Here is a 57,171-nt window from a genome sequence, read left to right as displayed (position 1 = left end):
CGAAACCGTCTATGTCGTTTTCCTCGATCTGGACACGTTCAAGACCGTCAATGATGCGCTCGGGCACAGCGTCGGCGATCAGCTGCTCGTCGAAGTTGCCGGGCGTCTGCGGGGCTGCGCGCGGCCGGGCGACATTCTCGGTCGTTACGGCGGCGACGAGTTCATGATCGTTGCGCCGCGCGGGCAGGACGACACACGCTTCGATCTTCCCGATGCCGTACTCGCGGCGATTGCGAAACCAATGCTCGTCGGCGGGAACGAGCTCGTGGTGAGCGCGAGCGTCGGCATCAGCGTGTTTCCAGCGGATGGAGACAATGTGGAAACGCTGATCTCGTGCGCGGACATGGCGATGTACGCGGCCAAGAGTCGTGGCCGCAATTGCTGGGATCGCTATCGGCCTGAGATGGGCGAGAACGCCGACGCAAAGCTCATCCTTTCGGCACGGCTGAGAAAGGCGATCGAAGCAGGGACGCTGCGCGTGCACTACCAACCGCAGGTCGACATGCGCAACGGCCACGTGCTTGGCGTCGAAGCATTGGCGCGTTGGCACGATGAGATTTACGGCGAGATCGCGCCGGCCGAATTCGTTTCGATAGCGGAAGCCTCCGGATTTGTCGAGATGCTCGGCGAGTGGGTGCTGCATGAGGCCTGCCGGCAGTCGGCGCTATGGAGGCACATGGGGATTGCGCCGGTGCGCATCGCGGTCAATCTGTCGCCGCTCCAGTTGCAACGCACGGATATGGTCGAGACGTTTCAGACCATCCTGCAGGAGACGGGCGTCGATCCGACGATGCTCGAGCTCGAGGTCACCGAAACCGCGTTGATGAAGCAACCGGAGATCGCCGCGCGCCGCCTTCACGCATTTCGCCGCGCGGGTATTCGTATTGCCATCGACGATTTCGGCATGGGCTACTCGAGCCTGAGTCAACTGCGCGCGCTGCCGGTCGATCGCATCAAGATCGACCGTGCGTTCGTGCAAGGCGTCGGGGAAACGGACACGGGTGCGATCGTGAAGGCGATGGTTACGCTTGCGCAGGCGCTCGGTTTATCCGTCATCGCCGAAGGGGTGGAGACGCTCGCCCAGCAGGAGTGCCTGCTCGCGCTCGGTTGTGTGGAAGCGCAGGGATTCCGCTTCAGCAGGCCGCTCGATGCCGAAAGCATCACGCGTATGCTCGCCGACGGCGGCCCGCTACCGCGGGCTTCGCTTGCCACGCTCGGCGAAAAGCCGCACGCCCCGCCCTGCGTTGCGCATTGAAGTGCTCGACACGCTCGAACCGCAGATCCGCGTGCGCGACAACGGTCCCGGCATTGCTCCCGAAATCAAGGCGCGACTCTTGCGGGACCCGATCACGACTCACGCCGAAGAAGGTGTCCACGGCATGGGCATGATCTTCTGCAACCGCATCATGCGATCTTTTGGCGGCGGCCTGGAAGTCGACTCCACCGTGGGTGTCGGGACGACCGTCACGATGCGCTTTGGCACCCGCAGGGAACGCGCGCAAGCCGCTAACACACAACGGCCGCTCGAGCCTCAGTCCTCGCTCGACACGCCCGGCTGATCGACCGGGCTTATCGCCGCCACAAAATATTGATGCAGCGCGTCGGCCGAGCGGTTTCCCAGTGCGGTGGTCTGGTCGAGCCAGTCGGTCTCGTCCGGCCATTGGCCATCGAGGACGCGCGGATAGATCTGCTTCACATACAGGTGCAGCGCTTTCGCGCCGATGTTCCCGCTGATGCCTGAAAGCACGTGTAGCGTCGCGTGGACTGCCCGGATGTCACCGGCCTCCACACTGGTTGCAAGCTGCGCCAGTAGCGAGCGGATTTGCGCAATGCCCTTGAGGAAGGTCTGATCCAGCATGTCGAGCGACGCCAGTTCGTCGAGGTGTGCCTCATCGAGCAGGTCGTTCTCCGCGATCGCCGGCCGATTCGCAGCCCGGTTTGCAACCCGCATGACCGGCGCTGTCGGCCGCTCGCGTTTCTCCGGGGCGCTCGCCACGCGCGAGTGCGCAAACTGCCGCGCGAGACAGGCATAGAGCACACCGACCTGCACCGGTTTCGTCATGACCTCGTTCATGCCCGCCGCGAGACAGGCCCTGACTGCCGCCATATCGGACTGGCCGGTCAGGGCCACGATAGGCAGCTCGCCATACTCGTCCACGCGGGCGCGAATCCACGCCGCCGTCTCCACGCCGCCCATGCCGGGCATGTTCATGTCCATCACGATGGCGTCGACATTGCCGCCGCCCTGCAGGCGCGCCAGCACGCCCTGTCCGTTTTCCGCCTCCACGACGCTGGCGCCACAACGCTCCAGATAGCTCTTCGCGACCATCCGGCTGTAGGTGTCGTCGTCCGCGACGAGAATCGTCTTGCCCGCGAATCCGTCGAAGCGCGGGTGGCGCAAATGGCGATCGCCGCTTTCCATGAGTTTCTGCAGCGTACTCACCAGTTCCACCATGCGTATGGACTTGCTGATCGTTGCGTCCATGCCGGCACCCTTCGCGAGCACGCGAGCCAGGTTGTGAGCTTCGGCCGTATAACCGACCACAAGAAGGCCCCCGCCAGCCAGGTCGGCGTCGGAACGGATCTTCTCCGTGGTCGTGTAGCCGTCGAGACCCGGCATGTTGATGTCCATCAGGACGAGATCGTAGGCGGCGCTCTCTCGAAGGAGCGTCAGCGCGCGTTCACCGCTCTCCGCTTCGACGACCCGGGCGCCCACCCCCGCAAACGCATGGCAGACTTTCTCGCGTATCACCGCGTCATCATCCACAAACAGGATCGCCTTCCCGCTGAAGAACTCCGTGGCGCGCGCGAGTAGCGTCTGCCGGTAGGCCGCGATTTCGCTCTCCGGTATGGCAGGAAACTCGAGCGTAAACTGGGTGAATCGGCCGGCTTCCGAGCGGCACTCGATCGTGCCGCCGAACGAGCGCATCGCACGCTGGCAGTAGGCAAGCCCCAAACCCGTGCCGGCAGCATTTCCCTGGGTGCGGAAAGGCTCGAACAGATGGGACATCATCTCGGCTGCGATGCCCGGTCCCGTGTCGTGAACGATCACCTTGTTCCGGTCGACAGTCAGCGTCAGTGTTGCCGTGGGATGCGCCGCCATGTGATGCAGCGCATTCTTGATCAGATTGAACAAGGTAAACAGATAGACGGTCTCGTCGACCTTGAAGGTAAAGTCTTCGAGGACCATCAGTTTCACGCGGCTGCGCTCTTTCCTGCCGCCAAAGCCGTACTCGTCGAGCGCCTTGCGTGTCGCCTCCGCCGCGCTCGCATAGTTGAGATTGTCCGACTGCATGGGCTTGGCGCTGACTTCATCGAGCGTCATCGCGATGATTCTGAGCCCGCGATCGATCGCCAGCTGTCCGTGCGCAACGTGCTGCGAAAGCGAAGCCACCGCGTCGACCGGCAACGCCGGCACAGGCTTCGACTCGGCCATCGCGGGCAGCGCCTCCTCGACGCGATCGAGCACGTACCTGAGCTGGCTGAGCGGATTCCGCATTTCATGGGCGATCGTGCCCGCGAGCGCCCGAAGTGCGCCGTTCTTGGCCTGCGCCGTGATCCCCCGCATGTTGCTGTAGCTGAACGTGAGGCCCGCGCTGATGCCGAACGCGAAAACCGGCAGGTAGGTATAGAGCAGCAAATGGCCGTCGACGTGCAGGGACTCCGGCGTGACGATCCACGCGCACAGAATAGCGAGGCCAACCCCGAGCGCGAGATTCACCGCCAGCGCGACGAACGACGGAAAAATCGCGATCAGGAAAAACATCATCCCGACTTCCGCCATCGACCAGATCATCGAATAGTGGCCGGTGATCAGGTAGTAGGTGAAAAAGAACGGTAGCGTATAGGCTACCGTCAGGAAGTAATACCACGGCAGGAAAGGCACTGCTGCTGCGGGCCAGAAGCGGCGCAGCAGCAACAGCAGACAGGCGAGCGCGCCGATCACGCGCATCAGCGTGCTTTCATTGGGCTGGGGGTCGATGTAGGTCCACCACAACCAGTACAGCGGATGGCCGATGGTCCCGATCACGCCCACCGCCAGCACGCTAAGGTCCGACAACCCATATGCGTCGCGAACCCGCTGCATCAGATAGCGAACGCCTCCTGCAATGCCTTTCATATCGTTCTCAATAGACTGATACCGAGCCTCAGAACAGGAAGCTGCTCACGTTGAACGACATGCCGGCGCTGCCGACCCAGCACAGCGCCCTGTCGCCCCGCTTCAGCTTCCCGGTCTCCTTGGCCATCGAAATCGCGGCCGGAATCGAGGCGGAAACGAGATTTCCGGTATCCGGATAGATGTGATACATCTTATCGTCGATGCCTGCCTTCACGCCGTAGCCGTGCCACGCGGCCTTGGAGGAGGCGTGCGTAAACACGATGTCGATGTCCTTTTTGGGAACGGCCAGTCTGGAGAAGACTTCGGTAAGCTCATCTGAATTTTTGTGCAGTTCGTGGCCGAACGAGGTAAACCGCATTTCGCCGTTCTTGCCGATACGGTCGGTGGGATGGCAATACCCCTCGTAGCCAGGAATCGGAATCGTGCACAGGTCCGAGACATCGGGCTTGCCGCGAAATGCAAAGCTGAAGTTATCCGGCTCCTTCGCCACCACCAGCGTGGCCGTCGCCGCTTCGCCTATCGTAAACGACGGCAGGGTGTATTCGACCTGTGCGTGATGCTTGAGCGCGAAATTCGAAGGATAGAGCGGCCCCCCTGCGAGCATATTGAATTCGGCATTCACGATCATCGCGTTCTTATACTGGCCGGTCTTGAAGAGACTGTCGACGATCGACATGGCCCGCGTCCAGCTCATGCAGGCATCGACCACATCGAAGCATTCGGCATTGCCAAAGCCGAGCGTGCTCGCCATCATGTGGCTGTTGCCCGGCTCGAGGAACCCTCGACCGATGCCGACGAAGATGAACAGTTCGATGTGCTCCGGCCTCAGATACGTTTCCGACAAGACCTTGCGCGTCGCCATCGCAACGTGATCGATGGGCGACTCATGGCTGTCGCACCAGCGACGATGGACCAGCCCGCTCCGGTCGAGCAGCGTCTTGATGGTTCGCGCGGTCCTGTCGATGTCGCCATCGAAAGCCGTAGAGTGGGAGCGGATCATATCGACGACTTCTTCGTTCGTGACGACCCTCGAGGGAAGACTGACTGCGACATTCTTGATAAGCATAGAGAATCCGTGAATCGCGAAAAGATGGATGGGTAAAGGTCTCGCGCGTGTGGCACGCGGATATCTGGACACCAGATATCCGGCCGGACGGCCCCCGTACGTTAGCGCCCCCACCGTTTATCACGAATTCCCCCCTTCCCTACGCGTTGACTTTCAGCGGCCGGGTCTCGAGCGCCCGGGGTTCGTCGCCATGCTTCCGGGAACCTGCCTCCCTCCCATTCTTTCAATTCAGCTTCTGGCTACCTGAGCCATTCGGCGACGGCTCAGGCTTCACGACTCATGTTCGGCGCATACTTTGCGGGAATGATCCCGAACGGAATATCGGCAACAGTGAGTGGAACTTGAGCGTCGGGAAATCGACCCACCGGGCTCGTCAACGAGAGCGTGCGCAAGTTCATTGACTGGCCAAACGAACCGGTCGCATCGAATGGCTACGGAATCCGCGAACTCGTCATTCCGGGCGGCCGATGTGCCGTCGCCGCGGTCCGGGTCGCTACCGGCTCAACACACGTCTCTTAGCCAAACCGTGCGGGCCAATACGGCGTGGGATCGATGAACGGCGTTTCGCCGACGATCTGCTCGGCAACGAGGCGCGCCGTGACCGGCCCGAGCGTGAGGCCATGATGATTGTGACCGAACGCGAACCACAGCCCCGCATGACGCGGCGCAGGCCCGAGCAGCGGGCGCATGTCGGGCGTGCACGGGCGCAAGCCCATCCACGGCGTTTCGTCCAGCCGCGCGCCGAGGCCGAACACAGGACGCGCCTCGCGCTCGGCGGCGTCGAGCTGCGCATAGTTGGGCGGACGCTCGCGCGTGGCAAGCTCGACGCCCGTGGTCAGGCGCAGGCCGCGACGCATCGGCGCGACCACGTAACCGCCTTCGATATCCACCACCGGACGCACGAGCGGCGCACGCGCTTCGCTCGCGTAGTGCATGTGATAGCCGCGCTTGACCATGAGCGGCACGCGGTAGCCGAGCGGCTGTGTCACGAGGTCCGACCATGGGCCGAGCGCCACGACCGCAAGCTCGGCGCTCACCGGCCCTGCGTCGGTCTGCACTCGCCAGCCCTTGCCGTCGGGCATCAGCGTACGCGCGTCGCCCTGTGCAAATGCACCGCCTTCACGCAGGAATAGTTGCGCATAGCCCTTCGTCAGCGCGCCAGGATCCGCCACGCTCGCGGGATCGATCCAGTGAATCGCGCCCGCATAGCCCGCGTTGAGTGAAGGCTCCAGTGCAATGAGGCCCGGCGCGTCGAACATCTGCACATGCAGGCCATGTGCGTCGGCCACGCCCTGCGCCGTGTGCATTTCTCGCTCGAAGCCAATGGGCGAGCGCCACGCTTCGAGCCAGCCGACGGGCCGCACGATGTCGCGCAAGCCCGCGCGCGCGATCAGCGCGTCGTGCTCGGCCACGCTGCGCTCGATGAGCGGCAGCATGTCGCGCGCGGCGTGTGCGAGGCGCGCCGGCGACGACTCGCGCCAGAACGACGCGAGCCAGCGCGCGTAGGCGGGCAACGAGCGCACGTCGTAGCGCAGCACGGTCGAGTCGTTGCGCACGAGGCGCAGCAGCGTGCGCCAGTCGCGCGGAAAGCCATAAGGCACCACCGACGACGACTCGATCAACCCCGCGTTGCCATGGCTCGTTTCCTCGCCGGGCCCGCGCCGGTCGACCAGCGTGACCTGCACGCCGCGCGCCTGCAGATGCAGCGCGACGCTCACGCCCACGATGCCCGCCCCGAGAACGATCGCGCTCTGGCTCATGAATCGGCTCTGGAGTCCAAAGTCATCGGCATCACTTCGCGACGATATCGCGGCCGAAGTACTTCATCGACAGTTTCGTGAGCGTCCCGTCCTGGCGCAGCGAATCGATCGCGGCCACCACCTTCGCCTTGAGCGCCGCGTCGTCCTTGCGCATGCCGAAGCCCGTGCCTTCGCCGAGCGTGGCCGGGTCCTTGAGCGGCGCGCCCGCAAATTCGAAGCCCTTGCCCTGCGGTTTCGAGAGGAAGCCGTCGGTGGCAGTCTGCACTTCCTGCACCGCGCCGTCCAGGCGCCCGGCCGCGAGGTCAGCAAAAATCTGGTCCTGGTTCTCGTAGGTGACGACGTTCACGCCCTGCGTGCCCCAGTGCTTGCGAACATAGTCTTCCTGCGTCGAGCCTTGCAGCACGCCGACCGACTTGCCCTTCAGGCTCGCGGGCGTGGGCTGCAGACCCGAGCCGCGCTTCGCGACCATCTGGATCGGCATCACGTAGATGGCGGGCGTGAAGGCGATCTGCTGACGCCGCTTGTCGGTGATGTTCATGGCCGAATTGATGACGTCGAACTTGCGCGCCTCGAGCGCGGCGATCAGACCGTCGAAGCTGTTCTCCACCCACACGCACTTCATCTGCAGTTTCTGGCACACCGCGTTGCCGATATCGATGTCGAAGCCTTGCAGATCGCCCGAGGGCGTCTTGCTCTCGAACGGCGGATAGGATGCCTCCACGCCGAAGCGCAGCGTTTTCGGGTCTTGCGCGTGCGCCGCGCCCGCCGTCATGCCCGCCAGGCACGCAAGGCTGGCCGCAGCCGCAAAGCGAATCATCTTCCTGTTCATCGTCGTCACCCAATTCGTAATAAGTGTCTGTTCACGTGTGTTGCGCTTTCGTGCGGCGCCCTTTCACGAGGGCCGCGGCCGCAGGAGGAATATAGACGAAAAATAAAAATAAAGTCTAGAATGGACAAAAATGTCTACATCGCGACTCCGGAGCCCCAACATGAACGAGATGTCCCAAGCCATCGCCGCGCCGCTCGTCGTCGACGCCGCCCAGGTGCGCGCCGCCCTGCCCAGCCTCGACGTACGGGGCGAACTGGGCCGCCTGTTCGCCTCGCTCGGCCGCGGCGACGCCGTGCAGCCGCCGCAAACCCTCACGCTGTTCCCGAAGCAGGCAGGCGACTTCATCACCTATCTCGGCGTGCTCGCCGAAGCGGGCGTGTTCGGCGCGAAACTCTCGCCGTATATCGTCGGCGCCGAAGGCCAGCCGCCCATCATCACCGCATGGACCGCGCTGATGTCGATGAAAACGGCGCAGCCGCTCATGTGGTGCGACTCGGCGCTGCTCACCACCGAGCGCACCGCGGGCACCACGGCGCTCGCCGTCGACCAGCTTGCGCCGCGCGAGGCGAAACGCCTGGCCGTGATCGGCTCGGGCGCGGTCGCGCTGGCGCATCTTCGTCACGTTGCGCCGCTTCGCGCGTGGGAGAGCATTCGCGTGTTTTCGCCGAAGCTCGCGGGCGACGCACAGCGTCAGTCTGAACTGCACGCCCTGGACGCACGGGCAAGCGTGGCGCAGACGGTCGAAGCCTGCGTGCAAGACGCCGACGTGGTGATGCTGTGCACCTCGTCGGGCAAGCCCGTGCTCGCGCTGGACACGCTCACGAAACCCGCGCTCATCACCTCGATCAGCACGAACGTCGCGAACGCGCATGAAATCGATCCGGCCGCGCTGCCCTCGCTCGATGTGTACTGCGACTATCGCCACACCACGCCGCAAAGCGCGGGCGAAATGGTGCTGGCCGCGCGCGAGCACGGCTGGTCGCCCGATGCGATCGCGGGCGATCTCGCGGAACTCGCCAACGACGCGTGCCCGCGCCCGGCTTACGCGCGCCATGCCTTCTTCCGCTCGATCGGTCTTGGCCTCGAAGACATGGCCGTCGCGAACGCGCTGTATAAGCATCTGCAAAGCGCACGTTGATGCCCGTTGATACGCGGCGCCGACTGGACGCAGTATCATCGATGTCCTTTCTGCCGCCACCCGGTCCCAGTCCGATGCCGAAACGAGAAGACGAGAAAACCCGCGTGAAGAAAACCGCCAGCCCGAAGTCCGCGCGCGACCTGCTGCTCGCGCGCTACGCGCACGTGGCGGACAGCATCACCACGCTGTTCTTTCCGTTCGCGGAGGTCGTGATTCACGACCTCTCGGACCAGACCGTGGCGTATCTCTCGAACAACCTCTCGAAGCGCGAGGTCGGCGACGACGCCGCGCTCGAAGACGTCGAGGAAACCACGCGCAACAAGCTGCTCGGCCCTTACGAGAAGGTGAACTGGGACGGCCGGCGCATGCGTTGCGTAAGCACGGCACTGTTCGACGACGAAGGGCACGCGGCGGGTGTGATGTGCATCAACTTCAACATCGCCGCGTTCGACGACATGCAGGCCACGCTCAACCTCTTCCTGCGCGGCGCAGGCGTGATCGCACAGCCCGAGGAGCTATTCCGGGACGACTGGCAGGAGCGCATCAACACCTTTTTGCACGGCTGGCTGCGCGAGCGGCAGATCGCGCTCAACTCGCTCACGCGCGAGCACCGGCGCGAACTGGTCGAGGCGCTGCACGCCGAAGGCGCGTTCAAGGGCAAGAGTTCCGCCAACTATGTGGCGAAGGTGCTGGGCATGGGGCGCGCGACGGTCTACAAGCATCTGCGCGAAATGAAGGCGGACGCCGAATAGCGCGCAAGCCGTGCCTGACTAGAAGCGCCAGTACAAGGGCGCAATGAACACGACCACGGCCATCGACCACGACACGATCAGCACGCCGATCTTCCAGTAGTCGCCGAACGCGTAGGCGCCCGGCCCGTACGTGACGATGTTCACCGGCGTGCTCATTGGCGTGAGGTGGGCTGCGCCCGCGCCCAGTGCGACCGCGATCAGGAACGGCGTCGCGGACACTCCGAGTTCCCGCGCCGTGGCAACCGCAATCGGCACGGTCACGAGCGCGGAAGAGTTGTTGGAGATGACCTGGGTCAGCACAGCCGCGACGACGAAGAGCCCCGCCATCACGGCGCGCGGGCCGCCGGAGCCGACGATCTGGATCACGTAATCGCCGAGCAGATATGCGAGCCCGGTCTTCGACATCGCCGTGGCGAGCGGGATCAGCGCACCGACCAGCACGCAGGTGTTCCAGTCGATCGAATACAGCTGGCTCAGCTTGATCACGCGTGTCAGCACCATCGCCGTTACGCAGATCAGCGTGGCCACGGCGGCCGGCACGACATTGGTCGCAAGCAGCACGACCAGCACGGCGAGGATGATGAGCGCTTCGCGAGCGCCGCGACTGAGCGCGACAGTCTGGCGCCGGACGGCTTGCGGCGCATCGACCATGAGGATCTGCGGGTCGGAGAAGTGCTTGTCCAGCGCCTCCCAGGTACCCCGGAACAGCAGATGGTCGCCGGCGAGCAGATGCGTGGAGGGTCCCGGTACGTCTTCGCCACCCCGCTGGACGGCGAGGACGATCAGGTCGCCTTCGTGCGTCGCCATGCCCGGAAACACGGCTTGACCAATCAACGCGGAGCGCTGCGGAATCACCACTTCGGCAAGGCCGGACGAGCGGTTGAACAGCGCGTTGGTCACGGCCTGCGATTCCGCGGACGGCTCGCGAATGGCGAGGTGCAGGTCGTTGGCCAGCCGCGAGACAACCTGCGCGTCGCCGCGCACCAGAAGGTGCTGTCCCTCGAGCGCGGCTTGCCCACCCAGCTCCGCATCCTCTTCGTCCATGAGCCCGAGGACGCTGAGGCCCGGGTATTGCGACAGATCGATGTCGGCCGCCGTCTTGCCGATGAACGGCGAGCCGGCACGCACGCGCAGCCGGCACACGTCGTCGGCCATGCGGTACTGTTCGACGAGCGTATGCGCATGCTGGCTGAAATCGGCTGGCAGCGATCCCGAACTGCGCTTGGGCAGCAAGAGCGGCCCCAGCACCAGAATGATGACGAGGCTGCCCGCAAAAAGCGGCAGGCCGACAATCGACCATTCGAAGAAGCGGATCGGCGCGCCGCCTGCCGCATCGGCCGCGCTGGCCGCGATGACATTCACAGGACTGCCTAGCAGTGTGAGCTTGGCGCCGGTCAGGCACGCAATCGACACCGGCATCATCAGTTGGGAAGGCTCGAGCCGCGTGCGTACGCAGACGATGACCGCGATCGGCAACATCGCGACGACGGCGCCGTTCATGCCGATCAGCGCCGTCGAGATGGCGGACAGGATCAGCAGCGAAGCGATGAGCCGTTTCTGGCTCTGGCCGGCATGACGAATCAGCCACTGGCCCGCCCACGTGCCCACGCCGGTCGTCTCGAGGCCGATCCCCACGCCGAGCAGCGCGGCGATGAAGACGATGAGCGGATCGCCGAATCCGCCCAACGCCTCGTGCATCGTCAGCACGCCGGTGAGGTAGAGCGCGAGCAGCGACATAACGGCGACCACCGCCGCCGGCAGCTTGTTCCAGATGAACAGCACCATCGTTACGGCGAGGATGAGCGAGGTAACGATCATCGGGTTCATAGGTTCGACCCTTTGCGCGCGTCCGCCAGTCCGCAGTCAGTTGCCGCGGAAGCTAGTAGCCCAGCGCGGCGCCATCTCCGCGCGGATCGGCGCCGCCTTCATAAAAGCCCTGTTCGTGATCGACCCGGATCGCGTGCGCATGTCCCATGTTGTCGTTCCAGTGCGTGACCATCTGCACGGGCTGACCCCGGCGTTTCAGTTCGCGCACGACTTCGTCGGAGATGCGTCCCTCGAGCGACATGTTGCGCGATTTGGTGCCCCAGGTGCGGCCCATCAGCCAGCGCGGCGCTTCGATGGCCTGCTGCACGTCGTAGCCGAAGTCCACGATCCGCGTGACGAGCGCCGCCTGCGTCTGCGGCTGCCCTTCCCCACCCATCGAACCGAACGCGAGGCAAGGCTTGCCGTCGCGCGACATCAGCGCCGGGATCAAGGTATGGAACGTTCGCTTGCCCGGCTGCAGGCTGTTCGGATGATGCTCGTCCAGCGAGAAGAACGCGCCGCGATTCTGCATGATGATGCCGGTGTCGCCACCCATCACCGCGCTGCCGAAGTCGTGATAAATCGACTGGATCAGCGACACGACCATGCCGTCCTTGTCGGAGGCGCAAAAGTAGCAGGTGTCGCCGTCCGGCGCGCGGCGCTCGTGCGGATGCTGATACGCAATGCCCGCGGGCACCGTTGCGATGTCCAGCGCACGCTCGGGGTCCAGCAGCTTGCGGCGCTCGTCGCAGTACGCCTTGGAGATGAGCTCGTCCACCGGTATCGCGACGAAGCTCGGGTCGGTCAGCCACTCTTCGCGGTCGGCAAACGCGATCTTCACCGCCTCGGCGAGGTGGTGATAGTAGTCCGCCGTCCCATCGCCCCACGCGGTGACGTCGTAGCCCTCGATCAGGTTCAGGATTTGCAGCGGCGTGAAGCCCTGCGTGTTCGGCGGCAGTTCATACACCGTGTTGCCCCGGTACGTCGTGCTGATCGGCGTCACCCATTGCGCGTGGTACGCGGCGAAGTCGTCCGCCTGCAGCGGCGAGCCCGCCTGACCGATCGCGCCGCAGATCCGTGCGGCGAGATCGCCTTCGTAAAATCCCGCCCGTGCGCCGTGATCGGCGAGGTGCTGCAACGAGCGTGCGAGCGCACCCTGCACGAGGCGCTCGCCGTCCGCCGGCACGCGGCCGCCCGGCAGGAAGATCGCCGCGGTTTCGGGATATTTGGTGAGGATCGGCACGTCCTGCACCGTCCAGTCCGCGAGCGAGCGGCTCACCGGCACACCGTCGCGCGCGTAGCCGATCGCCGGCGCAAACAGCTCCGCCCACGTCAGCCGCCCAAAGCGCTCGTGGGCGAGCCGCCAGCCATCGATCGCGCCCGGCACGGTGAGCACGGCCTGTGGCCCGCGCGCCGCGATTTCGTCGGCGCCGGCGCTGCCTCGATAGCGCGCCAGTGTGGCTTGCTGCGCAGCGGGTCCGCTCGCATTGATGGCGTAGACCTGCTCGCTCTTGCCGTCGGCGATCAGCCAGAATCCGTCGCCGCCCAGTCCCGCCATGTGCTGGTAGGCGACGCACAGCACGGCATTCGCGGCAATCGCGGCATCGACTGCCGTGCCGCCGCGTTGAAGCATGGTTAAGCCGGCCTGGCTGGCGAGATAGTGAGGGGTCGACACCATCCCTTGCGGTGCGCGGGTGGGCGGCCGACCGGTGCGAGGGCCGTTTGGATGACTCATGATGAATGCGCTCCCGTGATGTTGATCGGGCAAAGCGACACGCTTGAACGCGCGAAACCGACGAATCAATCAGGAGGCCCGATCGTCGAACTCGACGCCCGCGTCCCTGACCTTGTCTTTGGAGTGGTCCATGAAGCGCGTGATGATAGGCAACGCGCCGCCGGCAATCACGCATAGCAGGCCGAGGCTCAGCAGCAGCGTGTTACCGGTGGTCGCGCCCCTGCTGGTGAGTGGAAAGGCCAGGAACATCAGGATCAGCGCCACCGTTTCTGCCACGAGCTTGTCCATGCCGATGACCTCACGCGAGCATGACGAGAACAATCGTGCCTATCCCCGTGAGGATCGCCACGATGATCGTCCACGGGATGGCGAGTTTCATGACCGCGCCTTCCTGCCCCTTGATACCGGTGATGCTGGTGCCCAGCACGATATTCGCGGGGCCGATCGCATTCCCGTAGGCGCTGCCTGCGGCCTGCGCCGCCACGATCGCCTCCACAGGCAGCGAATGCAAATGCGCCACGTCGCTCTGCAAGCCGCCGAACAGGACGTTCGATGCGGTGCTGCTCGACGTCATGAACGCGCCTAGCGCGCCAATCACACTGGCAATGCCCGCGTAGACGAGCGGCGGCGACGCGTCGGCAATACCGTGCGCGAGCACCATGGTCTGGCCGCTGTGATCGAGAACCCGGCTCGTCACGAGGAACGCGATGACGGGCAGCGACGCGGGCACGCCATCCACAATGAGCGAGCGCCCGAGGTTCTCCTTGCCATGACGCGACTGCCACGCCCCGTAGTAGCCATTCGCGCGATACACGATCCACACGATGATGGCCGATATCAGCAGCATGGTGCCCGGATGGGTGAACGGCGCGAACGGCGCATAACGCACGACCGCCGCGTTCGTCACGCCGAAGCCCGTGGTCACTTCGGGGAACGGCAGACCGATACGGAATTGCCGCAAGGCGTTGTTCAGCGGATCGATGAGCAAAATTCCCAGCGTGACGACCGTGAGCACGACATACGGCAGAAAGGCCATGCCGATGCTCATCACCGGCTCGCTCGCATCCGCCTGGGTGCGGACCGCCGTTTCGTCCATTGCGGGCCGCAGCGGCACGTCGGCTTGTGGAACCGGCTCGCTGAAACGGCGCCAGCGCGAGAGCGGGTACAGCGCGATCATCGCAATGGCCGCTGCGAGAAACGTGGAGAGCTCCGGACTCAGGAACGCAAAAATCAGCTGGCCGAAGCCGAGTATGGTGCCAAGAATCAGGACGAGCGGCCAGGCATGACGCACCGCGGCCCAGCGTCCGTACAGCCACACGATCAGCAACCCGCCAAAGTAGGTGGGAATCAGCAGGAGCAGCGACGATTCGAACGCGGCCCGCGTCACGTCCTGCACATCCGCCACCTGCAAGGTCGCCAGCCAGCCGACACCAAGCGTGCCGAAGAACCGCGCCCATGCATGCGCAATGATCGAAATGGCGGCGGCGTAAACGGGTCTCACGCCGATTGCGAGCAGCAGCGGAGCCACAACGGCAATCGGCGCGCCGAACCCGGCGATGCCTTGAAGAAACGATGAAAATACCCAGCCGAGCCCGAGAATGACGAACAATTCATTTCGGCTAAAGCGGGAAATCCCTTGACGAAGGGCGTCGTATCCGCCGGCCTGTTTGGTGATCTGGTAGAGCAGCAATGCCGGCCACATGACATACAGGATGAATATGGCGTCCCATACGCCCTTCGCGCTTGCGACGGTCAATGTCCCAAGTGGGGTGCGGAATGCGAAAAAGGCGATCAAACCCGCCACGAACATTGCACCCGGACCCGCCTCGGGCGCGCGCCAGCGCAGCGGCACGAGAAAGACAAGCAGCGCGACGATGGAAAGTGTTGCCAGAATCCAGTGAATCAGGTCGACCGGAATTGATGTCTCAGCCATCTCCTTCCCTCATACCGACAAAGTCTCCGCTGACGTTGGGAGATTTGGCCTGGAAATCGATTTAACTGATGATAGTCGCTTTTGTTTAAGCCGCAAGATAAAAATCCAGTGACTTATTTCGTTGTGCAACATTTTTCCGATTTGAGTGGCTTATCCTTTCCTTGAAAATTATTTCGTTATTTAACGTCGTTCTCAACCGATTACCGACTTTCGAAAAAAGACAATGATTGCGCCCGCAATGAAACATCGGCATTTCCGCAGGCGGGACATCCCACACATTGGGATGCCGTTCGCGCGCCACTACCAGGTTTGCTAATGCGATCGACCGTTGCGTGGCGCATCAACCCCGCATGCGAATTGGGGATCAAGTGTAAACGCCCGGATTATTTCCCGCGCCGGCGAAATAGCTGACGCACGCCGCGCCGAAAAGCACCGCTTTCGGACACGCCTATGTTGGTGACTGCCGGCTCGCCCCGGGCGTATGCTGAATCGTGACGAGTTGCGGCATCGAGCTCGTCGGTTCCACGGATACCGCGGCGATGGACGATAAAGTCAATGCGTTGGAAGGCAGTGACTACCTGCTGAGGCTTGCGGTCCTTCGAATGCAGGTGGTCGATCTCTGGTCCGGCGAAAAGACACGCGTACGGTCCGATCTGTCGAAATTCATCAACTTCGTCGAGGCGCAACTGCCTGACGACCTACGCGTTCAAAGCGCCTGCAACATCGCCCGATCGCTGGTCGTGCTGGAGCGGCCATTTTGCGCGCTCCTTCGCATCGAGTTGCTGCTTGCCCAGTTTGGGCACTTCGCTGACTCCTGACTCATGTCCGGAGCCTGGCGGCACTGACGCAGGAATGGCCGTTTAGGCCGCCGGCCACCGTCCGCGCCCTCCGCATGAAAGGCTGCGCTGTTGCGCGACCTCGCGTCTGAGCAGATCGCGGTGCAGCGTCATGGTCTGCATGATGTCGTGCATGACACAAAGCAAATCTTCTCCTGCCACGCTGGCGGTGCCGTGATCCCGCTGACGCTGGACGCATGCCGTGAGCACCGCCAGCCTGTGGCGAGCTTCCGCGAGGTGAAGGTCTGCGGTATGAAGCTCGAGCTCCTCGGCTGATGGGTCGTTCATGATGCCCCTCTCCGGATTCGCCGCAATCGGCCGCAACGAATGGCAAGGCTGGCACCGCGACCACCCCAGTATATGCCTCGCACGAGAAACTATCGCTGTACAAATGAAGGCCGGGGCGTAGTATGAAAACTTCCGTCGACTGCGACCGATCCCGCCGCTCCTCCTGCCACTTCTCAGGGATCGCGCCGCTCCCCTCCATCGCAGACCACGAATGCCGCCGGCCGAAGACAGCTTGCGGACTCTTCACTGGGATTCAGGGAGCGAACTATGCGTTCAGATCCAGACCGGTTTCATATCGATCCCACGCCACGTCGGGCGGATGGGGAATACATGGCGCACGCGCGCATCAGCACCAGCCGTATCGATGGAAGCGAGTGCGAAGTCCACTCCAGCGGCGATCTCGCGGGATTCGACGCGCGCGAGGATGCCATTGCCTTTGCGGAGAACTGGGCAAGGCAATGGCTGGATGCCCGCTTTGGCTAGGCGGTCCCATCGGCTGCTCCGCGCATTTGCGGCTCCGCGGCCTGCTCGGGTTGGGGCCACGCCAGGCTAAAGGAAATCCCGGCCGTGTCGTTATACCGGGGGCGAATCCAAATGTTCCTGAATGGTGATGGTCGCTGGCATGCCGTACACGGGAAGAACCCGATTTCTCGAGAAACGACGCAGTTTTCGGGACGCCACAGAACTGCGTCTATTCCTCGAGAGTGCGGCGGAGAGTTCACGTCATCTCGCTGTGGCGGTCCAACTCTTCGGGCTGGTGTCATGACGGACTACAAGGGCGTGATCGGCGAGACGCGTTTCGATTCGAAGGGCGATCTGCAGAATGCAACGCTGACCCTCTACACGTTCAACGACGGCAAACGCGAAAGCCTCGGTGTCCAGCACTGAGCCACGACCGCATCGCGGCCCGGCGCGATGCTTTTAGCGGGACGCACGCGAGAAACGCAACTGATACTCGCGCGGCGAGAGACCCGTTTTACGCTTGAACAGCACGCGAAACGAACCCGGATCGGCGTAACCGACGCGGTCGCTGAGGTTTTCGAGCGCGATGGGCCGGGATTCCAGCAACTGTTTCGCCACTTCGATGCGAAGATTCTGCAGATATTCGAGTGGCGCGAGGCCCGTGGCCTGCTTGAAGCGGCGGTTCAGCGTCCGTTCGCTCACGGCGAGCCACGTGGCAAGCTCGCTCAACCGGAACCCCTCGGCAATCGTCGCTTCCATGCGCTGCTGCGCCCGGGCGATGAGGGGATCCGTGTGACCGTGTTCGTCGACCAGCGTCGCATAGGATGCCTGATCAATCCGATTGACGTCGATCAGCAAGGATCTCGCCGTCACGGCAGCAAGCTTTTCGTCGGCGAGTACTTCCACGAGCCGTATCGCGAGGTTGAGATACGACGTGACCGCGCCGCTGGAAATGATGCGGTCCTGCCCGGTCAGGACCTCGCGTGCCCGCAGCTCGACGGCCGGATAACGGCGCGCGAAGTCGGCCGCCTTCGCCCAGTGCGTGGTGGCGACCCGCCCGTCCAGCAGGCCCGCCTCGGCAAGCAAATAGTTGCCTGTGCAGTAGGCCGCCAGCACGGCGCCGGCCTTGTGCTGGCAGCGCAGCGCCTTCGAGAGCTTGTCGATCCGCTCGCGGTGGCCAATGAACTCGTCCATGTCGGCGAAGAACGGCGCCGTGAGCAGGATGGCGTGCGCGCCTTTGCGTCCGTCGATCTTGCCGTCCACCGCGATGGTCTGGCCCGACGCCGCCCTCACCGGCTGCCCGTCGAGGGATTCGACGCGCCATGCGAAACGCCACGCACCATGCCCTCCGCGTGCCCCCAGTTGATTGGCGGCGTTGAAAACGTCGATGGGGCCGGCCACGCCGGAGGCCAGAATGCCGTCGTAAACCCAGATTCGGATCGTGATCATTGGCGTGTCCGATATGCCTTCAATAATGGCGATCTTGCCACTTCCTCGCTAGCCGGTAAAGCCGCATGATCGTCCCATCCCAACACCTGATCGACGGAGTAGCGCCATGCCCATGATCGACGCACTGTGGCCCGAAGACGCCCTGACACCCGAAGCCGAAGCCGGGCTCGTCAAGGAACTCACCAACATTCTGATCCACGCGGAGGGCTACGATCCCGGCAACCGCATCGCGCAGGGCGTGACCGTGCTCTATCTGCACCGGCCGGCCGCCGTCTATGTCGCCGGGGAGCCCTCGCCGCTGCCGCGCTACCGCATCGTTCCTTCGGCGCCGGAAGGTCAGTACACCGATGCTTCCCGCAAAGCGCTCGTCAGGGCCGTGACCGAAGCCGTGGCCCGCGCCGAGAACCGTCCCCTCGAAGACGTGGCGCCGCGCGTGTGGGTTTTCCCGACCGAGATTCCGGACGGCACGTGGGGCAGCCGCGGTAGCATCTGGACGTTGCCCGATATTCACGCCCTGCTCGAAGGCGAGGCCGAACGCGACGTGGGCGCGGCGCGACTCGCGCGCCGACGCCGCGAAAAAGCGCGTACCACGCTCGCGGCAGCGCTCGACGCGGCATCCACGGGGCACACTGACGAGTAACGGCGAAAGGCCCTTCGCAAGCGAAGAGCCTCTCAATGGCGACGGCCCGCAGGGCCGCGCGCCCGACAAGCATCGTTAATGCGCGTAGACCGGACCGAGCCCGGGCGTGTCCTGCCTGGACGAAACTGTCGCCGCACCGGCGCCTGCCGCCGACGAGCCGTCCGCCACGCCGCCAAATCCCGAAGCCACCGCGCCGTTCTGCGCGCTCACGCGCGCCTCGGCCGCCTGAATTTCCTGCGGATAGTTCGCATAGTCGGCGGTAGGGTTGTAGCCGGCCTTCTCCAGCTGGACGAGCTCCGCGCGAACCTGTGCACGCGTGAGCGGCTCGCTGGATTGCGCGAAGGAAACAACCGGAACGGCGACGATAGCGGCAACGACCAGCGACTTGATGAGTTTCATGGGATCCACCTGTAAGCAGTATTGGGTCAGACCACGGTTGCGTGGCACGTGCATCCAGTCGCCTCGACGTCTGCTTTGCGACACCGCCGACTGGCATGGACGCATTTGAAACCCTCAACGTATCCGGCTTGTTTCCGTGAACCCCGGCTTTTGCAAGCCTCCTTGTCCTCTGGCGCGATGGATACACCACGATACAAAGTCCGCAAGATCGCTGCGTGCCGTTCGGGTCGGCGCGCCTGTCTCAATCGTCTGAATGTTGCGGATGCCGGGCTAGTGCGTGCGGCGCGCCGTTCCTGGCGACCCCGCACGGGTTTTGTATCCCCATGTATCTGGCCGCCGCGTGGAAACAGGCACATACACAAAGGCGGGCCGCCCGACACGTGCGGGATACATCGGCACGCTTCAATACGTCAACCGGGCCAACCGCCCCGCACGAACCCTGGAGTCGCGAAGCATGTCCTGTATCGAAACCGTTCCGCGCAGCACCGAAGCATCGGCCAGCGTGAGCGCGCAGATCGCCCGCCACTGCCTGCTGACGCGCACCCGGCAGATCGCGCGCGTGCTGACCGGCCTTTACGACGAGGCGCTGCGCCCGCTCGGCATCAGCTCATCGCAGCTTTCGCTGCTCGTGCTCGTCGCGGAGTACGGCCCCTTGAGCCGCGCCGCGCTCGGGCGCAAGAATCATCACGACCGCACGACGCTCACGCGCAACCTGCAGCCGCTCATCGCCCATGGCTGGGTCGCCGATGGCGAGCCTGGCGGCGACGGCCGCAGCCGTGCGCTCTTGGTCACGCAAGCGGGCCGCGCGCTGCTTCGGACCGCCGGGCCGGCGTGGTCCACCGCGCAACAGCGCGCCGCCGGCGTGCTCGGCCTGGAGGGCGCGAGCGCGCTCATGAACATCGCGGCGGATCTGTCGTCAGCCACTGTCTGAATTTTTTTCGTCGTCAATGTTGCATATGCAACACCATCAGGAGCCTGCAATGAAAGTCGTCAAAGCCGCCGCCGTCCAGATCAGCCCCGTGCTCTACAGCCGCGAGGCAACGGTTGCCAAGGTCGTGCAGAAGATTCTCGAACTCGGCCGCAAGGGCGTGCAGTTCGCCACGTTCCCCGAGACCGTGGTGCCGTATTACCCATACTTTTCCGCGGTGCAAACGCCCATGCAGTTGCTCGCGGGCACCGAGCATCTGCGCCTGCTCGAACAGTCCGTGACGGTGCCCTCGCCCGCCACCGATGCGATCGGCGAGGCCGCACGGCAGGCGGGCATGGTGGTCTCCATCGGCGTGAACGAGCGCGACGGCGGCACCATCTACAACACGCAACTGCTGTTCGACGCCGACGGCACGCTGATCCAGCGCCGCCGCAAGATCACGCCCACCCATTTCGAGCGCATGATCTGGGGCCAGGGCGACGGCTCGGGCCTGCGCGCCGTGGACAGCAAGGTGGGCCGCATTGGCCAGCTCGCCTGCTTCGAGCACAACAACCCGCTCGCGCGCTACGCGATGATCGCCGACGGCGAGCAGATCCATTCGGCCATGTATCCGGGCTCGGCCTTCGGCGAAGGCTTCGCGCAACGCATGGAAATCAATATCCGCCAGCACGCGCTGGAATCCGGCGCCTTCGTCGTAAATGCGACGGCGTGGCTCGATGCCGACCAGCAGGCGCAGATCATGAAGGACACGGGCTGCGCGATCGGGCCGATCTCGGGCGGCTGCTTCACCACGATCGTCGCGCCGGACGGCTCGCTGATCGGCGAACCGCTGCGCGAGGGCGAAGGCGAAGTCATCGCCGACCTCGACTTCTCGCTGATCGACCGTCGCAAGATGCTGATGGACGCGGCCGGCCACTACAACCGTCCGGAACTGCTCAGCCTGCAGATCGACCGCACGCCGACGGCGAACGTTCACGAACGTGTGCAGCACGCCGCTGCGGCGACCGGAAACGACAGCGAGGAACCACGTACGATCGTTGCCTGAGGGCGCACTGCATCCGCTCTGGCTACTGCCTCTCTTTAAATGTGTATATACACTCTTTAGTGTTACGAAACAGGTAAGCGAAATGACCACTCAAACCCAGCATGACCGTCCGATTCTCGTCACGGGTGCGGCAGGCGCAATTGGCGCCGTCGGCCGCAGCATCACCGAAAACCTGCTTGCGAAGGGCCATCGCGTGCGCGCGCTAGTGCGCCGCGAGGACGCGCGCGCCGACGAACTGCGCCGCCTCGGCGCACAGGTCGTGCTCGGCGATCTGACCGATCTCGATTCGATGCACCGCGCCATGGAAGGCGTCTCGCGCCTCTACTTCGGCATGTCGGTGTCGCCCGCGTATCTCGAAGCGACGATCAATACCGCAGCCGTTGCGCGCCATCACGGTGTCGAAGCGTTCGTGAACATGTCGCAGATGACCGTCTCGCAGATGAGCATCACCGAAACCACCGACAGCGTGCAGCAAAAGCAGCACTGGCTCGCCGAGCAGGCGCTCGCCTGGTCGGGCCTGCCCGTCGTCACCGTGCGGCCCACGGTGTTTCTGGAGAGCTTCTTCCTGCTTCTTGCGGCAGAGGGCGTGCGCAAGCACGACGAACTCGTGCTGCCGCTCGGCAAAGGCCGGACCTCGCCGATCTCGTCGCTCGACGTCGCACGTGCCGTCGCGGAGATCCTCGACAATCCGGCGCCACATATCGGCCAGGTCTACCACCTCACGGGCCTCGAATCCTGCGATATGGAGCACTATGCGCGCCTCTTCTCCGAGGTGCTGGGCCGCACGATCCGCTACCGCGACGTGCCCGTCGAGGCATGGGCTGCGAAGCTGGGCGAACTCGGGATCACCGCGCACGTCGTCAAGCATCTCGCGGTCATGGCCGAACTGCATGCGCAAGGCCGCTACGACCGCATGACCGACGACCTGCGCAAGCTCACGGGTCAGGCGCCGATCGGCATGCGCGAGTTCGTGACGCGCCATGCTGCGGCATTTGCGAGCGGCGCGGCATCGGCCTGATGCGACGCACGTTTGCGTGCCGGGACATCCGGCGCGAATTCCGTTGGCGAGCGATGCAAAACTGCAGCACATGCGCACGCCAGCACAACTACGCCTGGTATTGCGAAGCATCCATGTGCGCTCTGCCTCCGATACCAGAAAAACGGAGTACCTATGTCTGACGATTCTCTCATCCCGTCGCCGTCGCGCCGCCGCTTCATGGGCGCGACCGCGGCCGCCGTGGCGGCAGCCTCGCTGAGCCAGCTGGCGTTCTCGCAAACCCTGCAGGGCATCACCGAAGTCAAGTCCGCACCGAACGGCGACAAGACCGCGATTCGCCCGCTGCGCGTGCATGTGCCCGAAGCGCAGCTCGTCGATCTGCGACGCCGCATCAAGGCCACGCGCTGGCCCGACAAGGAAACAGTGAACGACGATTCGCAAGGCGTGCCGCTCGCGATGATGCAGGAGGTCGCACGCCACTGGTCGACCGACTATGACTGGCGCCGCTGCGAGGCGAAACTGAACGCACTGCCGAATTACATGACCGAAATCGACGGACTCGATATTCATTTCATTCATGTGCGCTCGAAGCACGAGAATGCGATGCCGCTCATCGTCACGCACGGCTGGCCGGGCTCGGTCATCGAACAGTTCAGGATCATCGACCCGCTGACCAATCCCACGGCTTACGGCGCGAGCGCCTCCGACGCCTTTCATCTGGTGATTCCGTCGCTGCCGGGCTACGGCTTCTCGGCCAGGCCGACCGAGGTCGGGTGGGGTCCCGAGCGGACCGCGCGTGCGTGGGTCGTGCTGATGAAGCGCCTTGGCTACGAGAAGTTCGCGGCGCAAGGCGGCGATCTGGGCGGCATCGTCGCCAACGTGATGGCGAAGCAAGCGCCGCCGGAACTGCTCGGCATTCACGTTAATTTCCCGGCGACGATTCCGCCCGAAATCGCCAAGGCGCTGCAAGCCGGCTCGCCCCCGCCAGCCAGTCTCAGCGACGACGAAAAGCACGCCTACGAGCAGCTCGCGAGCGCAGCCAAATCGCGGCGCGCCTACGCGCTCGAACAGGGCACGCGCCCGCAAACGCTCTATGGGCTCTCGGATTCGCCGATCGCGCTGGCCAGCTGGCTGCTCGATCACGGCGACGGCTATATCCAGCCGGCTGCGGCGCTCACCTCGGCCGTGTACGGGCGCGACGTCAACGGAGAATCGGCGGGCGCGATGACGCGCGACGACGTCCTCGACGACATCACGCTCTACTGGCTGACGAACACGGGCATCTCGGCCGCTCGCTTCTACTGGGAGTCGCACTTCAATTTCCTGGCCGCCGCCGACGTATCGGTGCCGGCCGCGGTGAGCGTCTTCCCACGCGAGAACTATCAGGCGCCGCGCAGCTGGACCGAACGCGCCTATCACGACCTCATCTACTACAACCGGCCCGACAAGGGCGGCCACTTTGCGGCGTGGGAACAGCCGCAACTGTTTGCACAAGAGGTGCGAGCGGGCCTGCGGCCGCTGCGCCAGTCATAGCGCGAGCCGTCTGTACGGCGCCGGGACGCGACTCCCGGCGCCGACCTGAAACCGAAGGAACATCCGACATGAAATTCAACGACACTGCGCCTGTCTTGGCGCCCGAAAACACGCCGCCGCTCTGGCTGGCGAAACTGGCAGAAAATGCCACGCTGGAAGCGACCGTCCTGAAGCGTCCGATAGAGGGCCGCGCGGATATCCTTGCCGTGATCAGGCATGCCGTTTCTCTCTATGCGTTCCAGCATCACAGTTACAAGGGCAAAATCGGCAACAGCCTCTACCTGGAGTCCTACCGGTCGCAGATCCAGGGACAACCCATCGAAACCGTGGTCGTCGCGCATCTGAACCAGAATGGTGAAACGGATTCGGTCGTCATCAACCATCGGCCGCTCGAGGCAGCGCTGTTGTTTTCGGCCCTGATGTGGGAGCGAGTAGACGAACGATTCCGCGACCACTATCTGAGTGGACCGGAAGCGGCGGCATTGAAGACGACGTAGGTCACGGGGCAGCCGGAGGTGATCGCGTTGATCGAGCGGATGCGCAAAGCGTCCGGAGACACGTCGTCACGATAGGGTGAGAACGTGCAATCGTTCGAGGACGCGCTCATCGACATTCCCGAGATCACGCGCGCGGAGCGTCTGTTCGGCGAACCCGACTACATGCTGCATGTCGTCACGCGGGATCTATTGAGTACGACAAGACACGTGATACGCACGAACTGGAAATCATCAACAGAATGACCGCCACCGTGCGCGCCCGATGGCTGGAAGCACGTGCGTGGTAACCTCCCCGACGGCCGGTCCGCCGCCACCCGTTCGCCCGGCGAGGCACTCCGCACGACCGGCGACGCATCAGGAACCGCACATGAATTCAGGCAAATCAACCAGACGCGCGCTGCCAGGCAAGCGCGAACTCGAAGCGATGTCGGCGTTCCGCTATGACCTGCGCAAGTTTCTGCGGGCTTCCGAAGAGATCGCCAACGCCGCGGGCATCACGACGCTCCAGTACCAGTTGCTGCTGCACGTATGTGGCTTTCCCGACCGCAACTGGGCGACCGTCGGCGAACTCGCGGAGCGCTTGCAGGCGGCGCCGAACGGCACGGCGGCGCTCGTCTCGCGCTGCGAGTCGGCCGGACTCGTGGCGCGCAAGCCCGATCCCGCCGACCGTCGCCAGGTGCAGGTCCATCTCACAGCCAAAGGCGAGATGTTCCTGCTCGAACTCGCGGCCGAGCACAAGGCGGTCTATGGCGCGTTCGGCTGGGTGTTCGACGAGGCCGGCAGCTAGCCCTTCCCGGAGCGGGCCTGTTGGACTGTGGCGGATGAAAAGGCAATTTATGTCACAATGTGCCTTAAATGCCATTTTCTCCGGCTACCCATGCGATTTACGAACATTTTTGATCGGCGCACGCTTGTGCGAAGCCATCGGCGCTGGCGCTATTTCGGCGTGTTCTGGGTCGGCGCCATCGCGACCGGGCTCATCGCGGTCCTGTACGCGCGGCTCATCGACTTCGGCTTCGACCTCTTCGTACAGGTGACCGCCCACTACTGGTGGTTACCCCTTGTCATCACGCCGGCGATCGCCGCGTTCAGCGTCTGGGCCACGCGACGCTGGTTTCCGGGTTCCGAGGGCAGCGGCATCCCACAGGTCATCGCGACGCTGCACGACGTGCGCGGACTCGGCCCGCGCCTGCTCACGCTGCGTATCCTGATCGGCAAGATCGCCCTGTCGTTCCTCGCGATCCTCGGCGGATTCACGATTGGCCGCGAAGGGCCGACCATCCACGTGGGCGCCGCGCTGATGTACAGCCTCCGGCGCTTCTATCCCGCGCGGCTGCGCAGCATGTACGGCGTCGGCCTCGAATACAAGCTCGCGCTCGCGGGCGCCGCCGCCGGCCTTTCTGCCGCGTTCAACGCGCCGCTCGCAGGCGTGGTCTTCGCCATCGAAGAACTCACGCGCAGCTTCGAAGCGAAAACCAGCGGCGTCATCATCACGGCCATCATCTTTGCGGGCGTCGTCTCACTCGCGCTGCAAGGCAACTATGTGTATTTCGGGACGATCGCCATCGGCGGCCATTTTCCCGATCTGCTCGCGGTCGCCGTCATTCTCGTTGGCGTGATCACGGGCGTCGCGGGCGGCGTGTTCTGCTGGCTGCTGCTCAATACCGAACGATGGATGCCCTCACGCTTGTTCACTCTCCGAAAGGACAGCCCCGTAGCGTTCGGCGCGCTGTGCGGTTTGTTCATCGCCGTGATCGGCGTGGCGACCGGCGGCCACCTGTTCGGCAGCGGCTATGCGGAAGCGCGCGGCATGCTCGAGGGTCACTCGCAGCTCGGCGCGGCCTATCCCGTGCTGAAAATGGCCTCGATGGTGGGCTCGTATCTGCCAGGCACGCCGGGCGGTCTCTTTGCGCCTTCGCTCGCGATCGGCGCCGGCATCGGCAATGCCCTGCACATGGTGTTCGGGCAGATGCAGTTGCCGATGCTGATCGCGCTCGGCATGGTCGGCTATCTGGCCGCCGTCACGCAGAGCCCGATCACGGCGTTCGTCATCGTCATCGAAATGATCGACGGGCACGCGCTCGTGATCTCGTTGATGGCAACGGCGCTCGTGTCGAGCCAGGTCTCGAAGCTGTTCGCGCCGCCGCTGTACGAAGCCCTGGCGCATCGCTATCTGAAGCATTGACGCGCGCTGAGACATCCGTTCGTCACAACGGACGTCTACCAAAACCCCCATCTATCGTTGCTCGAGCCATTCGCGCTCGCCCGTCCCCGGCAACCGAAAGCGCACTTCACATCGTGAAATACAGCTTGAATTCCCGAAGCGGCGCCATTTCGCCTTATGAAAACATGTTCTATAGCGCAAAAATTGTTCGCTATCTATTTGATAAATAAAGAATAAATAACTCATATGTCTTATATAAGACTTTGCTGCGACGCATCAGGAAGACCCTACAATTGAGCCATGCAGTTCGCTTCGACTTACGTGGCGGCACGCTGAACCATTCATTCAATCGCGCTTTGCTCTTCGGAGACTTAGGAGATACACATGGCTCAATATCAAGACGACATCAAGGCAGTGGCTGGTTTGAAGGAGAAACAAGGCAGCGCCTGGAATGCCATCAATCCCGAATCTGCCGCACGCATGCGGGCCCAGAACAAGTTCAAGACGGGCCTCGACATCGCGAAGTACACGGCGAAGATCATGCGCGCCGACATGGCCGCCTACGACGCCGATCCGTCGAAGTACACGCAGTCGCTGGGTTGCTGGCACGGCTTCATTGGCCAGCAGAAGATGATCTCCATTAAGAAGCACTTCAACAGCACCGAGCGCCGCTACCTTTACCTGTCCGGCTGGATGGTGGCCGCGCTGCGCTCCGAGTTCGGCCCGCTGCCGGACCAGTCGATGCACGAGAAGACCTCCGTCAGCGCGCTGATCCGCGAGCTGTACACCTTCCTGCGCCAGGCCGACGCCCGTGAACTGGGCGGCCTGTTCCGCCAGCTGGACGCAGCTGTTGGCCCGGCCAAGGCCGCCATCCAGGAGAAGATCGACAACCACGTCACCCACGTCGTGCCGATCATCGCCGACATCGACGCGGGTTTCGGCAACGCGGAAGCCACCTACCTGCTCGCCAAGCAGTTCATCGAAGCGGGCGCATGCTGCATCCAGATCGAAAACCAGGTGTCCGACGAGAAGCAGTGCGGCCACCAGGACGGCAAGGTCACCGTGCCGCACGAGGACTTCCTGGCCAAAGTCCGCGCGATCCGCTACGCCTTCCTGGAACTGGGCGTGGACGACGGCATCATCGTGTGCCGCACCGACTCGCTGGGCGCAGGCCTGACCAAGCAGATCGCCGTGACCCACACGCCGGGCGACCTGGGCGACCAGTACAACTCGTTCCTCGACTGCGACGAAATCGCGGCCGACGCACTGGGCAACGGTGACGTCGTCATCAAGCGCGACGGCAAGCTGCTGCGTCCGAAGCGCCTGCCGAGCAACCTGTTCCAGTTCCGCGCCGGCACGGGCGAGGCGCGTTGCGTGCTGGACTGCATCACCTCGCTGCAAAACGGTGCTGACCTGCTGTGGATCGAAACCGAAAAACCGCATATCGCCCAGATCGCCGGCATGGTCAACGAGATTCGCAAGGTCATCCCGAACGCCAAGCTGGTGTACAACAACAGCCCGTCGTTCAACTGGACGCTGAACTTCCGCCAGCAGGCGTATGACGCGATGAAGGCCGCGGGCAAGGATGTGTCGGCATACGACCGCGCCCAGCTGATGAGCGTGGAGTACGACGAGAGCGAACTGGCGAAGGCCGCCGACGAAAAGATCCGCACCTTCCAGTCCGATGCGTCGCGCGAAGCCGGCATCTTCCATCACCTGATTACGCTGCCGACGTATCACACCGCTGCGCTGTCGACCGACAACCTCGCCCGCGAATACTTCGGCGACCAGGGCATGCTCGGTTATGTGGCTGGCGTGCAGCGCAAGGAAATCCGCCAGGGCATCGCCTGCGTCAAGCACCAGAACATGTCCGGCTCGGATATCGGCGACGACCACAAGGAGTATTTCAGCGGCGAAGCGGCGCTGAAGGCGGCGGGTAAAGACAACACGATGAATCAGTTCTGATAGTCGTCAGCCCCCATGTACAACGCCAATCCTTTCGGGTTGGCGTTTTTTTATGCGTCGAGATTGCTCGTGCAGCGGCCTGTCACGCCGCACTGTGCTTCCACGACCTGAACAGATCGAGTAGCACCCTGACCTGGCGGCTCAAGGTCACGTCACGATGCCATACCGCGCCCACGTCCATGGTCGGCACTGCAACACTCAGGTCCCTGCGGCTGATGCGGTTGCCTTCCAGCGACCACGGCCGATAAACGAGATCCGAAAGAATGGTCACGCCCTCGCCCAACGCGACGAGACTGCGCACCGCCTCGATCGACGTGCTCTGCATGCGCACGCGCGGCGAGACGCCATACTTTCCCCAGTAACGCGCGACCGTCTGCACGTGCTCGTCCATGTCGAGCAAAAGATAGTTCTCCTGCGCGACGTCTTCGAGCGTCACGCGCTGCGCTTCGAGCAATGGATGATCGGGCGGGGTCCACAACCGGCGCGGTGAACGGATCATGGTTTCGCACTTCAGGTCGTCGTGCAGCGCGGTGTTGGAGACGAGCAGCAGCGCCATGTCCAGTTCGCCGTCGAGCAACTGGCGTTCGATGGTTTCGCGCTCGCGCTCGATGACCTCCACCTGCAGATTGCGGAAGCGCCGCGTGACGGTCGACATCAACGACGGCAACAGATACGCGGAAATCGTCTCCGTCATGCCGATACACACCCGCCCCGAAATCTGCTCCGGCACCTCCTGCGCCGCGAGCACGGCCTCCTGCACCGACTGTTGCGCCTGCTGCACGTGCCGCATGAATCGCACACCCGCATCGGTGAGGCGCACTCCCTTGGCATGGCGCGACAAAAGCGGCACGCCAACCGCGTCCTCGAGGTTTTGCAGCGCGATGGTCATCGACGACTGCGACACGTTGCAAAGATTCGACGAATGCGAAATCTGCCCGGTATCGGCGACGGATAAAAAGTACTCGATCTGGCGCAGGGTGATCTGGCGCGGCATAGGAAACGCCCGAATGTGAGGTATTGAAAAACTCTATATTGCCGGATCAAAAATATGAATTTGGCATCGTTTCTGGTTTCGTAGCATAGCCCTATCGAACCCGGAGACGAGATGGAAGTACAGGAAAAAAAGGGCTATTGCACGCTTTGCCGCTCGCGCTGCGGCACGATCAACATCGTGCGCGGCGATCAGTTGACGGAAGTGCGCCCCGACCGCGAGCACCCGACAGGCCACGCGATGTGCCTGAAGGGCAAGTCCGCGCCGGAACTCGTGCATAGCCCGCACCGCGTGCTTCATCCGATGCGCCGCACCGCGCCGAAGGGTGCCGGCGATCCGGGCTGGGTGCGCATCGGCTGGGACGAGGCGCTCGACGAAATCGCCGCGAAGCTCGACAGGCTGCGCCGCGAGCACGGCGCGGAATCGGTCGCATTCGGCGTGACGACGCCCAGCGGCACACCGATGAGCGACAGCATCGACTGGGTCGAACGCTTCATCTGGTCCTACGGCAGCCCCAACATCTGCTACGCGACGGAAATCTGCAACTGGCACAAGGACGTCGCGCATGCGTTCACGTTCGGCTGCGGGATTCCGGTTGCCGACTACCGGCACGCCGAAGTCATGCTCCTGTGGGGCACGAACCCCGCCAACACGTGGCTCGCGCAGGCCGACGCGATCGCGGCGGGACGCCGGAATGGCGCGAAGCTGATCGTCGCCGATCCGCGTCCGACCGCCCTCGCGCGTGAGGCCGATGTCTGGCTGCGCGTGCGTCCCGGCACCGACGCCGCGCTGGCGATGGGCATCGCGCGCCACATCATCGACACGCGCGCCTATGACGACACGTTCGTGCGCACATGGACCAATGCGCCTCTGCTGGTAAGACGCGACAACGGGCAGTTTCTGCGCGAGCGCGATATCGAACCCCGCGCGCCCGCGAATCGTTACGTCGTATGGAACGCGACGCGCGGCCGTGCGCAAGCGCTCGGCGAGGACGCGCACACGACGCCCGACGACCTGGCGCTCGACGGCCTGTACACAGTCGCCACCTATGCATGCGAACCGGCATTCGCCTGCTACTGGCGCGCGCTCGATGACTTCACGCCCGAGCGCGTCGAAGCCATCACCGGCGTCGCTCCCGATGCGCTCGAACGCGCCGCCGCGCTGCTCGCGCCGGGTCGGCGCATCGCGTATCACGCGTGGTCGGGCGTCGGCCAGCACACCAATGCGACGCAAACCGAGCGCGCCATCGCCACGCTCTACGCGCTGACGGGCGCCTTCGACACGTGCGGCTCGAATCGCGAGTTCGTCAAGCAACCGGCCAATGCCGTGAGCACCTACGCGCTCTGTGCGCCGCAGCAGCGCGCCAAGGCGCTCGGCCTCGGCGAACGCCCGCTCGGTCCGCCCGCGCAAGGCTGGATCACGGCGCGGGACATGTACCGTGCGATGCTCGAAGGCGAACCGTACAAGGTGCGTGCACTGTTCGCGTTCGGCACCAATCCGCTCGTCTCGCAGCCCGATGCCGAAGCCGCGCACGCCGCGCTGAGTCAGCTCGAATTTCACGTGCATTGCGACCTCTACGAAACCCCGTCGTCGCGCTACGCGGACATCTTTCTGCCGATCAACACGCCGTGGGAACGCGAGGGCTTGCGCATCGGCTTTGAAATCGACGAGCGCGCGGTGGAACTCGTGCAACTGCGACAACGCATGGTGACCCCGCGTGGCGAAAGCCGCGCCGACTACGACGTCGTGTTCGCGCTCGCGACGCGTCTCGGCATGGGCGACGCGTTCTTCGGCGGCAGCATCGAAGCGGGATGGAATCACATGCTCGCCCCGCTCGGTCTCGATGTGGCGACGTTGCGCGCGCATCCCGAAGGCATTTCGCGCCCGCTCGAACAACGCGAGAAGCAATACGCGCTGCCGATGCACGACGGTCCGCGCGGCTTTCGCACCGAAACGCTGCGTGTGGAGTTGTATTCGGAGAAGCTGTTGCGGCACGGCTACCCGCCGGTGCCGGCTTACGTGCCGCCCGCTGGCCTCGCAAAGGAAGCGCGCGACCCGGCCTGGCCCTACGTGCTCACCTCGACCAAGAATGGCTATTACTGTCACAGCCAGCATCGCGGCGTGACGCGGCTGCGCAAGCGCGCGCCATATCCGCTGGTCGAATTGAGCGCGGCGCTCGCGGCCAGCAAGGGCATCGAGAACGACGACTGGGTGGTGTTGCGTACCATGCACGGCTCGGCGCGTTTCGTCGCGCGTATCGAGAACGCCCTCGCCGATGACGTGCTCGTCGCCGAATACGGCTGGTGGCAGGCATGCGACGAACTCGGCATGCAAGGCTTCGATGCGCGCGGCAAGCTCAACAGCAACTTCAGCAATCTGGTGTCGGGCAGGCAATACGATCCGCTGTCCGGCTCCATGCCGATGCGAGCGCTCGCCTGCGATTTGCAGCGCGACCCGTCGTTCGAACGCAAGCGGCGTGCGTGGAACGGCTGGCGCGACTTCGTCGTGACGAAGCTCGCCGACGAAGCCGAAGGCGTGCGCACCGTGACGTTCGCCGCTCGAGACGAAGGCACCCTGCCCGACTATCTGCCGGGACAGCACGTGAGCGTGCACGTCGCAAAGCTTGGCGAACGCGGCACCACACGCGCCTATTCGCTCGTTGGCCATGCGAAGGAACGCGGCCGGCGCACCTACACGATCTCTGTACGCCATCATCCGCAAGGCGCGATGTCGAGCCACATCCATCGCGAACTCGCCGTGGGCGACGCAGTGGCCTTGCGCGCGCCCAGCGGCACCTTCGTGCTGCCGATGCGTTCGCGCCAGCCCGTGGTGATGTTCGCGGGCGGCATCGGCATCACGCCGTTCATTTCGTATCTGGAGTCGCTCGCGCGCGATGCCGCGACGAAGCAGCGCCCCGAAGTGCGGCTCTTCTATGCGAGCCGTCACGGCGCGGCGCATGCATTCAAACAGCGCATCGCGGCCTTACGTGAAGAATGGCCCGCATTGCGCGTGTCCGACTGCTATGCGCATCCGCGTCCGGGACTCGACATGGCCGGCATCGACTACGACCGCGCCGGTTATCTCGACGCCTCCGTGATCGACGACGATCTGGTCCGGCGCCGCGCGCGCTTCTACCTGTGCGGCCCCGAGCCGATGATGACGTCCATCATCGACGGGCTCGTCGCGCGCGGCGTACCCGCGTTCGACATCTTCAAGGAAGCGTTCCGCTCACCGCCGCAGCCGCGCGCCGATGCATCGCAGGTGTTCTCGGTGACCTTCGCACGCTCCGGCAAAACCGCGCGATGGACGCCGGCGCAAGGCAGCCTGCTCACGTTAGCCGAAAGCATCGGCGTGTCCTTGCCGAGTGGCTGCCGCGTCGGTCAGTGCGAAAGCTGCGCGGTGCGTATCGCCCAGGGCGCCACCGATCACCTTGCGGGCAACGCGCCCGAGGAACCCGACATGTGTTTCGCATGCCAGGCGATTCCGCTATCGGACCTTGTCGTCGAAGCATGACGACTCACCCATACCAACACACCCGCAAACACGCTCGAGGAGAAACAGCATCATGGAACAGGTCACACAGGCAAAGCCGCTACCGTCCGGTCCGGGCGCGGGCAACACGATGGAACGCACGGCCGCATGCGTTACCCGCTGGGCCGAACGCTGGTTTCCCGATGCGTATATTTTCGCGGCGATCGCCGTGGTCGTCGTCGCGCTGGGCGCACTGGCGATCGGCGCGCCGCTGCAGCGCGTGGGCATCGCGTTCGGCGACGGCTTCTGGAGCCTCATCCCCTTCACGATGCAGATGGCCGTCGTCGCGATCTCGGGCTACGTGGTCGCCGTGTCGCCGCCCGCGTCGAAGATGATCGCGCGGCTCGCGCACCTGCCGCGGACCGCGCGCGGCGCGGTGATGTTCGTCGCGTTCGTGAGCATCGCCACGTCGCTGTTCAACTGGGCGATCAGCCTCGTGTTCAGCGGCCTGCTGGTGCGCGCGCTCGCCCGCCGCGCCGACCTGCGCATGGACTATCGCGCAGCGGGTGCGGCGGCCTATCTCGGCATGGGCGCGACCTGGGCGCTCGGCCTCAGCTCGGCGGCCGCGCAGTTACAGGCGAACGCCGACAGCCTGCCAAAAACACTGCTCGCGATCACCGGCGTGATCCCATTCTCCGAAACGATCTTCCTGCCGCAGTCGATGTTGATCGTCGCGGCGCTCACCATCGTGTCACTCGCGATCGCGGGTCTGGCCGCGCCGGTCGGCGAGCGTGCGCGCACGGCGCAGGATCTTGGCGTATCGCTCGACGACATCGACATAAACGTGGAGAAGCCCGCACGCCCCGGCGAATGGCTCGAATACAGCCCGCTCGTGACGATCCTGATCGTGCTGCTCGGCATCGTGTGGATCGGCCATGAGTTCACGACGAAGAACCCGCTGCTCGCGATCTCGAACCTCAACACCTACAACTTCGTCTTCATCCTGCTCGGCATGCTGCTCAACTGGCGTCCGCGCCGCTTCCTGAACGCGGTCGCGAAGTCCGTGCCGTCGACAGCAGGCGTGCTGATCCAGTTTCCGCTCTACGGCGGCATCGCATACATCCTCACCAAAGCTGCGGCGCCCGGCGGCCTGCCTTTGTCGGAGCATCTCGCGCACTTCTTTGTCGCGATCTCGTCGCAAGCTTCGTTTCCCGCCGTGATGGGTGTGTACTCCGCGATCCTCGGCTTCTTCGTGCCGTCTGGCGGCGGCAAGTGGATCATCGAAGCGCCCTACGTGATCGAAGCGGCGAAGTCCCTGCAAGTGCATCTCGGCTGGGCCGTGCAGGTCTACAACGCGGCCGAGGCGTTGCCCAACCTCATCAACCCGTTCTGGATGCTGCCGCTCCTCGGCGTGCTTGGACTGCGCGCGAAGGACGTGGTCGGCTTCACGTTCACGCAGCTCATCGTGCATATCCCGCTCGTGGTGTTCATGCTGTGGGCGCTCGCGCCGACCCTGACCTACCACGCGCCCGTCATGCCCTGAAGGACATCACATGGAAAATCCGCACATGAAGATTCTGGATTCGACTGTCACACGTGAGGCGCTGCCCTTTCCCGAACTGATCGACGCATTGCGCGAAATGTTCATCGAAGGCTGTCATGTACCGCTTCGCCATAACCACAAGATCGCGACTGCGAGCGACGAAGGCACCGTGCTCATCATGCCTGCGTGGCAGGACGGGCGTTATCTCGGCATCAAGACCGTCAACGTGTTTCCCGGCAATGCAGCGCGCGGCCTGCCGGGCCTGCATTCGACCTATGTGCTTTACGACGCCCGTACCGGCGCGCCGCTTGCGCAACTCGACGGCAACGAAATCACGTCGCGCCGCACGGCCGCGGCGTCGGCGCTGGCGGCGAGCTATCTCGCGCGCAAGACGGCATCGCGCATGACGCTGCTCGGCGCGGGCCGCGTGGGCAGTCTCGTGCCGCAAGCGTATCGCGCCGTGCTACCGATTCGCGAAGTCGATGTCTGGGATGCCGTTCCCGCCGCATCGGAACGTCTCGTCGCACGTCTGAACGGACTCGGCTTCCATGCGCGCGTCGTCGACAATCTGCCGGAAAGCGTGGCGCGCGCCGATGTCGTCACCAGTGCGACGCTCGCCACCGAGCCGGTCGTGCGTGGCGAATGGCTCGCGCCGGGCTCGCATCTCGACCTCATCGGCAGCTTTACGCCCGCGATGCGCGAAGCCGACGACGCGTGCTTCATGAACGCGACGCTGTTTGTCGATACAGCGGAAGCGTTCCAGAAATCCGGCGATCTGCTGGGTCCACTGCAGCGGCACGTCGTCACCGATCCGCAACGTTGGCCGACGCTGGAAGCGCTGTGCCGGGGGCAGGCGCCGGGCCGCACCAACGACACGGAACGCACCGTGTTCAAGGCAGTGGGCACGGCGCTCGAAGACCTGGCGGCAGCGGCGCTGGTCTATGAGCGACGCGGGGACACCGCCGTATCGCACGAATAACCCAGCCGCAGGAACGAAGAATGCGACTCCGGAGGGGGATTCAACCACCGGAGCGCACAATCATGTCCCATCGACTCAAAACAGGCGATCGCGTCACGTGGAACACCCCGGAGGGCATGGCGACAGGCACGGTCGTCCGCCGGATCATCAGGGATACGGAACTGGAAGGTCACACTGTCGCCGCGTCGAAGGACGACCCGTATTACGAGGTCGAAAGCGAGAAAGACGGTCAGCACGCGGTGCAACCCGCCGACGGACTGGAGAAGGTGCACAAGCACTGATCGGCGCGGAATCACACGGTCGAATTCGTCGGCCGGGGGCCTGACCTCTTTGAGGGACAGGCTCGCTGTTCCCTGATACAACTCGAAACGTTCTGTGCACGATGAGTCGGTAAACTTCTCGTGCGGGCAAGCCGATGGCTTGCCGAAGCGCACCGCTGCTACCCTCATCACCCTTTCCCCGGCGCGCGGCCGTATGCCACCGCCGGGGAATATGACCTGGAACGTATTGTGGACGACCGATTCGACCGACGCGAACTGTTGCTGCACCTCGGAGATGTTCTCGAAGCGATGCGTAACGTCGGCGCGACTCAACCCTTTTCGCCCGTTGCGCTCCTTGCGTCGCGCGAGCCTTCCCTGCAGGCGTTGCCCTTTCTGCAGCAGATGTCGCCTCGCTTGCGCGCGAGAGATTTTCTTGAACGGGCCGCAAGTGCCTACGCGAGCTGGCCAAGGGCGCTCCTGGAAACCGAACTCGATCGAATCGAGCTTGCCTCGACGGTGCAGCGCGAACTCTTCGCGGACGATCCGCAAGGTTGGGCATCGTACGCCGCCTGGGTCAGGCAGAAGGTCAGCTGGTTCGGACTCGAGCTCGACGAGACAGCCCAGGCCTCGACACGGGTGAACGATCGTGACGACGGGAACGGCGGAACGAAACCTGCACCTGCGATGAGGACGGGCTGGCCGTGGAAGCCGATCGAGTGAGCTACGCTCCCCGCAAGGGGCATCGGACGCCGAAGTCAGTTCAGGCCAACGCCCGAAATTGAGCTGGCAAGGGTTCCTCCACCGGCATAAACCCTGGATGAATTCCTCAATCCTGCGCCTTGACAGGCGTTTTTCTTCGCCCGATACTTTGTCCGTACAAAGTGACAATCACCGAACAAAGTCGGATGAAACCGGAGACGCAGGCAATGGACGTAAAACGAGAGCAGATTGGCGAAACGCGCCGTATCCGCGCCAGCTACGGGCGCTATCTGGAAGACTTCGAAATCGGGGACATTTACGAGCACCGGCCGGGTCGCACGATCACGGAGGCCGACAACATTCATTTTTCGCTGCTGACGATGAACTTTCATCCCATGCATTGCGACGCCGCTCATGCCGCAAAGAGCGAATTCGGCCAATTGCTCGTCAATAGCGGCCTGACTGTGGCCATCGTGCTCGGCATGACGGTCAACGACGTGAGCGGCAAGGCCATTGCGAATCTCGGCTGGAAGGAAATCAATCTCACGGCTCCCGTGTTTTGCGGCGACACGCTTTATGCGGAGTCCGAAGTGCTCGAGAAGCGCGAGTCGCGTTCCCGTCCCACCCAAGGCATCGTCACCGTGCATACGCGTGCGTTCAACCAGAACGGCGTGCGGGTGATGGACTTCGTGCGCAGTGCACTGATTCCGAAGCGTGGGCACGGAGTCGGTGACTGAATTCACTGGGTAGCTGCGATCGCAGGGGGATTGGCATGTCGAATGAAAGTCTCACGCAGTTCAACGCCGGCGCGCAAGCGTGGGCGGAGCACTTCGGCGCCGCGCCGCTCACCGTCGCCCACGCCGCTACGCTAGTGGAGGCGGCACACGCTACGGTACGGGCGGTCGCCGATGCGGCGCAATTGCTCGACTGGATCGAAGCCGACGCCTTCGCGCAAACGCTGCAACAGACGGAGCCCGGACATGCGCGCTGAGGTATTCCCGCTTCCGACGCAAACCTGCGAGCAGCGCACGGCGCACGCGCTGCGCGAAGCGGCGCAAGCGGGTGAGCGTGGAGGCTTTGTCCGGCTGCGCGAGGCGGCCGCATTGGCGCAAGCGCGCGCCGTCGACACGCAACGCGAAGAAGGCCTGCAGGCAGGCCGGTTGAACGGCGCGCCGCTTGCGCATAAGGACATGTTCTTCCGTGCGGGAGAGCTGAGCGAGTGCGGCAGCCGCATCCTGGCGGGGCATCGTGCCTCCTATACGGCTACCGTGCTCCAACGCCTGGACGCGGCAGGCGCAACCGACCTCGGCGCCTTGCATATGGCCGAGTTCGCGATGAGCCCCACCGGCTTCAACGCGCACCTGGGCCACGGCCGCAATGCATGGTCCGACGCGCATGTGAGCGGCGGTTCGTCCAGCGGCAGCGGCATTGCGGTGTCGCGCGGCCTCGTGGCGGGCGCGTTGGGCTCCGATACGGGCGGCTCGGTACGCATTCCGGCGGCGGTGAACGGCGTCACGGGCATCAAGCCCACGCAACATGCCATTTCGACGCGAGGCGTGATGCCGCTTTCGCCGAGTCTGGACTGTGTTGGCGTCCTTGCGCGCACGGCGCAGGACGCTGCCTCCATGCTGCAAGCAATCTGGGGGGCCGATTCGCTCGATCCGCATTGCCTTGCGACCGGGAGGCGCGATTTCGAAGGCGCGATCGAGCGGCCACTGACGCCCGACGACATCATCGCCGTACCCGCATTCGACGACGACGCTCCCGTTTCGGGAGAGGTGCGTGCGGCTGTCTTGCGCATGGCCGATGCGTTCGCGTCATGCGGCGCAACGATCCGCAAGGTCGACTTGCCGGACCTGCGCGAAACGGGCGCGCTAGCGACGCTGGTGCTCGGCGCGGAGGCCACGTCCATTCAGGCCAAATGGCTGCGCGAGCGCCGCGGCGACTATGGCGAGCAGGTGCTGCGCCGCCTCGAACGCGGTCTGCTGTATCCGGCCACGCGCTATGTCGATGCGCTGCGCTTACGTGCACCCCTTATGGCGCAGTTCGTCGAGCGCTATCTCGGCGGTGCGCAAGCCTTGTTGTTGCCCGCCCTCCCCTACGCGGTGCCCACCATCGAAGAGACTCTCGAAGGTGACGCCAGTGAAATCGAGCGGCGCTTCGGCAATTTTTCGTACTGGACGCGCGGCATCAACTATCTGGGCTTGCCCGGCATGAGCGTGCCTGCGGGCAAGAGTGAAAACGGGATGCCGGTTGGCGTGCAACTCATTGGGCGGGCGTGGAGCGAGGATGTGTTGCTGCGTCTCGCGCATCAGTTGCAGCGCAACACCGACTGGCATTTGCCTTCCATACTCTCGCATCGATCACGCGTGGCCTGAAACCGTCCCGCATATTGGAAGTCAATTCGGCAGTGAAGCAACATACAGGATAACTAATCGTGTAGTGCCATTTGGCATCGCATCACGCCGGCCCAGACTGGCAGATGCCGCATCGTTCAGGAGACAATCGCATGAACGCTTCGTCCGTCAACGCAGGCGCCCGGCTAGACCGGCTGCCGCTCGCGCGCTTTCACTGGAGAATTCTCGGGCTGATCAGCGGCGGCGCCGTGCTCGACGCCTTTGACGTCTATCTTGCGGCGGGTGTGCTTGCCGCCATGGTGAAGTCGGGTTTTTCTACGCTCGCGACCAACGCCGCGTTCATTTCGGCGACATTCTTTGGCATGCTCATCGGTTCGGCGCTCGCCGGGTGGGTGGGCGACCGCTTCGGCCGGCGCGCATCGTATCAGATCAATCTCGCCGTATTCGGCGTTGCGTCGCTGTTCGCGTGCTTTGCGCCGAACATCGAAACGCTGATCGTACTGCGATTCCTGATGGGCCTCGGACTCGGCGCCGAACTCGTCGTTGCCGCGGGCACGCTGTGCGAATTCGTGCCGCCAGCGTTTCGCGGCCGCTGGATATCCCTCATGGGCCTCGTGATCAACTCCGGGCTGCTGATCGCCACAAGCGTGGGCTATCTGGTGATTCCGCACCTCGGCTGGCGCTGGATGTTCGCCATCGCAGGCGCGGGCGCGCTCGTCATCTGGATCATGCGCAAACGCATGCCGGAGTCGCCGCGCTGGCTCGAATCGGTGGGACGCACGGCCGAAGCCGAAGCCACACTCGCTGAAATCGAAGCGCAAGTGGAACGCGAAACCGGCAAGCTGCCACCCGTGCTCGGCATGCAGCCCGTCACGCCGCGCCAGTTGCCGCTTTCGGTCCTGTTCTCGCGCCCGGTGGTGGGCCGCACGCTGGTTGCGGCACTGGTGTGCGTGGCGGTCAACGTTTCGGTGTATGGCTTCGTTGCCTGGCTGCCCACGTTCTTCGTCAAGCAGGGCCTGACAGTCGTGCAATCGCTCGGCTTCGTCACGCTCATGGCGTTCGGCGCGCCGGGCGGTGCGTTGGTCGGCTACCTGCTCGGAGATCGTCTTGGCCGGCAACGCGGGCTGATCGTGTTCTCGCTCGCGACCATCGTTCTCGGCTTTATTTATCCGCAGATGCGTGATCCAGTTGCGATCTCGGTCACGGGCTTCGCGCTCGTCACGTCGATCTACACCTTCGTCACGCTAGGCCTCTACGGCTATATCCCCGAGTTGTTCCCAACGGCGTTCCGCCTGCGCGGCACGGGTTTCGCGGGCGTATGCGGCCGCGCCGCTTCGATGAGCACACCCTACGCGGCAGTCGCGCTGTTCCAGAACTTCGGCGTTTCGGGCGTACTCGCCATGGTGATCGGCATCCTGAGTCTCCTGATCGTCGCACTGCTGGTGCTGCGTGTGGAGACGAGCGGCCAGTCGCTCGAAGAAATCGGCACGGTGGTCGAAGAGGACGTCACGGGCATGGCAGCCGCGGCACACGCTGACCGCTGAACTCACCAGCCGGCGGCACGAAGGCGGCCGGCGCAGACACAGGAGATGACATGAGCCCACAGGTTCTACGCGAAGACGATCAGAAAACGGACACAGTGGCGGGCGGCATTTCGGGCCAGCTTGCGAAGTTCGCGCTCGAGCTGAAGCTCGAGGCGGTGCCCAAAGCCGTGCGCGAGCGGGCCAAGCACTTGCTGCTCGACGCGATCGGTCTTGCGTATGCCGCGCACGCCACCGATTTCGCGCGCGTCACGATGGACGGCCTCTCGGTGCTCGGCAAGGGTGACGCGACGGTGATCGGCCATGGCCGCGCCCTCACGGCGCGCGACGCCATGGTGATGAACGGCGTGCTGGCGCACGGCCTCGATTTTGACGATACTCATTCGCGTGGGGTGATACACGCCACTGCGAGCCTTCTGCCCTGCGTATTCGGCGTGACGGATGGACGGCCGCTCGACGGCGCGCAAACGCTCGCCGCCTATATCGCGGGCATGGAGGCCGCGACGCGTATCGGCTCAGTAGCGCAAAGCGGCTTCCATCAGGTCGGTTTTCATCCGACTGGCGTGGTCGGCATCTTCGGATGCGCACTGGCGGCGGCGCGTTTGCTAGGCCTTACGCGCCAGCAGGCCCAGATGGCGCAAGGCATCGCGCTTTCCATGGCGAGCGGCAGCCTCGAATTCCTCCAGGACGGCGCATGGACCAAGCGTATGCATCCGGGCTGGGCGGCGCAGTCAGCGTTTACGGCGGCCGCACTCGCGTCGCGCGGGTATGTCGGCGCATCGGCGCCTTATGAGGGGCGCTTCGGCCTCTTTTCCAGCTATCTAGGCGAGCAGCGCGGCAACGCCGATCTGTCACTCGCCACCGCTGGGCTCGGCGAGAAGTGGGAAATCGAGGAGGTCGCCATCAAGCCCGTTCCGGCCTGCCATTTCACGCACGCATTCGCCGACGCAGGGTCCGCGCTGCATCATGAATGGCAGGAGCGCGGTTATCGGCTGACCGAACTGATCGACAGAATTGGACGCATTCGCGTGAAGGTGCCCGAGGGCGTCGTGAAGGTGGTGTGCGAGCCAGTGGCGAACAAGCGCCGTCCGGCCAACGCGTACGACGCGCAATTCAGCGTGCCTTACGTCACAGCGAGCGCCCTGGTGAAGGGGCGCTTCACGCTCGACGAACTGGAACCCTCGGCACTGCGCGACGATGCCGTGCTGGCGCTCGCGGCCAAGGTCGAATACGAAATCGATCCCGACAGCACGTTTCCGCGCCACTACACCGGCGAGGTATGCCTCGAGCTGACGAGCGGCGAAACGCTCTCGCACCGTGAGGCCGTTCACCGCGGCAGCGCCGGCCGGCCGCTCAGCAACGAGGAGATCGTCGCGAAGTATCGTGCGAATGCGTGCCGCGCGCTGCCCGGCGCTCGCGTGGAGAAGATTCGCGAAACCGTGCTCGCGCTCGACACGTTGCCGCCCGGCGCCTGGCACGCAGTGCTTGGCGAGGCGGTTTAAAACACAGCGCAAACCAGATCAATTCGTAGTTCGGAGAAGTGATATGTCTCAAGTGGAAGACAACGTGCTGGATCAGGGCGAAGACGACACGCTGATCCTCGACATGCTGGACCGTTTCCTGAAGACCGAGGTGAAGCCCTATGTGCACGCGCTCGAAAAGGCCGACGAATATCCGGCCGAGATCGTCGAGCAAATGAAGGAAATGGGCTTGTTTGGATGCCTGATCGATCCCGCGTACGGCGGCCTCGGTCTCTCTGCGCGAACCTATGCGCGCATCGTGGAGCGCATGTCGGCGGTGTGGATGTCGCTGAGCGGGATCGTCAATTCGCATCTGATCATGGCGATGACGGTGCAGCGCAACGGCACGCAAGAGCAAAAGGCGCAGTTCCTGCCGCGTTTCGCCACGGGCGAGTTGCGCGGCGGCATTGGCCTCACCGAGCCCGATTGTGGTACCGACTTGCAGGCGATCCGCACGACCGCCAGGCTCGAAGGCGACCACTACGTGGTGAATGGCGCGAAGACGTGGATCACCAACAGCCTCTATGGCAATTGCCTCGTGCTGCTCGTGAAAACCGACCTGGCCGCGCAGCCCCGGCACAAAGGCATGAGCCTGCTGATCGCCGAGAAAGGACCGGGCTTCGAAGTGAGCCGCAAGCTCGAAAAACTCGGCTACAAGGGCATCGACACTTGTGAACTCAATTTCGACGGCTACCGCGTGCCGGCCGATCGCTTGATCGGTGGCGCGCCAGGCCGCGGTCTGCAGCAAATACTTGGCGGCCTCGAACTGGGACGCATCAACGTAGCCGCGCGTGGCCTTGGCATCGCGGTCGCCGCGCTCGATGCTTCGGTGGCGTACAGCCAGATGCGCAAGACGTTCGGCAAACCGATCTGCGAGCATCAGGCGATTCAACTGAAGCTCGGTGAAATGGCCACACGTGTTCACGCGGCGCGCCTGCTCGTCGATGCGGCGGCACAGGCTTACGATCGCGGCGAGCGCTGCGACATGGAAGCCGGCATGGCGAAGTATTTCGCTACGGAAGCGGGCGTGGAGAACAGCACGGAGGCGATGCGCATACACGGCGCGTACGGCTATTCGAAGGAATTCGATATCGAGCGCCTGTATCGCGACGCGCCATTGCTCGTGATCGGAGAAGGTACGAACGAACTACAGCGCATCATCATCGCCAAACAGCTGATCGAAAGGAGCCCGGTATGAGCCTGCCACTTTCTGGACTCCGCATCATTGCCGTCGAGCAGTACGGCGCGGGGCCGTTCGCCACCCAGCATCTCGCCGATCTCGGCGCGGACGTGATCAAGATCGAAAACGCGAAAGACGGGGGCGACGTCGGCCGTGCGGTTGGCCCGCACTATTTCGGCCCCGGCGACAGCCATTTTTATGAGGCGTTCAATCGCAACAAGCGCAGCATGGCGCTGGACCTCAAAAGCCGCGAGGGCAAGGAAATATTGCTCAAGCTGGTGGAAAAGGCCGACGCCGTGTTCGACAACCTGCGCGGCGATCTGCCCGCCAGCCTCGGGCTCGATTACGCCGCCCTTTCGCGCGCCAATCCCGCCATCGTCTGCGCACATCTCTCCGCATATGGGCGCACCGGGTCGCGCAAGGCGTGGCCGGGCTACGATTATCTGATGCAGGCCGAAGCGGGCTATCTCTCGCTGACCGGCGAGCCCGACGGCCCGCCTGCGCGTTTCGGCCTCTCGATCATCGACCTGATGACGGGCACCACGGCGGCGATGGCACTGCTCGCGGGCATCGTCGAGGCGCGCCAGAGCGGGCGCGGCCGCGACGTGGACGTGAGCCTCTTTGACGTCGCGCTGCACAACCTCGCCTATGTGGCGACCTGGTATCTCAACGGCGGCCATATGACGAAGCGGGAGCCGCGTTCGAGCCACCCGTCGCTCACACCCAGCGAGCTCTACCGCACGCGTGACGGCTGGATTTTCCTCATGTGCAACAAGGAGAAGTTCTGGGGCGTGCTCGCAAACGTGGTGGGCAAGCCAGAATGGATCGACGACCCGGAGCTGTGCAACTACGCGGCGCGCCTGAAGCATCGCAACCGCGTGCGCCGCGAACTGGACGACGTGCTCATGAGCGCCGACACGTCAACGTGGATGGAGCGCTTCGCGGGCAAGGTGCCGGCCGCGCCCGTGTACGACGTGGCGCAGGCGCTCGAGAACCCGTTCGTGGCCGAGCAGGCGCGCGTGGTGGCATTCGAGCACCCCCAACACGGGCCGATCAAGGGCGTGGCTTCGCCGGTGCGTATCGACGAAGATTTGCCCACGCGCGCCGCGCCGCGCATGGGCGAGCACACCGATGAGGTACTGCGCGAGGCCGGTTTCGAGGACGACACGATCGCTTGGCTACGCCGGCAAGCTGTGGTGCAATGACAGGATTGCTCTTGCCTCCGGCCCGGCCGGTTCACCGTATGACACCCTTGCTGAATCAGCAGCCGCGTTATCTACAACTGGCGCAGACGCTCATCAACGAGATCCGCAGCGGACGCTACACCGTGGGCGCATTTTTGCCCACGGAATTCGACCTCTGCGAGCAGTTCGGCGCGAGCCGGCACACCGTACGCGAAGCCGTGCGCCGACTCGTGCAGATGGGGCTCGTCGACCGGCAGCCGGGCGTGGGCACGCGCGTGCTCGCTCGCGAGGCAGTGAGCGGCTATCAGCAGGTCATGCGCCAACTGAACGACCTGCACCAGTACACGGCCGACACGGAATTGACGCTGCTCCATAGCGATCTCGTCGAGGTGGACGACGCGCTCGCAAAGGTGCTGCGTGCGAGTCACGGCGAGATCTGGCTGCATCTCGAAGGCGTGCGCAGAAGCGAAAACGAGACCGATCCGATCTGCGTCAGCGACATTTACATTCACCCCGCGTTTCGCGCGGTGGAAGTCGAGGGGCATGCCCATACGCCGATCTACGCGCTGATCGAGCAGCAGTTTGGCGAACAGATTGCGGCGGTACAGCAGGAAATCCGCGCAACGCTCGTCACGGCCGACCAGGCGCGTCTGCTCAACACGCAGGCCCGTTCGCCGGCCCTATGGATTTGCCGGCGCTATCTGAACCGGCGCGACGAAGTCGTGGAAGCGGCGATCAGCATCCACCCGTCCGAGCGCTTCAGTTATCTGGAAACATTTCAGCGCGACTGGCGCGCGACCTGAAGGCGCGTCCGTTGCGCGGACGATCTTCACGGACGAGCGCGCCCGCGCAGAGGACACACAATGAAAGCGGCAAGCAGCTATCTCTTCGTGCCCGGCGAGCGTGCCGAGCGATTCGACAAGGCACTCGCGAGCGGCGCCGGCCGCGTGATTTTCGATCTCGAAGACGCGGTGCTGCCCGAGGCGAAAGCGCTGGCGCGAGACACGCTGCACGACTGGCTCGAACGGCATGGCGTCGATGCTCGCGTGCTGGTGCGCGTGAACGGCGTGCAAACGCCCTGGCATGACGACGACTTGCGCCTCGCGGCGTTGCCAGGCGTGGCTGGCATCATGTTGCCGAAGGCCGAGCGCGCCAGCGACCTCGCCCACATTCGCGCCGCATTGCGCGAATCACAGGCGCTCTACGCGCTGATCGAAACGGTCGATGCCGTCGTGCGGTTGCGCGAGATTGCGGCGGTGGCCGGGCTTACGCGCCTCGCGTTCGGCTCATTCGACTTTTGCGCCGACGCCGGCATGGGCGACGACCGCGCGGCGTTGGATCCGGTGCGCACGCAACTGGTGATCGAGTCCCGCCATGCAAGACTGCCCGCCCCGGTGGACGGTGTGACGCTCGACCTTGGCAGCGAATCGGCACTCGAGGAAGACGTGCGCCACGCCCGAATGTTTGGCATGGGCGCAAAGCTCTGCATCCATCCGCGCCAGGTGGAAGCGGTCAACCGCGGCTTTTTGCCAACCGAAGCCGACTGTGCGTGGGCACGGCGCGTGCTCGACGCCGTGGCAAAGAGCGGCGCGGGCGCGATCGCCGTAGACGGCAAGCTGGTCGATCGCCCCATAGTCGAGCGGGCAAAGGCGATCGTCGCGCAGTTCGACTGACGGTTCAGCCGCGTTCGTTAAACTGATCGCACGCGAGACCCCACCACCCCGAGGAGTTACACCCATGCCGCTCGCCACCGCCACTGCCAGCCTTGCCGCCGACGCGCCCAACTACGTCGTCGCCATCGAGGCTGGCCGCCACCCGCTGACCGGCGACGAAGGCCCGCACGAGGGCGGCCAGGACCGCGGCCCCGCGCCATTCGCGTTCGTGCTCTCCGGGCTCGCAGCGTGCACGGCCGCCACGCTGCGCATGTACATGCAGCGCAAGACCTGGCCAGCCGCCGCGATCGCCGTCGAGGTCAGCCTGCATGCGGATCACGACGGAACCCAGTACATCCGCCGCGGCGTTGCAGTCGGCGGACCGCTCGAGGAAGCGCGGCGCGCGCGCCTGGCCGAAATCTGCGAAAAAACGCCAGTCACACTCTTCATCAAACGCGGCACGCGCATCGACACGACCTTGCGCATTGGATGAATTTCATGGATCAATCTGGCGACTTCATCGTACGCACCATGTCGGCCGACGAGGTGGCCCTGTCGGTAGAATGGGCAGCCGCAGAGGGCTGGAACCCCGGGTGGCACGACCCGCGCTGCTTCCGTGAAGCGGACCCGGACGGTTTCTTCGTCGGCCTCTGGCGCGGCGAGCCGGTCGCGTGCCTGTGCGCGATTGCCTACGACGACCGCTTTGGCTTCATCGGTCTCTACATCGTGAAACCCGGATTTCGCGGCAAGGGCTTCGGCATGCGAATCTGGCAGCACGGCATGCGTTACCTGGGAGACCGTAACATTGGTCTCGACGGCGTCGTCGCCCAACAGGCGAACTACGGCAAGTCCGGATTCCGGCTCGCGTACCGCAACATCCGCTATCAGGGGCGCGTGAGCGGCATCGGGTGCGCGTGTGCGGGGCCAGCCGCGGACGTGCCGTTCGAGCAGTTGCTTGCCTACGATCGCGCCTGTTTTCCCGCGGCGCGCGAGCGTTTCCTCCGCGCCTGGATCGCGCAGTCGGATGCCGTCGCGCTCGCTACCGTCGACGCGGGCCGCGTCGACGGCTATGGCGTCGTGCGGCGCTGCGAGGCGGGCTGCAAGATCGGCCCGCTCTTCGCCAACGATGCGGACGTTGCCACGGGCCTCTTGCGCGCGCTGGCGGCGAGCATGCCGGGCGAGGTCATGGTGCTCGACGTACCGGAAACGAACCCTGCGGCCGTCGCGCTGGCGGAACGGCACGGTATGACGAGCGTGTTCGAAACCGCGCGGATGTACACGAAAAACGCGCCCGCGATTGCGATCGATCGCGTGTTCGGGGTGACGTCGTTCGAGCTGGGTTGATCGCGCTAAAGCTGGAGCCGCTGAACATAGCCTGTGAGTTCGAGATAGCCGCGTCCTAGCGGTTTTTCTGTGGGTTTCGCAGCGGTGTTTGCCTTGCCCGTGCTCGCCGCGTCCGCGGCAAACGCCGTCACCGCGCCCTCCCAGTACACCGCGCCGGTGCTCGCGCGGCTGTCGAACTCCTGATCGTCCATGAGCGGCACCAGCGTCAGATGCACGTCCTGCGCATCGACGCGCATCGCCACCGGATACCGCGCGCCGGTATGCGGCGAACGCCACTGGCGCAGCGGCGTGAAGCGAATGCTATCGGGCGTGAGCGTATGTGTGATTCCATCGGCGGCGCGCAGCGTGCCGCCTGCCCAGAACTTGCCGCCGGCCTTGTCGCGGATCTGCAAGGCCATCAGTGCGCCGCCGTCATCGAAGTTGATGCCGATCCAGTCCCAGCCGACCGCGCCATCCGCGAGCGGCGCCGACGACCATTCGTGATCGAGCCACGCCTGCCCTCGCACGTGCGCGGCGTTCCTGTTCGAATCATCGCCGCGCTTGAGCACACCGTCGACTTGCAGCCACGGTACGCTGTAGTAGTAGCTCGCTTCGTCCGGCAGCGGGCCTTTGCGGCTGTACCCGCCCGCGCCGTTGACGAGCACCGGCTGCGTCGGCGCCAAGGTGAAGGCGAACGCAAAGCCAGGCGTGGCGATGTTCAGGCGGTAGCGGCCGTCCGCGATGCGCTCGAGCGACCAGTCGTCGATGTGTACGGCCGTATCCGTCTCGCTCGCATCGGCAAGACCAAAGCCGCGGCGCGCAATGCGCTGGTCGTGCTGCAGGCTGCCCGCATGCGGATCGCTGAGCGCCACGTTGGCGAACAGCAGTTGATTCGGCGCGAAGCGGCTCGGGTTCGCATCGTCGAGCGCGGGGCGCGAGCGGAAGAAGGTCGCTTCGAAGCCCAGCGATGCATCGGTAGCCGTGGCCGCGTCAGAATCCGTTTGCAGCCAGCCGGTCACGTACCACCATTCGGTGCGATAGCTCGAATGCGCGCCATAGTCGCGCGGGAACACGAGCGGCTGTCCGCTCGTCACCGCGGGATAGTCCGGCATGCGCGCCCACGCAGCGCCTGGCGACAGCGCGGCGAGCGGCGATAAGAGGAACATGCGCCGTCTCATCGCGTCACCAGTCGTCGCGCACGGCGCGCACTGCATCGACCGACATCGCGGCGCGCGAACTCAGGAGCGCCGTGAGCGCGGCGGCCACGACGACTGCAGAAGCCAGCGCGGCCAGCAGTCCCCACGGCATATGCACGCTCATCGTCCAGTGAAACGACTGCGGGTTGACGACATGCACGAGCACCATCGCGAGACTCAGGCCCAGCGTCAAGCCGGCAAGCACGCCGAGCAGCGCAACGAGCGCGCCCTCCATCGCGAGCATGAGCGCGATCTGGCGGCGCGTCACGCCGATATGCCGCAGCATGCCGAACTCGCGCGTGCGGGCAAGCGCCTGCGACCCGAAGCTCGCGCCGACGCCGAACAGACCGATGATCACCGCCACCGCTTCCAGCAGATACGTCACGGCGAAGCTGCGGTCGAAGATCCGCAGGCTCGCCGCGCGGATCTCGCCGGGCTGCGCGAACTCGAGACGCTGCCCGCCGTGCACGCTCTCGCGCAAGCGTGCCATCGCTTGCGCCGGCGCCACGCCCGCGTCGAGCCACAAGGCGGCATCGCTCACGCGTGTGTCGCGAGTCAGCCGTCGATAGTCGCTCGCGTCGATCACGATGGCGCCGAACTGGCGTGCATAGTCGCGCCAGATGCCGGCCACCGTGAACGGCAAGCGCTGGCCCGCCAGCGGCAGCGTGATGCGCTGGCCCGTGTGCATCCCGTACAGATCGGCAGCCGCCTCGCTGATCCACACCGGCGGCGGCTCGCCGGCTTGAGGCACACGGGGCGCCGTCGTCAGCGGCAGGCGCGCGGCGGGGTTACGCGCATCGATGGGCCGCGCGAGCAGGCTCACGGGCGGCAGGCGAGCGTCGAGCGAGATTTGCGTCGCGCGCAGAAACTCGGCGCGCGCGATGCCGGGCGTGGCGGCGATGACCGCCTGATCGCCAGGCGAAAGAAACGCGCTATCGCCGCCCGGCGAAGCGCGCAGATAGAGCGGCGCGGGCAGCAGCAACTGCAGCCAGTCGTCGACCGCTACGCGAAAGCTCGACACCATGATCGCCATCGCCGTCATCAGGCTGAAGCTCGTGACGATGCCCGCGAGTCCAATCGTCGCGCGGCCGGGGGCATTGGCGAGCTGCGCCAGCACGAGCTGCGGCAAGGCATGATTCGAGCGCGGCAGCACGGCGAATACGGCGCGCGCGAGCGCCGGCATCGCCAGCACGCCGCCCAACAACAACAGCGCGATGGAAACATAGCCGAACACTGGCAAGCCGGCCACGGGCGGCAATAGCGCGGTGACGACCCCGGCCGCGATCGCGAGCAGCGCCGCCGTGACCGTGCGCTTCGTACGCAGCCGGGCGGCCGGCGCTTCCTCGTCGCCCGCCTTCAGCGCCCGCGCGGGTCGCGCCTTCGCGGCTTCGAGCGCCGGCGCGAGACTGCCGAGCACCGACGCGGCCATCCCCAGCGCAAAGAATATCGCCGCGGGCATCGCATCGAAATGCACGCGCGGCTGCACCCCTTCGAAATAGCCCCCGCCCAGATCGCCGCCCGCATAGCGCAGCACGGCGGCCGCGAGCGCGAAGCCGATGGCGAGGCCCGCCGCCGCGCCGAGCACGCCGAGAATCGCGCCCTCGGAGACGACGAGCCACAGCACGCCACGCTGCGTCACGCCGATTGCGCGCAACAGCGCAAACTGCGCGCGGCGCCGCAGTACGGCGAGCGCCTGCATCGTGAAGACGAGGAACGCCCCCGTGAACAGCGCAACGAGCGCGAGCACGTTGAGATTCGCGCGATACGCACGCGAGAGCATCGAGGTGCGCTGGGCGTTGTCGCCCGGCGTGACGGCGGCGACACCCGCGGGCAGGCGCGACGCGAGCGAATGCGCGAACACTTCGGCATCGACGCCAGGCATGAGCTTGATGTCGATGCGCTCGAGCGTGCCGAGCCGCTGCAAGCGCCATTGCGCGGCGCCGATGTCCATCACGCCGACGCGCACCGCATCACCCGATGCGGGCAACACGCCCGCGACACGCAGCGCGACCGAAGCGAGCCCGACCTGCACCGTGAGCGAATCGCCAGGCTTGAGCGCGAGCCAGCTCAGCGCGGCCGGCGAGAGAAATACAGTGTCGGGGTCGAGCAGATCGAGCGTGGCGGCTTTCGCGCCGTTCGCGCCATGCGTGCCGCTCGCGCCATTCGTGCGATCGGCCCGCTCCACGCGTCCGACGAGATTCGGCGTGACATACCCTGCGCGAAACACATCGACGCCGAGCAGCTTCAACGACTCGTCGCGCCCCGCCACGCGCGCGTCGACCTCGACCACCGGGCTGGCCGCGGCAACCTCGGGCAAGCGGGCAATGCGCGGGTAGAGCGCTTCATCGAAGCCCGCGCGCGGGCCGCGCAATTCGATATCGGCGTTGCCCATCAGCGAGTTGACGGTGGCCGACAGCTCGTTGAGCGCCGCGCGATTGATCAACTGCACGGCGTAGCCCATCGCGACGCCCGCCGCGATCGCGAGAATGCCGATCAGCGTGCGCAGCGGATGCGCGCGCATTTCACCGGCGATGAGCGCCGCGCCGACGCCGCCAGCGGGCATGCGATCGCCCGGGCAACGCGATGCAGCAGCGTCGCGCGATGACCCCACGGCGCCGAACCAGCGCATCGCCTACGCGCCGCCGGCGCCGGGCGCGTACGGCTCGAGCCCGGCGGGCGTGAGCCGCAGCACGCGGTCGGCGGCAGCCGCCACGGCGGTCGAGTGCGTCGCGAGCAGCACGCCCGCGCCGTTCTTCTGCGCCAGTTCGCGCAGCAGCGCGAGAATGCGCATCGCCGTGTCGTGATCGAGATTGCCGGTGGGCTCGTCGGCCAGCACGAGACGCGGCTGATGCACGAGCGCGCGCGCGATCGCCACTCGCTGCAACTCGCCGCCCGACAATTCGCGCGGCAGCGCGCGCTCGCGCCCGCCGAGCCCGACGGCCTGCAGCACGGACGACACGCGCACCGGCACGTCTTTCGCCCGCATGCCGTTCAGGAGCAGCGGCAGCGCGATGTTCTGCGCCGCCGAGAGGTTCGGCAGCACATGGAACGCCTGGAACACGAAGCCCATCTTCTGGCGGCGCTGCAGGGTGGCCGCGTCGTCGTCGAGTGTGCCGAGGTCGTGTCCGTCGAAGACGATCTGTCCCGCGTCCGGTCGGTCGAGCCCGGCCGCGAGATTGAGCAGCGTCGATTTTCCGGCGCCCGATTCGCCCATGATTGCGACGCATTCACCCGAGCGCAGCTCGAGATTCACGCCGCGCAGCACGTTGCGCGGCGTGGTGCCGTCATAGTGCTTCGATACGTTGGCGAGCATCAGCATCATGTCGAACCAAACGCAGCGCCAGTCAGGCGGGCCCCATGTCCTGCTGCGGCGACGTCGCGGTCGTGCCCGGACGGCGCAGCATCTTGTCGACCTCGCCCGCGTGCAGCTCCTCGACCTGGATCATCTGGCGCGCGTACTCCTCGAGCGCAACCGAGCGGTCTGCCACGAGCGAAAGCAGCTCGCGGTAAAGGCCGAGCGCGATCTGTTCGGCCTCGAGCGATTCGCGCAGGATGGCCCCGATATCGAAGGTATGGGAATCGAGCAGCGGACCGATGGCGAGCGACGGATACGCGCCGAGCGTCGTGATCCATTCGCCAGCCTGCTGCGCATGCAGGAGCGACTCGTCCGCCTGCTGCCGCAGCCACGAGACGATCGGAATGCGGCCGAAGCCGAACACCAGGAACGAATAGTGCGTGTAGCGCACAACGCCCGCCAGCTCGGATTCGAGGATCTTGTTCAGCACGGCGACGACGGGCTCCTTCTCGATCTCAGTCATGTTGCCTCCCATGCACGACAAGTAAGCGGTGGGGACTGTTCATAACACCTCCGTCTCGCAGAAATCTTGCAGAAAGCGTGTGCAAGCGCACTGACGAATTCGATTGTTGCACTTATCGCGGTTTGCCGCTGCAGTCGACCAACCGTGCATCGAGCAGGCGCGCAAGCGCCAGGCCGCCTTCGCGCATGATCGAATCGTGATTCCAGCGGAATACCAGCCGCGCGAGGGGCGCGAGTGCGACCGCGCTCATCCACGCACTGGCCGTCCTGACGTGCCAATCGTAGCGCACCACCGTGCGGCCGCCGTCGGCCGCGAACTGCCAGCGCCCCACGCCCTCCAGCGCGCCGCTGGCCTCGCCCTCGAGGGCGATGAGCGGCGCGACGCGCGTGACACGCACGTCGATGATCACGCGATAAGGCAGCACGCCTTTCCACGTGTAACGATGCACGGCACCGAGCCCGTCGGTCTCGCCCGCCCGCAACTCGCGTACCGCTTCGACGTTCTTCCACCACCTCGGCCAGTTCATCGCATCGTGGATCGCGTCCCATACCGGCTGCACCGGCGCCTCGATGCACCACAAGGTGGTCAGACGGAATTCCGCCATCGTACGTTTCCTCCTTGTCCGCGCCAGGGCCGAGCCTGCATTGCGCCGTGCGAAGCCGTGCTCCAGAATGACCCATCTTCCACATTCGAGTATAGGAGGGGGCAATGACGCTCCCAGACCGGGATTTCGTGGCCGTCGCACAGGCACGCTTCGATGCGCTCGCAAACTACCAGGTCACGTTGAAATCGACCTCGGCGGGAGCGGAAACGGTCGAGGTGCTCTATGGCTACCGAAAGCCCGGCTTCGTCCGGATGGACTTCATCCGGCCGCACGGCGGCGCGACGCTCACCTTCAACCCGGAATCGGGCAAGGTCAAGCTCTGGCCGTTCGGTATCGACACGTTTCCGAGGCTCACGCTGAGTCCCGACAATCACATGATTCAGGGCCCGCAGGGTCATCGCGTCGACGAGTCCGATCTCGGCGCGCTGCTGGTCAATGTCCGTGCGCTGCAGGAGCATGGGGACACCCAGGTCGTCGGCGCCGAAACGATCGGCGCGCACCAGGCGGCGCATGTGATCGTGACGTGCCGGCCCGGGCACTTCGTGAGCGGCGTGTTCCGTTATGAGTTATGGTTCGATTTGAGCCATGAGTTGCCCATCAAGGTCGTGAGCGAGAGCGAGTCACGCGAGCCGATCGAAACGGTGCTGATGGAAAACCTGCGCGTCGACGTGCCGGATTCGCAGCTCAGGCCGTTCGGCTAGTCGCGCGAGCGATCACTGGCATTGGGGATGTCACTTAATCCTCAGGTTAATCAAGGCGTAAACATGACATCCTAGAATGCTTCAACCGCTTAGGATGCCAAATAACCAGCCTGCCCAAGCGTGCGCGACGAGCAAGCTATCGTCGGAAAACATACGTCTGATCCCCCAATCGTTGCTAACGCAGTCAATCGCGAATCCGTCGACGGAATCTACCGTGAGCGCCCCGCTCGCCTGCGAACAGGAAGCGGCGGCGCTCTGCCCGAAAGGTATTCCCCGTTTGCTGGGTCGAAGGGACATGGCATGTTCAGAAACTTTATCGAGTTCGCAAGACAGGTGCGACGCAGCGAAGACTTCAAGAACGCGCTCAATACGCCCGCCCGCCTGTCCCTGCATGCGAAGCAGCGCCTCAACCGTGGCCACTTCGTCATAGAGATTCGCGCAAATTCGGGCTTCTTTTCCGTCATGCAGATCGTCCTGTGCATCCTCCTGTACTGCGACGAAAAGCATTTGACGCCCGTTATTTCGGCGCGCGGCGGCAGCTATGGCGACGCGCAAGGCAAAATCGACTGGCTAGCCGAATACTTTGAAAACCTCGCACCGTCCGCCCTGCCGGACGACGCGAGGGCGGGTTTGCGAACGTCGATCGTGCGCGATCTCGGCGATCTGGGCTTTCGCCGTTACGAAGCCGGCCTCGGGCTCGCGCGGGCAAGTACGGTATTCCTGTCGAACTTTCGGCCAGGCGAAGCGATCCGGCAGGAAGTCGCGCGCATCAGCGAGCGGCTCGAGATTGGCGCCTCGACGCTGGGCGTCCATTTTCGCGGCACGGACAAAAAGTTCGAGGCCCATACGATCGACTGGAGTGGGTTTTGCCGCATGGTCGAGAGAACCCTTGCGGACGATCACCGGCTCACGAACATCTTCGTCTCCAGCGACGAGCAGGCCTTCCTCGACTTCTTCCAGAAGTGGGGCTTCGCCGTGCCCGTCAACGTCGCGCCTGCCACGCTGCTCGCGAGCGGCGAGAAGCCCGTGCACTTCAGCGGACATCCCGGACTCGCCATCGGCCGCGAAGCCCTGGTCGCGAGCCTGCTACTCGCAAACTGCGGCCATTTGATCAAGACGCCCTCCTATCTCTCGGCGTGGTCGAAGATCTTCAATCCGTCGCTGCGGGTGAGGCTCGTCGTGCCGCCCCGCAACAACGCCTTCTGGTTTCCCGATAGCCAGATCTGGACCGAACAGACCAGGCGCGACAACGACCTCGTGAATCCTGAAGTCGAAGACGCGGCCTTCGACTCGCCGTTTACGGCAACCGCGACGACGCCAAACGCGGGAGCCCTTCCCCGGCCTATCGACCTCTGAAGACGTATCATCAAAGCCAGAACGCAGGGCGCGTGCAACTGCGAGCATCGTCATGGACTGGCTGGCCAATACCGTTCTCGTACTACATGCACTGGTCGTACTCTTCATCGTCGGCGGCCTGGTCGCGATCTGGGTGGGCGCCTGGCTCGAGCGCGGTTGGGTGCGCAACCGCGTGTTCCGGCTCACGCATCTCCTAGCGATAGGGCTCGTCGCGCTTCTTGCCGTCCTCGACATCCCGTGTCCCCTCACGGTGCTCGAGGACTGGCTGCGTACCGGGCACGCCGGGCCGCAGGGCTTCATCCAGCGCTGGGTCAGCGACTTGCTGTACTACGACTTGCCCGGCTGGGTATTCGCGACAGCTTATGCAGGATTCCTGCTGATCGTGGCAATCACCTGGTTTCGTGTCCCGCCGCGTTCGTGACGGCAACAGCGCGTAGATCTTTCGGCGTGTAACGACACTGGCGGGACACCGCCTGTTTTCTCTGGCGCCTCGCATTCCGAACATCGAATCTTGCCTCCACAGCGTATGCGCGTCGCATAATAGCGCTATCCGCGCGCCTCTCGACACGCACGCTCACGCGCTTCATGCGCCGTCAGTTTGCTGACGTCCGGGTTCGCCTCGCCGCCATGGCGTGGAGGTCTTCAAATGACTCAGGGCAGCTACGACATCGTGATCGCGGGCGGCGGTCTCGGCGGCGCAACGCTTGGCCGTGCACTGGCAGGCGCCGGCGTGCGCACGCTCATCGTCGAACGCGAGACGGCGTTCAGGGACCGCGTGCGCGGCGAGGGCATGATGCCTTGGGGTGTCGTCGAAGCCCGCGCGCTCGGCATCGACCGGCTGCTCTGCGATGACGGCGCGCACGTGGTCCCGTTCTGGCGGCGCTACAGCGGACTGGTGCCGGCCGAGTCCCGCAACCTCGCGGAGACCACCCCCGGGCACACCGCGTGTCTGGACTTCTATCATCCGTCGATGCAGCGCACGCTGCTCGACGCGGCCGAATCCTCGGGGGCCATCGTGCTGCGCGGCGCCGAGGTCGTGCGCGTCGATCCGGGCGACGCCCCGGGCAAGCCGCCGGTCGTCGAGATTCGCTCGGATGGCGGTACCCATCGGGTGAAAGCGCGGCTCGTGGTGGGCGCCGACGGACGCCGGTCGACGGTGCGCAGATTAGCCGGCTTCACGCTCAACCAGGATCCCGGGCGGCTGGTCGTGGCGGGGGTGCTCTACGAGGGGCTCGATACGCCGGAAGATTCAGTCCACCACTTCCAGTGTCCAGCGTTGGGACAGGCCGCATTGATCTTTCCGATCGGGCAGCAGCGGTTCCGGTCGTACTTCGTCTCGTGGGTCGGGCAGCGCGCGCACCCCATCAGCGGTAGCGGGCATGTCCGCGAGTTCCTCGACGCCTGCGTCGACACGGGCGTGCCGCGCGACTGGTTCGAACGCGCGAGAGTCGTTGGCCCGCTCGCGGCGTATCCCGGCGCGGACATCTGGGTCGAGCATCCCTGCATCGGCAGCGTGGTGCTGATCGGCGATGCAGCGGCGGCCAGCGACCCGTCATGGGGATGCGGGCTGTCGTTGACGCTGCGTGACGTCAGGGTGCTGCTTGACCGCCTGCTCGCCAACGATGACTGGGAAGCCGCCGCGCACGCGTACGCCTTCGAGCACGACCGCTATTACGGCGCCCTGCACCGCGTACTGGACTGGCTCACCCAGCTGCTGTACGAACGCGGCGCGAGCGCCGACGAGCGCCGCGCCCGCATCCTGCCGTGTTTCGCCATGGAGCCCGATCGCGCGCCCGATCTGCCGGGGCTCGGCCCGGAGACGCCATCGGACGAAGAGGCTCGCCGGCGGTTCTTCGTCGAGGATCGTTTTTTGCCGCCAGGCTGATCTCGCGACGCATGTTCAATGTCACGCACGGAAGCGTGCCAGCGACGCTTACGCGGCACTGTTCGCGATCCTCGCCTTCAACGCCTCGATGACGGCGCGCACCTTGCCCGACGGGTAGCTCGTCGGCGCGAACACGGCCTGCACGCTCAAAGGCACCCCGGACCATTCGGGCAGCAAGCGGACCAGCGCGCCGGACGCAAGATCCGCGCGGGTCGAGAAGTCGGTCAGCGCGGCGAAGCCGCCACCTGCGAGGACCGCCGCGCGCGCGGACGTCGCCGTGTTCACACTCAGCGCATTCACGCAGCGCACGCGGCGCACGGCTTTGTCGTGGCTGACGCGGCCCGTCGCGAGGCGCCCGGCTTCGCGCGTCAACTCGAGCGTCGACGGATGCCGCAGCACGCTCATCGCGATATGCGGCAAGGACGCCAATCCGTTCAGCGACCTCGGCATGCCGTGCCGCGCAACGAACGCGGGGCTCGCGACCAGCCAGCGCACGTAGCTGCCGAGTTTCACCGTGCGGTAGTTCGAGTCCGGCAGATTGCCGAGCCGCACGGCCAGATCGATCCCCT

The 57,171-nt window shown here is 64.8% G+C and carries 53 protein-coding genes and 2 pseudogenes (2 of these 55 cut by a window edge); 38 read left to right on the top strand and 17 right to left on the bottom strand.

Features of this window, described 5'->3' with window-relative positions; translation table 11 throughout:
* Both AB4Y42_RS17870 and AB4Y42_RS17865 read left to right on the top strand, forming a co-directional pair.
* Positions 1–1,255, top strand: the 3' portion of a protein-coding gene (locus AB4Y42_RS17870; protein ID WP_368694877.1) for an EAL domain-containing protein. 683 nt of this gene lie to the left of the window's left edge; 1,255 of the gene's 1,938 nt are visible here — the last part of the coding sequence; its start codon lies off the left edge, out of view; the stop codon is at positions 1,253–1,255.
* A pseudogene (locus tag AB4Y42_RS17865) lies at positions 1,239–1,559 on the top strand (ATP-binding protein); the annotation flags it as partial. The gene AB4Y42_RS17870 and the pseudogene AB4Y42_RS17865, both read left to right, overlap by 17 nt.
* Here the strand turns inward: AB4Y42_RS17865 and AB4Y42_RS17860 are convergent.
* The 4 genes from AB4Y42_RS17860 to AB4Y42_RS17845 all read right to left on the bottom strand — a co-directional run bounded on the left by AB4Y42_RS17860 (position 1,532) and on the right by AB4Y42_RS17845 (position 7,775).
* The gene (locus tag AB4Y42_RS17860) at positions 1,532–4,120 is read right to left on the bottom strand and encodes a hybrid sensor histidine kinase/response regulator (protein ID WP_368687865.1); all 2,589 of its coding nucleotides are present in this window, start codon (positions 4,118–4,120) and stop codon (positions 1,532–1,534) included. The pseudogene AB4Y42_RS17865 and the gene AB4Y42_RS17860 sit on opposite strands and share 28 nt — an antisense overlap.
* Positions 4,121–4,148: 28 nt before the next feature.
* A complete protein-coding gene (locus AB4Y42_RS17855; RefSeq protein ID WP_368694876.1) occupies positions 4,149–5,258 on the bottom strand; it encodes a 3-oxoacyl-[acyl-carrier-protein] synthase III C-terminal domain-containing protein in 1,110 nt (369 codons plus the stop codon).
* Positions 5,259–5,701: 443 nt separating this feature from the next.
* Complete coding sequence (locus tag AB4Y42_RS17850) at positions 5,702–6,946, bottom strand: NAD(P)/FAD-dependent oxidoreductase (protein WP_368694875.1); 1,245 nt, start codon at positions 6,944–6,946, stop codon at positions 5,702–5,704.
* 31 nt (positions 6,947–6,977) lie between these two features.
* Entirely contained in the window at positions 6,978–7,775 is a 798-nt protein-coding gene (locus AB4Y42_RS17845; RefSeq protein WP_133184113.1) for an ABC transporter substrate-binding protein, read from the bottom strand.
* Positions 7,776–7,944: 169 nt separating this feature from the next.
* On the opposite strand from AB4Y42_RS17845, the gene AB4Y42_RS17840 reads away from it, so the two are divergent.
* Positions 7,945–8,913 carry an ornithine cyclodeaminase family protein gene (locus tag AB4Y42_RS17840; protein ID WP_368694952.1) on the top strand — a complete coding sequence of 323 codons (969 nt, stop codon included), beginning with the start codon at positions 7,945–7,947 and terminating at the stop codon, positions 8,911–8,913.
* Between the two features lie 104 nt (positions 8,914–9,017).
* Positions 9,018–9,665: a transcriptional regulator gene (locus tag AB4Y42_RS17835; RefSeq protein ID WP_368694874.1), complete on the top strand. Its 648-nt coding sequence runs from the start codon at positions 9,018–9,020 to the stop codon at positions 9,663–9,665.
* Positions 9,666–9,683: 18 nt separating this feature from the next.
* On the opposite strand, the gene AB4Y42_RS17830 is transcribed toward AB4Y42_RS17835, so the two are convergent.
* The 4 genes from AB4Y42_RS17830 to AB4Y42_RS17815 form a co-directional block, all read right to left on the bottom strand.
* Entirely contained in the window at positions 9,684–11,492 is a 1,809-nt protein-coding gene (locus tag AB4Y42_RS17830; protein WP_368694873.1) for an SLC13 family permease, read from the bottom strand.
* Between the two features lie 52 nt (positions 11,493–11,544).
* Entirely contained in the window at positions 11,545–13,206 is a 1,662-nt protein-coding gene (gene ggt / locus AB4Y42_RS17825; protein ID WP_368694872.1) for a gamma-glutamyltransferase, read from the bottom strand.
* 69 nt (positions 13,207–13,275) lie between these two features.
* A complete protein-coding gene (locus AB4Y42_RS17820; RefSeq protein WP_069262417.1) occupies positions 13,276–13,494 on the bottom strand; it encodes an EmrB/QacA subfamily drug resistance transporter in 219 nt (72 codons plus the stop codon).
* A 10-nt stretch (positions 13,495–13,504) separates the two neighbouring features.
* Entirely contained in the window at positions 13,505–15,139 is a 1,635-nt protein-coding gene (locus tag AB4Y42_RS17815; RefSeq protein WP_368687872.1) for an L-lactate permease, read from the bottom strand.
* A 539-nt stretch (positions 15,140–15,678) separates the two neighbouring features.
* Here AB4Y42_RS17815 and AB4Y42_RS17810 point away from each other — a divergent pair.
* The 4 genes and pseudogenes from AB4Y42_RS17810 to AB4Y42_RS17795 form a co-directional block, all read left to right on the top strand.
* Positions 15,679–15,957 carry a hypothetical protein gene (locus tag AB4Y42_RS17810; RefSeq protein ID WP_368687873.1) on the top strand — a complete coding sequence of 93 codons (279 nt, stop codon included), beginning with the start codon at positions 15,679–15,681 and terminating at the stop codon, positions 15,955–15,957.
* 90 nt (positions 15,958–16,047) lie between these two features.
* Positions 16,048–16,251: a hypothetical protein gene (locus AB4Y42_RS17805; RefSeq protein WP_368694871.1), complete on the top strand. Its 204-nt coding sequence runs from the start codon at positions 16,048–16,050 to the stop codon at positions 16,249–16,251.
* A 279-nt stretch (positions 16,252–16,530) separates the two neighbouring features.
* On the top strand, positions 16,531–16,746 hold the full coding sequence (locus AB4Y42_RS17800) for a hypothetical protein (RefSeq protein WP_342921661.1): 216 nt from the start codon (positions 16,531–16,533) through the stop codon (positions 16,744–16,746).
* 282 nt (positions 16,747–17,028) lie between these two features.
* Positions 17,029–17,151: pseudogene (locus AB4Y42_RS17795) on the top strand (branched-chain amino acid ABC transporter substrate-binding protein); the annotation flags it as partial.
* A gap of 33 nt (positions 17,152–17,184) precedes the next feature.
* On the opposite strand, the gene AB4Y42_RS17790 reads toward AB4Y42_RS17795, so the two are convergent.
* Positions 17,185–18,174, bottom strand: coding sequence for a GlxA family transcriptional regulator (locus AB4Y42_RS17790; protein ID WP_368694870.1), 990 nt, complete (start codon positions 18,172–18,174; stop codon positions 17,185–17,187).
* A 106-nt stretch (positions 18,175–18,280) separates the two neighbouring features.
* Between AB4Y42_RS17790 and AB4Y42_RS17785 the strand changes: the two genes are divergently transcribed.
* On the top strand, positions 18,281–18,814 hold the full coding sequence (locus AB4Y42_RS17785) for a 4-oxalocrotonate tautomerase family protein (protein WP_368687876.1): 534 nt from the start codon (positions 18,281–18,283) through the stop codon (positions 18,812–18,814).
* A 75-nt stretch (positions 18,815–18,889) separates the two neighbouring features.
* Here AB4Y42_RS17785 and AB4Y42_RS17780 read toward each other — a convergent pair whose 3' ends face one another.
* On the bottom strand, positions 18,890–19,213 hold the full coding sequence (locus tag AB4Y42_RS17780) for a DUF4148 domain-containing protein (RefSeq protein ID WP_368687877.1): 324 nt from the start codon (positions 19,211–19,213) through the stop codon (positions 18,890–18,892).
* Positions 19,214–19,667: 454 nt separating this feature from the next.
* Between AB4Y42_RS17780 and AB4Y42_RS17775 the strand changes: the two genes are divergently transcribed.
* From AB4Y42_RS17775 to AB4Y42_RS17735, 9 genes are all read left to right on the top strand, one after another.
* A complete protein-coding gene (locus AB4Y42_RS17775; protein WP_368694869.1) occupies positions 19,668–20,144 on the top strand; it encodes a MarR family winged helix-turn-helix transcriptional regulator in 477 nt (158 codons plus the stop codon).
* Positions 20,145–20,193: 49 nt separating this feature from the next.
* Positions 20,194–21,186 (top strand): carbon-nitrogen hydrolase family protein, encoded by a 993-nt coding sequence (locus AB4Y42_RS17770; protein ID WP_368687879.1) that lies wholly within the window; start codon positions 20,194–20,196, stop codon positions 21,184–21,186.
* A gap of 82 nt (positions 21,187–21,268) precedes the next feature.
* The gene (locus tag AB4Y42_RS17765) at positions 21,269–22,204 is read left to right on the top strand and encodes an NAD(P)H-binding protein (protein WP_368687880.1); all 936 of its coding nucleotides are present in this window, start codon (positions 21,269–21,271) and stop codon (positions 22,202–22,204) included.
* Positions 22,205–22,357: 153 nt separating this feature from the next.
* Positions 22,358–23,716: an epoxide hydrolase family protein gene (locus tag AB4Y42_RS17760; RefSeq protein ID WP_368687881.1), complete on the top strand. Its 1,359-nt coding sequence runs from the start codon at positions 22,358–22,360 to the stop codon at positions 23,714–23,716.
* Between the two features lie 68 nt (positions 23,717–23,784).
* Positions 23,785–24,213 (top strand): hypothetical protein, encoded by a 429-nt coding sequence (locus tag AB4Y42_RS17755; protein WP_368694868.1) that lies wholly within the window; start codon positions 23,785–23,787, stop codon positions 24,211–24,213.
* Between the two features lie 84 nt (positions 24,214–24,297).
* Positions 24,298–24,456 carry an Lrp/AsnC ligand binding domain-containing protein gene (locus AB4Y42_RS17750; protein ID WP_368687883.1) on the top strand — a complete coding sequence of 53 codons (159 nt, stop codon included), beginning with the start codon at positions 24,298–24,300 and terminating at the stop codon, positions 24,454–24,456.
* A 124-nt stretch (positions 24,457–24,580) separates the two neighbouring features.
* Positions 24,581–25,000 carry a MarR family winged helix-turn-helix transcriptional regulator gene (locus tag AB4Y42_RS17745; RefSeq protein ID WP_368687884.1) on the top strand — a complete coding sequence of 140 codons (420 nt, stop codon included), beginning with the start codon at positions 24,581–24,583 and terminating at the stop codon, positions 24,998–25,000.
* Between the two features lie 90 nt (positions 25,001–25,090).
* Positions 25,091–26,398, top strand: coding sequence for a chloride channel protein (locus AB4Y42_RS17740; RefSeq protein WP_368694867.1), 1,308 nt, complete (start codon positions 25,091–25,093; stop codon positions 26,396–26,398).
* 363 nt (positions 26,399–26,761) lie between these two features.
* On the top strand, positions 26,762–28,342 hold the full coding sequence (locus AB4Y42_RS17735) for an isocitrate lyase (RefSeq protein WP_368687886.1): 1,581 nt from the start codon (positions 26,762–26,764) through the stop codon (positions 28,340–28,342).
* Positions 28,343–28,424: 82 nt separating this feature from the next.
* On the opposite strand, the gene AB4Y42_RS17730 is transcribed toward AB4Y42_RS17735, so the two are convergent.
* On the bottom strand, positions 28,425–29,336 hold the full coding sequence (locus AB4Y42_RS17730; RefSeq protein ID WP_368687887.1) for a LysR family transcriptional regulator: 912 nt from the start codon (positions 29,334–29,336) through the stop codon (positions 28,425–28,427).
* Positions 29,337–29,447: 111 nt separating this feature from the next.
* Here AB4Y42_RS17730 and AB4Y42_RS17725 point away from each other — a divergent pair, with 111 nt between their 5' ends.
* The 16 genes from AB4Y42_RS17725 (at position 29,448) to AB4Y42_RS17650 (ending at position 47,063) form a co-directional block, all read left to right on the top strand.
* Positions 29,448–32,846 carry a molybdopterin-dependent oxidoreductase gene (locus AB4Y42_RS17725; RefSeq protein ID WP_368694866.1) on the top strand — a complete coding sequence of 1,133 codons (3,399 nt, stop codon included), beginning with the start codon at positions 29,448–29,450 and terminating at the stop codon, positions 32,844–32,846.
* 52 nt (positions 32,847–32,898) lie between these two features.
* Positions 32,899–34,347, top strand: coding sequence for a short-chain fatty acid transporter (locus AB4Y42_RS17720; RefSeq protein WP_368694865.1), 1,449 nt, complete (start codon positions 32,899–32,901; stop codon positions 34,345–34,347).
* Between the two features lie 25 nt (positions 34,348–34,372).
* Positions 34,373–35,326: an ornithine cyclodeaminase family protein gene (locus AB4Y42_RS17715; protein WP_368688087.1), complete on the top strand. Its 954-nt coding sequence runs from the start codon at positions 34,373–34,375 to the stop codon at positions 35,324–35,326.
* A 62-nt stretch (positions 35,327–35,388) separates the two neighbouring features.
* Positions 35,389–35,607, top strand: coding sequence for a DUF2945 domain-containing protein (locus AB4Y42_RS17710; RefSeq protein WP_342921677.1), 219 nt, complete (start codon positions 35,389–35,391; stop codon positions 35,605–35,607).
* A gap of 228 nt (positions 35,608–35,835) precedes the next feature.
* Complete coding sequence (locus AB4Y42_RS17705; protein ID WP_368687890.1) at positions 35,836–36,306, top strand: hypothetical protein; 471 nt, start codon at positions 35,836–35,838, stop codon at positions 36,304–36,306.
* A 206-nt stretch (positions 36,307–36,512) separates the two neighbouring features.
* Positions 36,513–37,022: a MaoC family dehydratase gene (locus AB4Y42_RS17700; protein WP_368687891.1), complete on the top strand. Its 510-nt coding sequence runs from the start codon at positions 36,513–36,515 to the stop codon at positions 37,020–37,022.
* A 35-nt stretch (positions 37,023–37,057) separates the two neighbouring features.
* Complete coding sequence (locus tag AB4Y42_RS17695; RefSeq protein ID WP_368687892.1) at positions 37,058–37,276, top strand: hypothetical protein; 219 nt, start codon at positions 37,058–37,060, stop codon at positions 37,274–37,276.
* Entirely contained in the window at positions 37,266–38,663 is a 1,398-nt protein-coding gene (locus tag AB4Y42_RS17690; protein ID WP_368694864.1) for an amidase, read from the top strand. Before AB4Y42_RS17695 ends, AB4Y42_RS17690 begins: the two co-directional genes overlap by 11 nt.
* Before the next feature lie 131 nt (positions 38,664–38,794).
* A complete protein-coding gene (locus AB4Y42_RS17685) occupies positions 38,795–40,186 on the top strand; it encodes an MFS transporter (RefSeq protein ID WP_368694863.1) in 1,392 nt (463 codons plus the stop codon).
* 50 nt (positions 40,187–40,236) lie between these two features.
* On the top strand, positions 40,237–41,685 hold the full coding sequence (locus tag AB4Y42_RS17680) for an MmgE/PrpD family protein (RefSeq protein ID WP_368694862.1): 1,449 nt from the start codon (positions 40,237–40,239) through the stop codon (positions 41,683–41,685).
* Between the two features lie 43 nt (positions 41,686–41,728).
* Positions 41,729–42,901 (top strand): acyl-CoA dehydrogenase family protein, encoded by a 1,173-nt coding sequence (locus AB4Y42_RS17675; RefSeq protein WP_368687896.1) that lies wholly within the window; start codon positions 41,729–41,731, stop codon positions 42,899–42,901.
* Positions 42,898–44,088 carry a CaiB/BaiF CoA transferase family protein gene (locus AB4Y42_RS17670; protein WP_368694861.1) on the top strand — a complete coding sequence of 397 codons (1,191 nt, stop codon included), beginning with the start codon at positions 42,898–42,900 and terminating at the stop codon, positions 44,086–44,088. Before AB4Y42_RS17675 ends, AB4Y42_RS17670 begins: the two co-directional genes overlap by 4 nt.
* A gap of 38 nt (positions 44,089–44,126) precedes the next feature.
* Entirely contained in the window at positions 44,127–44,870 is a 744-nt protein-coding gene (locus AB4Y42_RS17665; RefSeq protein WP_368687898.1) for a GntR family transcriptional regulator, read from the top strand.
* Between the two features lie 60 nt (positions 44,871–44,930).
* Positions 44,931–45,740, top strand: coding sequence for a CoA ester lyase (locus AB4Y42_RS17660; RefSeq protein WP_368687899.1), 810 nt, complete (start codon positions 44,931–44,933; stop codon positions 45,738–45,740).
* Between the two features lie 64 nt (positions 45,741–45,804).
* Positions 45,805–46,212, top strand: a complete 408-nt coding sequence (locus AB4Y42_RS17655; RefSeq protein ID WP_368687900.1) for an OsmC family protein — start codon at positions 45,805–45,807, stop codon at positions 46,210–46,212.
* A gap of 5 nt (positions 46,213–46,217) precedes the next feature.
* On the top strand, positions 46,218–47,063 hold the full coding sequence (locus AB4Y42_RS17650) for a GNAT family N-acetyltransferase (protein WP_368694860.1): 846 nt from the start codon (positions 46,218–46,220) through the stop codon (positions 47,061–47,063).
* A 5-nt stretch (positions 47,064–47,068) separates the two neighbouring features.
* Here AB4Y42_RS17650 and AB4Y42_RS17645 read toward each other — a convergent pair whose 3' ends face one another.
* The 5 genes from AB4Y42_RS17645 to AB4Y42_RS17625 form a co-directional block, all read right to left on the bottom strand.
* Positions 47,069–48,208 carry a lipocalin-like domain-containing protein gene (locus AB4Y42_RS17645; RefSeq protein ID WP_368694859.1) on the bottom strand — a complete coding sequence of 380 codons (1,140 nt, stop codon included), beginning with the start codon at positions 48,206–48,208 and terminating at the stop codon, positions 47,069–47,071.
* Positions 48,209–48,224: 16 nt separating this feature from the next.
* Positions 48,225–50,801 carry an FtsX-like permease family protein gene (locus AB4Y42_RS17640; protein WP_368694858.1) on the bottom strand — a complete coding sequence of 859 codons (2,577 nt, stop codon included), beginning with the start codon at positions 50,799–50,801 and terminating at the stop codon, positions 48,225–48,227.
* Between the two features lie 69 nt (positions 50,802–50,870).
* Positions 50,871–51,557: an ABC transporter ATP-binding protein gene (locus AB4Y42_RS17635; protein ID WP_368694951.1), complete on the bottom strand. Its 687-nt coding sequence runs from the start codon at positions 51,555–51,557 to the stop codon at positions 50,871–50,873.
* Positions 51,558–51,582: 25 nt separating this feature from the next.
* Entirely contained in the window at positions 51,583–52,056 is a 474-nt protein-coding gene (locus AB4Y42_RS17630; protein WP_368687904.1) for a bacterioferritin, read from the bottom strand.
* A 112-nt stretch (positions 52,057–52,168) separates the two neighbouring features.
* Positions 52,169–52,660: an SRPBCC family protein gene (locus AB4Y42_RS17625; protein ID WP_368687905.1), complete on the bottom strand. Its 492-nt coding sequence runs from the start codon at positions 52,658–52,660 to the stop codon at positions 52,169–52,171.
* Between the two features lie 104 nt (positions 52,661–52,764).
* Between AB4Y42_RS17625 and AB4Y42_RS17620 the strand changes: the two genes are divergently transcribed.
* From AB4Y42_RS17620 to AB4Y42_RS17605, 4 genes are all read left to right on the top strand, one after another.
* The gene (locus AB4Y42_RS17620; protein ID WP_368694857.1) at positions 52,765–53,361 is read left to right on the top strand and encodes a DUF1571 domain-containing protein; all 597 of its coding nucleotides are present in this window, start codon (positions 52,765–52,767) and stop codon (positions 53,359–53,361) included.
* A gap of 300 nt (positions 53,362–53,661) precedes the next feature.
* Entirely contained in the window at positions 53,662–54,717 is a 1,056-nt protein-coding gene (locus tag AB4Y42_RS17615; RefSeq protein WP_368687907.1) for a hypothetical protein, read from the top strand.
* A 52-nt stretch (positions 54,718–54,769) separates the two neighbouring features.
* Complete coding sequence (locus tag AB4Y42_RS17610) at positions 54,770–55,138, top strand: DUF2784 domain-containing protein (RefSeq protein ID WP_368687908.1); 369 nt, start codon at positions 54,770–54,772, stop codon at positions 55,136–55,138.
* Positions 55,139–55,363: 225 nt separating this feature from the next.
* Complete coding sequence (locus AB4Y42_RS17605; RefSeq protein ID WP_368694856.1) at positions 55,364–56,602, top strand: FAD-dependent oxidoreductase; 1,239 nt, start codon at positions 55,364–55,366, stop codon at positions 56,600–56,602.
* A gap of 48 nt (positions 56,603–56,650) precedes the next feature.
* On the opposite strand, the gene AB4Y42_RS17600 is transcribed toward AB4Y42_RS17605, so the two are convergent.
* Positions 56,651–57,171, bottom strand: partial view of a LysR family transcriptional regulator gene (locus AB4Y42_RS17600; protein WP_368687910.1) — the 3' portion only. The gene runs 424 nt beyond the window's last position; only the last 521 of its 945 coding nucleotides appear in the window; its start codon lies off the right edge, out of view; the stop codon is at positions 56,651–56,653.

The organism is Paraburkholderia sp. EG286B (genome assembly GCF_040965655.1).
GTDB lineage: Bacteria > Pseudomonadota > Gammaproteobacteria > Burkholderiales > Burkholderiaceae > Paraburkholderia.
Note: the sequence above shows the minus strand (reverse complement) of the source record. Positions and strands in the feature narration are given on the sequence as shown.

Coding starts and splice junctions, on each gene's coding strand:
- AB4Y42_RS17860 (WP_368687865.1), bottom strand. CDS start 4,120: ATGAAAGGCATTGCAGGAGGCGTTCGCTATCTGATGCAGCGGGTTCGC.
- AB4Y42_RS17850 (WP_368694875.1), bottom strand. CDS start 6,946: ATGAGCCAGAGCGCGATCGTTCTCGGGGCGGGCATCGTGGGCGTGAGC.
- AB4Y42_RS17845 (WP_133184113.1), bottom strand. CDS start 7,775: ATGAACAGGAAGATGATTCGCTTTGCGGCTGCGGCCAGCCTTGCGTGC.
- AB4Y42_RS17840 (WP_368694952.1), top strand. CDS start 7,945: ATGTCCCAAGCCATCGCCGCGCCGCTCGTCGTCGACGCCGCCCAGGTG.
- AB4Y42_RS17830 (WP_368694873.1), bottom strand. CDS start 11,492: ATGAACCCGATGATCGTTACCTCGCTCATCCTCGCCGTAACGATGGTG.
- ggt (WP_368694872.1), bottom strand. CDS start 13,206: ATGAGTCATCCAAACGGCCCTCGCACCGGTCGGCCGCCCACCCGCGCA.
- AB4Y42_RS17820 (WP_069262417.1), bottom strand. CDS start 13,494: ATGGACAAGCTCGTGGCAGAAACGGTGGCGCTGATCCTGATGTTCCTG.
- AB4Y42_RS17815 (WP_368687872.1), bottom strand. CDS start 15,139: ATGGCTGAGACATCAATTCCGGTCGACCTGATTCACTGGATTCTGGCA.
- AB4Y42_RS17810 (WP_368687873.1), top strand. CDS start 15,679: ATGGACGATAAAGTCAATGCGTTGGAAGGCAGTGACTACCTGCTGAGG.
- AB4Y42_RS17800 (WP_342921661.1), top strand. CDS start 16,531: ATGCGTTCAGATCCAGACCGGTTTCATATCGATCCCACGCCACGTCGG.
- AB4Y42_RS17790 (WP_368694870.1), bottom strand. CDS start 18,174: ATGATCACGATCCGAATCTGGGTTTACGACGGCATTCTGGCCTCCGGC.
- AB4Y42_RS17785 (WP_368687876.1), top strand. CDS start 18,281: ATGCCCATGATCGACGCACTGTGGCCCGAAGACGCCCTGACACCCGAA.
- AB4Y42_RS17780 (WP_368687877.1), bottom strand. CDS start 19,213: ATGAAACTCATCAAGTCGCTGGTCGTTGCCGCTATCGTCGCCGTTCCG.
- AB4Y42_RS17775 (WP_368694869.1), top strand. CDS start 19,668: ATGTCCTGTATCGAAACCGTTCCGCGCAGCACCGAAGCATCGGCCAGC.
- AB4Y42_RS17770 (WP_368687879.1), top strand. CDS start 20,194: ATGAAAGTCGTCAAAGCCGCCGCCGTCCAGATCAGCCCCGTGCTCTAC.
- AB4Y42_RS17765 (WP_368687880.1), top strand. CDS start 21,269: ATGACCACTCAAACCCAGCATGACCGTCCGATTCTCGTCACGGGTGCG.
- AB4Y42_RS17760 (WP_368687881.1), top strand. CDS start 22,358: ATGTCTGACGATTCTCTCATCCCGTCGCCGTCGCGCCGCCGCTTCATG.
- AB4Y42_RS17755 (WP_368694868.1), top strand. CDS start 23,785: ATGAAATTCAACGACACTGCGCCTGTCTTGGCGCCCGAAAACACGCCG.
- AB4Y42_RS17745 (WP_368687884.1), top strand. CDS start 24,581: ATGAATTCAGGCAAATCAACCAGACGCGCGCTGCCAGGCAAGCGCGAA.
- AB4Y42_RS17740 (WP_368694867.1), top strand. CDS start 25,091: ATGCGATTTACGAACATTTTTGATCGGCGCACGCTTGTGCGAAGCCAT.
- AB4Y42_RS17735 (WP_368687886.1), top strand. CDS start 26,762: ATGGCTCAATATCAAGACGACATCAAGGCAGTGGCTGGTTTGAAGGAG.
- AB4Y42_RS17730 (WP_368687887.1), bottom strand. CDS start 29,336: ATGCCGCGCCAGATCACCCTGCGCCAGATCGAGTACTTTTTATCCGTC.
- AB4Y42_RS17725 (WP_368694866.1), top strand. CDS start 29,448: ATGGAAGTACAGGAAAAAAAGGGCTATTGCACGCTTTGCCGCTCGCGC.
- AB4Y42_RS17720 (WP_368694865.1), top strand. CDS start 32,899: ATGGAACAGGTCACACAGGCAAAGCCGCTACCGTCCGGTCCGGGCGCG.
- AB4Y42_RS17715 (WP_368688087.1), top strand. CDS start 34,373: ATGAAGATTCTGGATTCGACTGTCACACGTGAGGCGCTGCCCTTTCCC.
- AB4Y42_RS17710 (WP_342921677.1), top strand. CDS start 35,389: ATGTCCCATCGACTCAAAACAGGCGATCGCGTCACGTGGAACACCCCG.
- AB4Y42_RS17700 (WP_368687891.1), top strand. CDS start 36,513: ATGGACGTAAAACGAGAGCAGATTGGCGAAACGCGCCGTATCCGCGCC.
- AB4Y42_RS17695 (WP_368687892.1), top strand. CDS start 37,058: ATGTCGAATGAAAGTCTCACGCAGTTCAACGCCGGCGCGCAAGCGTGG.
- AB4Y42_RS17690 (WP_368694864.1), top strand. CDS start 37,266: ATGCGCGCTGAGGTATTCCCGCTTCCGACGCAAACCTGCGAGCAGCGC.
- AB4Y42_RS17685 (WP_368694863.1), top strand. CDS start 38,795: ATGAACGCTTCGTCCGTCAACGCAGGCGCCCGGCTAGACCGGCTGCCG.
- AB4Y42_RS17680 (WP_368694862.1), top strand. CDS start 40,237: ATGAGCCCACAGGTTCTACGCGAAGACGATCAGAAAACGGACACAGTG.
- AB4Y42_RS17675 (WP_368687896.1), top strand. CDS start 41,729: ATGTCTCAAGTGGAAGACAACGTGCTGGATCAGGGCGAAGACGACACG.
- AB4Y42_RS17670 (WP_368694861.1), top strand. CDS start 42,898: ATGAGCCTGCCACTTTCTGGACTCCGCATCATTGCCGTCGAGCAGTAC.
- AB4Y42_RS17665 (WP_368687898.1), top strand. CDS start 44,127: ATGACACCCTTGCTGAATCAGCAGCCGCGTTATCTACAACTGGCGCAG.
- AB4Y42_RS17660 (WP_368687899.1), top strand. CDS start 44,931: ATGAAAGCGGCAAGCAGCTATCTCTTCGTGCCCGGCGAGCGTGCCGAG.
- AB4Y42_RS17655 (WP_368687900.1), top strand. CDS start 45,805: ATGCCGCTCGCCACCGCCACTGCCAGCCTTGCCGCCGACGCGCCCAAC.
- AB4Y42_RS17650 (WP_368694860.1), top strand. CDS start 46,218: ATGGATCAATCTGGCGACTTCATCGTACGCACCATGTCGGCCGACGAG.
- AB4Y42_RS17645 (WP_368694859.1), bottom strand. CDS start 48,208: ATGTTCCTCTTATCGCCGCTCGCCGCGCTGTCGCCAGGCGCTGCGTGG.
- AB4Y42_RS17640 (WP_368694858.1), bottom strand. CDS start 50,801: ATGCCCGCTGGCGGCGTCGGCGCGGCGCTCATCGCCGGTGAAATGCGC.
- AB4Y42_RS17635 (WP_368694951.1), bottom strand. CDS start 51,557: ATGCTGATGCTCGCCAACGTATCGAAGCACTATGACGGCACCACGCCG.
- AB4Y42_RS17630 (WP_368687904.1), bottom strand. CDS start 52,056: ATGACTGAGATCGAGAAGGAGCCCGTCGTCGCCGTGCTGAACAAGATC.
- AB4Y42_RS17625 (WP_368687905.1), bottom strand. CDS start 52,660: ATGGCGGAATTCCGTCTGACCACCTTGTGGTGCATCGAGGCGCCGGTG.
- AB4Y42_RS17620 (WP_368694857.1), top strand. CDS start 52,765: ATGACGCTCCCAGACCGGGATTTCGTGGCCGTCGCACAGGCACGCTTC.
- AB4Y42_RS17615 (WP_368687907.1), top strand. CDS start 53,662: ATGTTCAGAAACTTTATCGAGTTCGCAAGACAGGTGCGACGCAGCGAA.
- AB4Y42_RS17610 (WP_368687908.1), top strand. CDS start 54,770: ATGGACTGGCTGGCCAATACCGTTCTCGTACTACATGCACTGGTCGTA.
- AB4Y42_RS17605 (WP_368694856.1), top strand. CDS start 55,364: ATGACTCAGGGCAGCTACGACATCGTGATCGCGGGCGGCGGTCTCGGC.